Genomic DNA, 54,674 nt, shown 5'->3' with positions numbered 1-54,674 from the left:
GCTGATTTTCGGCGTCGCGGTCGGCAACGTGCTGCAAGGCGTGCCGTTCGAGCTGACGCCGGATCTTTTCGCCCGATATGAAGGGATGGTTCACGCCAAGTTCTTTGGTCTTCTGAACCCATTCGCCCTGCTGACGGGGCTGGCGTCTCTGGCGATGCTCACCACGCATGGCGCCGCCTGGCTGTCCTTCAAGGCGGAAGGCGAGGTGGCGATGCGGGCGCGCTCCATCGGCGCGGTTTCCGGCGCGCTGACGATCCTCTGCTATGTGCTGGCCGGGCTTTGGCTCGGTTTCGGAATAGGCGGCTATGAGCTGACCGAGGCGGCCGCCGCGAACGGCCCGTCGAATCCGCTCTATTCCGAAGTGGCGCGCACCGGCACATGGCTCGCCAGCTATGTGGAGCGCCCCTGGATCGCGCTGGCGCCGGCTTTGGGGCTCCTCGGCATGGTGATGACGGTGCTGGGCCTGCGCGCCGGGCGCGAGGGTTCGACGCTGCTCTGGTCCAAGCTCGGCATCTTCGGCGCGATTTCTTCGGTCGGGCTGACCATGTTTCCGTTCATCCTGCCCTCGTCGCTCGATCCGCGCTCGTCGTTGACCGTGTGGGACAGCTCATCCTCACACCAGACGCTGTTTGTGATGCTGGTCGGGGCGGTGATCTTCATGCCGATCGTTCTGGCCTATACGGCCTGGGTCTATCGGGTGCTCTGGGGCAAGGTCGCCGAGGCCGATGTCACGGATTCCGGCTCGGCGTACTGAAGAAAGGAATCTGGCATGTGGTATTTCGCCTGGATGCTTGGCTTGCCGCTCGCGGCGGTGTTCGCCGTCGTCAACGCGATGTGGCTCGAGATGCGGCGCGACCGCGCGCTCTGGGAACAGGACGACCCGGGCGTGAAGCACGAACCGCATTGAGGCCCGGCCGGGCGCGATGAACGGCCTGGCGGGCTTTGGTTCACGGTCGGGGCGGCGGGGCGGAGCTCGCTTGCCGCGCTTTGCGCGCGATCCATATCTACGACGAGACCGCCCCGGCGCGAATGGCCCGGGACAATCTGAAAAGGAGCTTTGAAATGTCGAATGAAAAAATGGTCGAATTTCTGAATCGGGCCGTCAAGATGGAGATGACCGCCGCCCACCAGTATCAGCTCCATGCGCATGTTCTGGATGACTGGGGTCTTGGAAAGCTCGCGGCGCAGATGCGCGAGGAGATGACGGAAGAGCTGGGCCATTCGGATCTCTTCATCGAACGGCTCATGTTTCTCAAGGCGACGCCCGAGATCGCCTTCTACAAGGAGCCGCGTCGGGCGGAATCGCTGCCTGACATGTTCAGTTCGGATCTCGCGGATGAGGAGGAGGCGATCGCCGTCTACACCAAGGCCGCGCAGCACGCCGCGGAACTGGGCGATATCGGGTCGCGGACATTGTTCGAGAAGATCGTGCTCGACGAAGAGGGCCACAAGGCGTGGCTGGAGCTGCAACTCGACCTGATCGCGCGGCTTGGCGAGAAGACCTACAGCGCGAAATTCATGGATGTCGGCGACGCCGGGGAGGCGTGAGCCGCCGGGGCGCGGCCGGGCAACCTGAACGCGGCCGGCGCCATCACGCTTCAATCCGGAAGGATACGTCATGATCAAGAAGACCGCCGCCTCCCTCGCCGTCGCGGCGAGCCTCGCCGCAGGCGCGGCCGACGCGCAGGAGTTGCGGAAGCTTGTCACGGTCGTCACCTCGCCCGAACCCCAGACGCAACTGATGGTGATGGTTCTGACGATGCAGGCCGCCCAGAAAGGGGCCGAGGCGCATATCCTTTTATGCGGCCCGGCCGGCGATCTCGCGCTTCGCGACGCGCCCGCCAGCGCGACCGCGGGCCAGCCTCCAAAGGATATGAGCCCGCAGGGGCTGATGCAGATGATCCGGGAGAAAACCGGCGCGACGGCCGATGTCTGTGCGATCTATCTGCCGGGCAAGGGGCTCGATCCGTCGGCGCTGCTCGAAGGCGTCGGCGTGGCGAGTCCGGCGGAGATGGCCGAGCGGCTGATGGCGGCGGATACGCGCGTCCTCAGCTTCTGAGCGGCCTGCGGTGAAACGCGTTCCGCGGCGCTTCAAGGCGGCGGCGCCGCGGGCCGCCTGATGGCCGAGGCGCGGATGGCGGAGGGATGCGGCGCCAAGGGCTGGCGCCATTCGACCTGAACGCTGTACACTCCGCGCGATCCACGGCGCCCGCTTGCAAGGGAGAGCGATCGCTCCCGTCGTGGAATGCGAGGGGCGAGGCATGACACCTGACCGCACGCAATGGATCGATCAGTTCGAGGGCCTCCGGCGCCTGCCGGCCGATCTCCGCGCGACGCTCGTCGCCGGAAGCAAGGTCGTCACGGTCCCCGAAGGCACGCCGGTCTTCGAACCCGGGCAATCGGCGGACAACCTCCTTCTGCTGCTCGAAGGCACGGTGCGGGTGCAGCAGAGATCGGAAACCGGGCGCGAGGTGTTTCTCTACCGCGTCCACGCGGGGGAGAGCTGCGTTCTGACCACCGCCTGCATGCTGGCCTTCGAGGATTACGCCGCCGACGGGGTGGCCGAGACGGATGTGCGCGCCGTCGCCATCCCGCGCGCCACGTTCGACGATCTGGCGGCCCGGTCTTCGGTGTTTCGTGAATTCGTGTTCACGGCCTATTCGCGGCGCATCACCGATCTCTTCACGCTGATCGACGATATCGTCTTTCAGCGCATGGATGTGCGTCTGGCCGCGCGGCTGTTGGAGCTGGCTGAAGGCGATGTCGTCCGCGCCACCCATCAGGTTTTGGGCGCCGAACTTGGCACCGCGCGCGAGGTCGTCTCACGGATCCTGTCCGAATTTCAGCGCCGGAACTGGATCGAACAGCGCCGCGGCGAAATCCGGCTGGTCGGGCGCGCGGGGCTTGAACGCCTGGCGCGCGCCGCCGGAGAACAGTGACGAAGTCACCGTGAAGCGCGGCTCCGGCGTGGCAAGCTCCGCGTGTCGCTGATTCCACGAAGGGAGCTTCGCATGACAACGAATATGGGAACGATAGATCGGGGCCTGCGGCTGGTGGCGGGCCTCGGCCTGCTGATCGCGGCCTTCGCCACGGATCTGGGCGCGGGCGGCTGGATGCACTGGGCGATGATCGTGGTTGGCGTCATCGCCGCAGGGACGGCGCTGGTCGGCGTTTGCCCGCTCTACGCCATCCTCGGCCTCCGAACCTGCCGGAAGTGAGCGCGATGGAGACCGCGTTCACGCCCTGGCTGTCGCTCGCCGGCGGCGCGTTGATCGGGGTCGCCGCGACTCTTCTGATGCTCAGCCTCGGCAGAGTTTTCGGCGCGACGGGGATTCTCACCGGCCTCCTGTCGCGGGGGCCGTCGGAGGATCGGATGTGGCGCGGCGCGTTGCTTCTGGGAATGATCAGCGGGCCTCTCGCGGTGCTGCTGCTGTCGGGGCGGACGCTCGCCATCGACGTACCGGTTTCCGCGCCGATGCTGGCGCTTGGCGGCCTGATCGTGGGAGTCGGCGTCACCTATGGGTCAGGCTGCACCTCCGGCCACGGGGTCTGCGGGATGGCGCGGTTGTCTCCGCGTTCGATCGTCGCCACGCTGACCTTCATGATCACGGCGGCGGCGACGGTCTACGTGGCGCGCCATGTCGTCGGAGCGTAACCCATGAAGCTGCTCGCGACCTATCTGATCGGCCTGATCTTCGGCGTCGGCATTTCGATCTCCGGCATGGCGAACCCGGCGAAGGTGCTGAACTTCTTCGACGTCGCCGGAACCTGGGATCCGTCCCTGGCGTTTGTCATGGGGGGCGCCCTCGTGACGACCTTCATCGGCTATCGCCTCGTTCTGCCCCGGAGGACGCCGATTTTCGGCGCCGGGTTCATGCTGCCGTCGAGCCGCGTGATCGACGCGCGCCTGATCGGCGGCTCGGCCCTCTTCGGGGTCGGGTGGGGGGTCGCGGGGTTTTGCCCGGGCGGGGCGCTGCCCGCGCTCGGCGCCGGCCGCTGGGAGGTTGCGCTTTTCGTCGCCGCCATGGTGGCCGGCATCTTGCTGGCCAAATTCCTCCAATCTCGCGGCGCCGCGTCGGCCGGCGCGGGCGCCAGCGATTGATCACTGCAAGGAGACGCTGAGATGACCGATTATCCCGTTCGGATGGACGTCAAACCCGAGGTCCACGCCTTCGTCGACGAAGTCACCAACACGATTTCCTATGTCGTGAGAGATCCGGCCTCCGACAGCTGCGCGATCATCGATTCCGTCATGGATATCGACTATGCGGCCGGGCGGATCACCTATGGCCACGCCGACCGCATGATCGCCTTCGTCAAGGAGAAGGGCTGGCGCCTGGAGTGGATCATCGAGACCCATGTCCACGCCGACCACCTCTCGGCAGCGCCCTATATTCAGCAGGAGCTGGGCGGCAAGATCGGGATCGGCGGCCGCATCATGGTGGTGCAGGAGACGTTCGGAAAGATCTTCAACGAAGGCACCGAGTTCCAGCGCGACGGCAGCCAGTTCGACCGATTGTTCGAGGATGGCGACACGTACCAGATTGGCGAGACGTCCGCCTTCACGATATTCACCCCCGGCCATACGCCCGCCTGCATGACCCATGTCATGGGCGACGCCGCCTTTGTGGGGGACACGTTGTTCATGCCCGACGGCGGGTCGGCGCGGGCCGATTTCCCCGGCGGCGACGCCGGCGTGCTGTACGACAGCATCCAGAAGGTGCTCGCCCTGCCGGACGAGATGCGGCTGTTCATGTGCCATGACTACGGCCCCGGAGGCCGCGACATTCAATGGGAGACGAGCGTCGCCGAGCAGAAGGCGGACAACATCCATGTCGGCGGCGGCAAGACCAAGGCGGAGTTCGTCAAGTTCCGCACTGAACGCGACGCCACGCTCGGCATGCCCCGACTGATCCTCCCGTCGCTTCAGGTGAATATGCGGGCCGGGGAGGTGCCGACCGACCGAGACGGCAACCCGATGCTCAAGGTGCCGATCGGGCGGCTCTAGGCCGGGCGCGCGACCGGAGGAGCGCCCCCGTTTCCCGCCGGAAGTGGCGGGGCGGGCGCTCCTCTCGCGCCGTCTGGCGGAGCAGGCGTCGGCCGTGTCGCGAGCGGTGAGGTTTTCGACCGAACAAGGAGCCGATCATGTCTGAATATCAGCATCTCACCCGCCATAGCCCATCGACCGGGCCGGGCTCTCCCGATGTCTGGGGGGTGTATGAGGCCGACACCGGCTCGATCCAGTATGTGATGGCCTGCCCTCGAACCCGGAAGGCGGCGCTGATCGATGTTGTTCTGAACTTCGACCCCAGATCCGCGCGCACGTCCACGACCAGCGCCGAAAAGGTGCTCGATCTGGTCAGGCGGGAGGGGCTTGAGCCGGTCCGCATCCTCGACACGCACCCGCATGCGGACCACCTCCTGGCGGGCGCATGGCTCAAGGAGCGGACGGGCTTGCGGAACGGCATCGGCGCCAGAACGAAGAAGATCGCCGAGCTGTGGCGCGAGTATTACAATCTTCCCGATCTCGACCCGGCGAGGCATTTTGATTATTTCTTCGAGGATGGCGACCGTTTCGACATTGGCGATCTGGCCGTGACCGTCGAGCTTTCCACGGGTCACACGCTCGGCTCGGTCAGTTTTTTCGCCGGAGATTGCGGGTTTGTCCATGACACGCTGATGTATCCCGATAGCGGCTCCTCGCGGGCCGATTTCCCGGGAGGGAGCGCCGCGGAGCTTTGGGAAAGCATCCAGTCGATCCTGTCGCGCCCCGATGACACACGTCTGTTCGTCGGCCATGATTACGGCAGGGGCGCGCGCAAGGAGCCCGCCTGGGAGGCGACCGTCGCGGAGCACAAGGCGAACAATATCCACGTCAAGGCGGGGGTGGACAGGGCCGCTTTCATCAAGACCCGCGAAGACCGCGATGCGACCCTCGCGCTCCCCGATCGGATGCTGCACGCGTTGCAGGTCAATCTGCGCGGCGGGGCCTTGCCTCCGAAAGAGTCCGACGGGCGCAGTTATTTCAAGATCCCGGCGAACCGGTTCTGAGCGCCGCGCGTTCGGGGGGCCGTCAGGCGGGGGTGTGCGCAAGCGCGTCCCCTCCCACAGGCGGCGCCCGCTCCGCCGAAAACGTCATCCGGCCACGCCGAAGGCCCCCCGGATGACGCTGGGATGGCGGCGTCACGGGCCGCAATGCCTGCGATCGGGCGCAGGGCTGAAGCGATGAAAAGCGGCGCGTCAGACAGATCTGTCCTGAAGACCGATCGAGACGAGGGCGGCCTCGCACATCCGCTCGATGTCCCGCCCCGCGCTCAAGCGGGTCCATCCTGGCGTCTCCTCGGCGTCGGTTTGCCGCGAGAGCACGGCGACGTCGGCGTCTGAAGCGTCATCGAAACGGCGCTCGAGACGGCGGGTGAGAACGGCCTCCTCCGCGGAGAGCCAGAGCCCCGTGAAAGGCGCGCCAGCCGCGCGCGCGGCGCGGATCGCCTCGTCGCGGCGGTCAGGCTCCAGAAATGCGGCGTCGAGAATGACGGTCGCATTCGCGTCGAGCGCGCGCCGCGCGTCCCGAAAGAGCCGCCGATACACCGCGTCCGAGACGCGGGGCGCGTAGGCCGAAGGCGGAAGCCGCGTTTCCGGAGCGACGCCGAAGATCCGTTTGCGGACCTCGTCCGAGCGGATCACGATGACGTTGGGAACGCTGGCGAGAGCGGGGGCCAGCGCTTGCGCCAGAGTGGATTTGCCGGTTCCCGACCTCCCGCCGATGGCGATCAGCCGCGGCCCCGCCGGCTCGGACAGCGCCGCCTCGCCCTGATCGAGATAGCTTAGCGCCTCGTCCAGCTTGCCCGGAGCCGGATCGAGCAGCGCGACAAGCGCCCGCACCGCCGCGCGGACGGAGATGAAAAGCCGCAGGAGAGCGACGCCCGAATAGTCGCGCGTCGCGCAGAGGTATCGGCCGAGCAGCGCCGTCGCCTCCGCGTCCGCCGCGCGATGGCTGAGATCCATCAGGACGAAGGCGAGGTCATACAGCACGTCGATATGGCTGAATTTCGGCTCGAACTCGATCGCGTCGAAGAGACGAATCTCGCCATGGAAGAGACAGATGTTCCGAAGATGAAGGTCGCCGTGGCCGTGGCGCACCGCGCCGCGCCGGGCGCGGGCGCGCGTCAGCGGCGCAAGAGCCGCGAGACGCGCCTCCATCTTCACGGCCCAGGCGCGCACGGCGGCGGCGGCGCGGGGATCCTGGCCATGCGCCTCGAGACGCGCGGCGAGCGTTCGCGCCGTGACCTCGAAATCCTCCGTCTCGCGCGGGTCGAACGCGCGCGCCGCCGAGAGATGAAGCGCGGCGATGGCGTCTGCGAGGTCGCGCACATGCTTCGGGGTCAGCCGGCCTTCGGCGGCGATGTGGTCCAGAAGATCGGTCTGATCGAAGCGCCGCATCTTCACGAGATAGTCGATGGGAGAGGTCGGCGGCCCGAGGGCGAGGCGCCCGCCCTCCCGGTTCACCGCGACAACGCCGAGATAGATGTCGGGCGCGGTGCGCCGGTTGATCTCGACCTCGCGTTCGCTGGCGCGCCGCCGGTCCTCGAGTCGTGTGAAATCGACAAAATCGAGCTTCACCGCCTTCTTCATCTTGTAGGCGAACTCACCGACGAGAAACACATGGCTCATATGGGTCTCCATATGATCGACGGCCAACCCGCCATGCGTCTCCGGATCGAGAAGGAACGCCATCGCCTCCGCCTGGGCGTCGGCGGCTCCCGGCTTTGTGGAAGCCTGTTTCGCGCGCTCGGGTTCTCTTCGCATGCTCAGTCTCCCGCGTTTGACCGCCTTCGCCATGGATCGCATGATCGGCGGCGGGCTTGCGCTGCGTCAAATCTGCGCGTCAGATTGCGCGCGCGGATGACGAGCGCTCATTGTAAGCTGGCGCCGCTCGCCGCGCCCCGCGGCGGCGGCGTGAAAAAGCGGCTCCCGGCCGCGTGACGATCCATACCGGGAGACTTGGAGCTGGAGCCGCCATTTGCTGCGTTTTCTTGCTGAAAAAAGAATGATGACCGGAGCCGGCGTTTCGATCGCGACGTCGATCGTGGCGCTCTTCGTGCTCCTCGCCGTGGCCGTGGGGCTGACGACGCTCTTCGTTGCGGGCGGCGTCGCGCAACACATGATCGAAGCGGAGACGCGGCAGAAGGCGGTGGTGATCAACCGCACGATCTCCCAGCGGGTGATCGCTCAGATGCGGCCGGTGGAGGCGCAGGTCGCGTTGCTCGCCGACCTCTTTGGCGAGCTTGATGTCGCCGCGATGACCAATACGGAGATATCGCGTCTCCTTTACGCGTCTCTCGCCGCGGCGCCGCAGGTTTCTTCGGTTGCGCTTGTCGATGCGGATCTGTCGCTGATGCGCGCGTTCCGCAATCGGCCCGGAGAGCGTTTCCGCGTCAGCAATTGGAGCGCGGACGCCGAGTTCGCCGCGGCCACGAAGGCGGCGATGGCGGCGGGCGTCGCCTATTGGAGCAAGCCTTTCTTCGCTGAATCCAGTCAGACGACGCTCCTCAGTCGTCTGATCCCGTTGAGGGACGCGGCGGGCGCGCCGTTCGTCGTCATCGCGTCGGTGGACCTGACCTCGCTCTCGGTGTTCCTCGCCGAACTCGCGGAGGAGATCGAGGGCGCGCCCTTCATCCTTTATGGCGAAGACGCGGTTCTCGCCCATCCGGCGATGGCGGCGGGGATCGCCGGCTTGAGCGACCGGACGCCGCTGCCGCCGATCGACGGGTTCGTGGATGACAGACTCCGGCGGCTCTGGCGCAGCGCGAGAAGCGCCGGGCCGGTCTCCGAGGATGGAATCTTCGCGCGCACCGTGGCGCTTGAAGACGACGAATTCTATCTGGTCTACGAGCCGGTTTCCGCGCTGGGGGAGACGTCATGGTTCGTTGGCGGCGTCTTCGATCTGGAAGGCTTCGCGCCGCAGCTCCTGAAAACGCCCTCGATCATCTTCGGCGGCGCCGCGCTCCTGCTCGCCGCCGCGCTGGCCTCGCTGGCGATCGGGCGCGCGATCAGCTGGCCGATCCGGTCCCTCTCGGCGGCCGCAAGGCAAATCAGCAGGTGGGAGATCGACGAGGAGTCCCCGCTTCGCAGAAGCACGTTCCGCGAAATCAACGAGGCGAGCGACGCCTTCGCGGCGGCGCTTCGGGCGCTGCGGTCGCTCTGGCTATATCTGCCGAAGACCCTGCCGCAAAAGCTGCTCTCGGCGGCCGATCCGCGAACCATCAAGTCGGAGTCGCGTGAGATCACCGTTCTTTTCACCGATATTCAGGGCTTCACTCCGTTTTCGGAAGAGCTGCCTCCCGCCGAGGTGGCGGCGTTTCTGAACGCGCATTTCGCGCTGGTCTCGTCCTGCATCTGGGCGGAGGAGGGCGTCGTCGACAAGTTCATCGGCGACTCGGTGATGGCGTTCTGGGGCGGGCTGCAGGACCTTGATTCCCACGCCGCGCACGCCTGCCACGCCGCGCTTCGCATCCGTGAGGCGATACGCGCCGATAACGCCGAACGCCGGAGCCGGGGCGAGCCGGCCATTCGGCTCCGCATCGGCGTCCATTCCGGGGAGGCGGTCGTCGGGAATATCGGCGCGCCGGGGCGCGCGAATTTCACCGTCATCGGCGACACCGTCAACATCGCGCAGAGACTCGAAGCGCTCGGCAGAGACTTCACCGATGAGGCGGAGGATGTCGTGATCGTCATAAGCGGCGACACGGCGCGCCAGATCGGCGACGACTTCGTGGCCGCGCCATGTGGCCGACACGAGCTGAGGGGGCGGCGGCGCCTGGAGGAGATCTATCTGCTGGCGGCCTGTTCGGCGGGCCAGACGGCGTGAGCGACGCGGCCCGCCCGGCGCGGAGGAGGCGCTGTCGGACCAAACACGCGAGGCTCGGTTTGGCGGGGCCCCGCGCGCGGCGGCGGGGAAAACTTGAACGCGGCGGCGCGCCAGAAATGGCGGCGTGAAACAGGGTCTCACCTCAATGGATCACGGCCTCCGGCGGCCGGTTTTCAATTTTGGGTGAAGTTCCGTGATTGCCGTTTCTATAGGCTGGAGGCCGCGTACGCGGCATCATGCCGGACGCGCCGGACGCAGATCTGAATCGCAGGTATAGAATTGGGCGGCGGCGATGGACGGCGGGCGTTGATCATGCGTATGTTCGGCCACCAAGAGGACCGAGGGAGAAAAGACGATGAAGCTGACCAGAAGAGGCGCGATCGGGACATTGGCGCTTGGCGGCGCCGCTGCGACGGGGGCCGGTCTGGCCAGCCCCGCAATTGCGGCGAATACGCGCGAGCTGACGATGGTGACGTCCTGGCCCAAGAATTACCCCGGTCAGGGAACCAGCGCCGAGCGCATCGCGCAACAGGTCGAAAAGCTGTCGGAAGGCCGGATCAAGATCAAGGTCTACGGCGCGGGCGAACTGGTCCCCGCCTTCGAAGTGTTCGACGCGGTCGCCTCCGGCAAGGCGGATATGTATCACTCGGCGGAATACTATTTTCAGGGCAAGTCCAAGGCGTTCGCCTTTTTCTCGACTGTGCCTTTCGGTCTGGTCTCCAATGAGCTGGACAGCTGGATCTATTATGGCGACGGACAGGCGCTCTGGGACGAGCTGAGCGGCGGTTTCGGGATCAAGCCCCTTCTTTGCGGCAATAACGGCGTGCAGATGGGGGGATGGTTGAACCGTGAAATCAACACGGTCGAGGATCTGAAAGGGCTCAAATTCCGTATGCCGGGCCTCGGGGGCGAAGTGTTGCGCCGTTTCGGCGTCAACGTCATCAATGTTCCGGGCGGCGAGATCTACACCTCGCTGCAATCGGGCGCCATCGACGGGGCCGAGTTCGTCAGCCCGTGGAACGACCTCGCTTTCGGCTTTCACAAGGTCGCGAAATACTACTACTGGCCGGGTTTCCACGAACCCGCGTCGGCGCTCTGCCTCGGCACCAATCTGGAGCTGTGGAACAGCCTGAGCGAGGTTGACCGCGCCATCATCGAAACGGTCTGCCGGTCGGAGAACACCAACGTTCCGGCGGAGTATTTCCATCACAACATCAAATCGTTGACCGCGCTTGTCGAAGAGCATGGCGTCGAGTTGCGCGAGTTCCCCGACGATGTGTTCCAGGCGTTCGGCAAGGCGACGGACGAGGTGCTGGCCGAGGTCGCCAAGGAGGACGATCTGACCGGCCGCATCCATGACAGCTATGTCGCTTTTCGCAACGAGATCGCCGGATGGACCCGGATCTCCCTCGGGGCCTATCTGAACAAGCGTCAGGTCTATCTCGACACGCTCTGAGCGCTGATAACGAGGCTGGCCGTCTCGCCCGCGAGGGTGAGGCGGCCACATCCAGATTATGGGGCGGGAGACCGCGTTGCTTGAAAAGCTCTTTTCCGGAGTCGATCGGATCAACAATGCGCTCGGCGTGGTGTTCTCCTGGCTCGTCGGCCTTCTGATCCTCAACCAGTTCGCGGTGGTGCTGCTGCGCTATGTGTTCGGCGTCGGGTCGATCAAGCTGCAAGAGAGCATCATCTATATCCATGCCTTCATTCTGATGATCCTCTGCGCCTACACCCTGCTCAAGGACGGGCATGTGCGGCTCGATCTGTTCTATTCCAATCGCAGCGCCCGCGCCCAGGCCGCGCTGGATGTGTTCGGCGCGGCGGTTTACCTGCTGCCGCTGTCGATCTTCATCTTTTTCGACGCGATGGGCTATGTGCTGCGTTCGTGGAGCGTGTTTGAAAGCTCGCGGGAAATGTCCGGCCTTCCAGGGGTCTTTCTGCTCAAGACGCTGATCCTCTGTTTCGCCGCGCTGCTGTTCCTGCAGGGGCTGTCGATGATCTGGCGCGCGGTCCGAACACTCGTCGGCGCGGACGGCCCGAAGCGCGAGGCATGACCATTCAGGAACTCTTCGCGCTGCTCTTTTTCGCCTTTTCCGCAGTGGCGCTGCTGACCGGCTTTCCGGTCGCGTTCTCGCTGGGGGGCGTTTCGCTGATCTTTGCGGGGATCGGGTATAGCCTCGGCCTGTTCGACCCGTCGTTTCTGGGGTTCTACCCCGAGCGGATTTTCGGCATCATCACCAATGAGGTGCTGGTCGCGATCCCGCTCTTCGTGGCGATGGGCGTGATCCTCGAACGCTCGAAAGTCGCTGAAGAGCTCCTGTATTCCATGGCGCGGCTGATGGGCAAGATTCCCGGCGGCCTCGGCATATCCGTGACCATTGTCGGCGCGCTGCTGGCGGCGTCGACCGGCATCGTCGGCGCGACCGTCGTGGCGATGGGGCTGGTGTCGCTGCCCTTGATGCTGCGCAATGGCTATTCCAAACCGCTGGCCTGCGGCTCCATCGCCTCGGCCGGCACGCTGGGGCAGATCATTCCGCCCTCGACCGTGCTGATCCTGCTCGGCGACGCGCTGTCGCCAGCTTACCAGCAGGCGCAGCTGAAGGCCGGAAATTTTTCGCCTGAGCCGCTGTCGGTGGGCGATCTTTTCGCCGGCGGGCTGTTGCCCGGCCTGATGCTGGCCGGACTCTATATCGTGCTGCAATTGATCGTCGCCATCATCTGGCCGAAATCGAGCCCGCCGATCCAGAGGGCCGACGGTGATGACGGCGCGCCCTCGTGGGCGGGCCTGCTCCGCGCGCTGATCTCGCCCTTGCTGCTGATCTTTGCGGTTCTCGGCTCGATCATCGCCGGCGTCGCCACCCCGACCGAGGCGGCGTCGGTCGGCGCCGTCGGCGCGACGTTTCTGGCGGGAATGAAATGCGATCCCCGCTGGAACCGCCCGATCATGCTCGGGCTTGTCGCGCTGGTGGCGTTGTTGATCCTGCGCGGCTTCGTGGACCTGCGCGTCACCCTGTCGGACAAAAGCGTCGGAACATGGGTGGCTATCGCCGCCGCCTGCGTCTTGTCGCTGATGACCGTCGGCTCGTTGATGATAAGTTTCGCCAAGCTGCACGCGCAGAAGCTTCTGGCGCCGACGTTTCAATCGACCGTCAAGATCACCAGCATGATCTTCTCGATCATGATCGGCGCCGCGCTCTTTTCGCTGGTGTTTCGCGGGATGGGCGGCGACGACATCGTGCACGATTTTCTGACCGGCTTGCCCGGCGGGCTGATCGCCGTGACATTCGTCGTGCTGGCGGTGATGTTCGTTCTGGGCTTTTTCCTCGATATCGTTGAGATCATTTACATCGTAGTGCCGCTGGTGGCGCCGGTGCTGTTCTTCATGGGCGCGCAGCCGATCTGGCTCGGCATCATGATGTGCCTGATCCTGCAGACCTCGTTCCTGACGCCGCCCTTCGGGTTTTCGCTGTTCTATCTCAAGGGCGTGGCGCCGCCCGAGATCAAGACGACCGATATCTACAAGGGCATTGCGCCCTTCGTCGGAATCCAGCTGCTGGCGCTGGTTATGATCTGGATCTGGCCGGGCATCGTGACATGGCTGCCGAATCTGATGAACAACTGAGTGGCGGCCCTGCGCGCCTGCCCGCCCCGGGGCGCGGCTGAAACCGGGCGATCGGAGAGCGGCGCCTGTTCGCCGTTGACGATGTGCGGCAAGGTCCGGCTGGGCAACATGGCCGATCCGAAATATACTCTCGGCGCAGCCATTGAAAAACATGATCTAAAATAGCGGCGGGAGGAACAAGAATGGATCTGGGTCTCAGCGGGCTTCGCGCCCTGGTCACCGGCGGCAGCAAGGGGATCGGCCTTCGCTGCGCCGAGATCCTGGCCGCCGAGGGCGCCTCCGTATCGATCTGCGCGCGCACGGGCGCGGACGTCGAGGCCGTCGTCGGGCGGCTGACGGCGGGGGGAGCCACGGCGCACGGCTCTGCGGTGGATGTCTCGGACAAGGCGGCTATGGAACGCTGGGTCGCCGACGCGGGGGAAGCGCTGGGCGGCATCGACATCGTCATCGGCAACGTCTCGGCGCTCGCCGTGGCGGATGACGAAGACGCCTGGCGCAGCGGGTTCGACACCGACATGATGCATTGTGTCCGCCTGGTGAACGCCTCGATGCCTTGGCTCGAGAAGAGCGACGCGGCGTCGATCACGCTGATTTCGTCCGTCTCCGGCCGCGAGATCGATTTCACCGGCCCCGCCTATGGCGCGTTCAAGGCGGCCATCGTCCACTATGCGCAAGGCCTCGCATACAAGCTGGCGCCCAAGGGCATCCGCGCCAACACGGTTTCGCCGGGCAACACCTATTTCGAAGGCGGCATCTGGCACGGCATCGAATCCGGCGACCCGACCCTGTTTTCGGAGGCGCTGGCGCTCAATCCCATGGGCCGCATGGCGAAACCGGAGGAGGTGGCGCGGGGAGTGGTGTTCCTCGCCAGTCCGGCGTCCAGCTTCACCTCCGGCGCCAATCTGCTGGTCGATGGCGCGCTGACCAAGGGGGTTCAGTTGTGAGGCATGGTCGGGCCGTCGCCCGAACCGGCTGAGGCGCGTGAAATCATCGACCTGAGGCGACGCCGGAACCGCCGGCGCGCGCCCAGCCCGCCAGCGCCCATTGATCGGGAGCCGTTTGACCGGGCGCGTCGTCCGGTTGATGAGATGCGCCAGGGCTGAACGGGCGGCCCGAACGGCGCGGCCAAGACCCATGTCGCCCTCGGCCTGAATCTGGTCGCGCGCCAGAGGGGGCTGTCGGTCAGCTTCATCATCGCCGCCGCGCTCGTCAACGGACTGTGGTGGATGCTCCCAAACTTACGGGATGCGGAAGTGCTTGCCGTACCATCGCTCGATCACAGAGGCCGCATCGCGCCAGCGGGGCTCCAGCGAGAAGCAGTGTCCGGCGCCCGTAAGGAACCAATACTCGGCATCGTAAAATCTGGCGGTGGCGAGATCTTGACCGGGTTTGTGAAAGTCGCCCAACTCCTTCTCAGCCGAGAGACACAGCGCAGGGCCGCTGATGCGCGAACGGTCGATCTCTACACGAAGCAAGCGGCGGTCATTGAGCAGAGTCGGGCTCTCGTGGACCAGCCGCCCCGCGAAGTCGACCGCCTCTTGGTGCGAGAAATTCGGCACGAACTTGCGCTTGACGTGTTCGATCGAGCCCGGCGCGAACGGTCGCCCGTCCGGCACCGGCGCCTGAGGCTCAAGCCCGGGAAGCTGTCCGGGCGGCGACGGGGCGAGCAGGACAAGCCCGACCGTCGGGAAGCGGCTTGCGGCTATCGCCGCCACGGCCGCGCCGGCGCTGTGACCGGCAACCACCACGTCGCCGCCGATGGCCTCGCACGCCTCGACGACATCCTCCGCCATTTCCCTCTGACCCGACGCGAGAAACACGTCATCCTGGGCGAGACCGCCATGGCCGCGCAGGTCGATAGCCGCGCAGCCGACGCCGCGTTCGGCGAAATATCCAAGAAAGTTCTCAAACGTCCAGGCGCCTAGCCACGCTCCGTGGACGAAGAGAATAGTGGGGAGGGAGCCAGCGGTTTGGTCCGGAATGCGCCACAACCGCGCGCGCCTGAGGTTCACATGCCGCATGTCTCTCACGGTCAGAGCCCGGTCTTTGTGGCGATCCGCGGCGTCGCCTCCGCTGCGGCGGCGCCGTCGGCATGCGTGCGCGGATGGGCTCGGCTGAACTCCTCCCAGCCGCGCTTGATATGCTTCACCATCGCCGCGGCGGCGCCATCCACATCGCCTGACTCGAGTGTCGCCAAGAACTCCTCATGCTCCCCGATGACGCGCGTCACGCGCAGATCTATCGCATCGAGGAGATGAAAGGGATATTTGGCCCAGAGAACCCGCACGAACTGCAAGGTCTGGGGCCGGTTCGCAAGCTCGTAGAAGCGAAAGTGGAACCGATAGTTGGCGGCGCGAAGTTCAAGACGCTCTTCGGCGCGGTAGGCCCTGAGGCAGTCACGGTGACGTTCCTTGAGTTCGGCGAGCGCCTGCCGCGTCACAGCGGGAAACGCATGCACCGTGAGGTCCCGCTCCAGCGTCAGCCTCAGTTCGTAAAGCTCTTCGGCTTGCTCGATGATGAAGTGCGGGACGAGCACGCCGCGATGCGATAATCCGAGAACGTAGCCTTCGGCTTCGAGATTGCGCAGAGCCTCGCGCACCGGCGTGACCGAGACGCCCAATTCGTTGGCGATGTCGGACTGCTTCAGCTTTTGGCCCCGCTTGTAGAAGCCCGAAATGATGCGTTCCCGAAGTATCTCGGAGACGTGATCCTGTTTCGTTCTGAAGGCCATGGAGTCCTCTCATCAACGGCGTAGCGCCGTTTCGGTCAGCGTCCGCCAGACATCACAAGATTTGCTCCTAGTACATAGTCCGCCTCATCCGATAAAAGCCAGAGAACGCCCCGCGCCATTTCCTCGGGTTGCGCGGCGCGACCGGCCGGCACCGCCGATTCCAGTTTTTCGAGTCGCCCGGGCGGGTTCATTGATGTCCAGGTCAGGCCCGGGCTGAATGTGTTGACGCGGATACCCTCGCGCGCCACCTCCTTCGCCAACCCCACCCCCATGCTGTTCACCGCGCCCTTGGTGGCGGCGTAGTGGACGCGCTCGCCCGCCGAGCCGTTTACGGCGGCGACCGACGAGACATTGACGATCCGGCCGCCCCCTCCGCCGTTTCTTGTGGACATGCGGCGCACCGCTTCGCGGCAGCACAGGAAGTAGCCGATGACGTTGACCTCGAAGATCCGGCGCAGCGTCGCTGCGTCCAGATCTTCGAGGCGCGTCGTCCCGCCGGATTGACCGGCGTTGTTCACAAGGTCGGTGACCGGGCCAAGCCGCGCCGCGGCCTCGTCAAACATGGCGGCGACCTCAGCCTCGTCGGAGGTGTCGGCTCGAAAAGCGAGGGCGTCGCCGCCGCCCTTCCGGATATCGTCGACGACGCCTGCGGCGCCAGCCGCGTCGCTCGAATAATTGACGCAGACGCGATAGCCCCGCGCCGCGGCCAGCCGGGCGGTGGCGGCCCCGATGCCGCGCGAAGCTCCGGTGATGATGATGGTCCGGTTATCGTCAGACATGGGGGGATCCTGCATCTGTCGCGTCGTCGAGAACGAAGCGTGGAAGGAGAAAGCCGTCGGGCATCGCCCTGTACACCATCCTCACCGGCCGGCCGATCCACGAGTCCTCGGGTTCCTCGCCTTCGAGATTGCTGATGAAAATCGGCCCTTCCTCCAGCCTCACCGCGATCACGTTGTAGGGCGCGCTGTAGGCGGGCAGATACTGGCGATGAAACACCACCCAGGAGACGATAACGCCCCGACCCGAGATGGGCTCCCACTCGGCGTTCGCGGACAGGCACGCCGGGCAGGTCGGCCCGGGCGGATATCGAGTGGCGCCGCAGTCGCTGCAACGCTGGAGCCGCATTTTCCTGGCGCGGATGCTCTCCCACATCGGTTCTTCGTACAGCCCGAGGACGGGCTGCGGCGTCTGGATCTCGGATATGTTCATGGCTCTCTCAACGGCCGTAGATGATGGAAACCGCTTTGCCGGCGACATCCGACGAGTAGTGGACGTAGCGGCAATCGGGGATCTGCCGCGCGCCACACTCGCCGCGAAGCTGGCGGACGCATTCGATCTGGTGATTCCAACCCTGCATGTATGATTCAGACAGATGGCCGCCGCTGGTGTTGGTCGGCAGCTTGCCGCCGGGGCCGACGCCTTCCTCGCGCAGAAACCGCCCGGCTTCACCCACGGCGCAGTAGCCATAGCCCTCAAGCGCCAGGGGCACATGCACGGAGAAGCTGTCGTAGACCTGAAAGGCGTCTACGTCCCTGGGTTCGATGTTCGCGGTAGAGAAGACGCGCTCCGCGACGTCCTGCTGCGCCGGCAGGTAGAAGTCTGTGAGACGCGGCTCCAGGCTCGTGGCGGCCTGGTTGAGGTCGCGCCGCCCGACCGCCTCGATGAAGACCGGGCGCTCGGTCATTTTCTTCGCGAGTTCGGCCTCGGCGATGATCAGCGCGACGCCGCCGTCATTGATGAGGCAGTAGTCGAACAGGTGAAGCGGCTCGCAGATATACGGAGAGGCGAGATAGTCTTCGACCGTGATCCGCTTGCGCATGATCGCGTTCGGATTGAGCGACGACCAGCCGCGCTGGGCGACTGCGACCTCGCCAAGTTCCGCCTCAGTGAAGCCGCGCGCGTGCTTGTAGGCCTGGAGCGTCAGCGCGTAGAGCGCGCCTTGCGAGGTGAGTCCCCACGGGGAATGGTAGACATAGGACAGGAAGGCGTCGCCCCCCATGGCGTTGGGGCCGCCATATTGCGTCTGGGCCGAGCGCTGGTCATTGCCGTAGACGAGAGCCACCACCTCGGCCATGCCGCTCTCGATCGCCATACAGGCCTGAATGACAGAGAGGACGGCGTCGGCCTGATCGCCCCATCGCGGGTCGATGGCGAGAATCTCCGCCATGCGCTCGTAGGCGGTCGTGGGCCCGACGATCAGGCCGTCGATCCGATCGCGCGCGATCCCGGCGTCCGCCAGCGCGTTCCTGAACGCCGCGACCCCGTAGCCATAGGCGTCGGAGGGCTTTTCGCCGGATCGCACGCGTCTCCAGTCGCCCGCCCAGTCGCTATGGCCGACGCCGACGATCGCGGCCGTGCGCTTGAGCCCGGTTCCAGGGCGGCTTCCGTTATTGGCGGTCATCCCAGCACTCCCTTCTCGGCCAGCGCGCGAATCTGCTCGTCTGACAGGCGCAATACGCCGCTGAGGACCTCGCGGGTGTGCTCCCCAAGGAGGGGCGGGCCGGCCAACTCGACGCGCTCACCGTCGAGCCGGTAGGGCGGAGAGGTGAAGAGCGTTTCGCCCATCTCCGGGTGGTCGACCTGCTGCCAGTAGCCGCGCGCGGCGAGCTGGGGGTCCTCCTCGATCAACTCTTTCGACGAGGCGACGGGCGCGGCGGCGACGCCCGCCGACTGAAGGATCTCCGCGGCTTCGCGGGGCGGGCGCCCCTGCGTCCAGGCGGAGACCGCGTCGTCCAGTTCCGCGGACCGCGCCAACCGCCCGGCCGACGACCGCAGGTCGGCATCGGCCGCAAGGTCCTGGCGCCCGATGACGGCGGCGAGCGCCAGCCATTCGGTATCGCTCTCCACCGCGATGGCGCACCAGCTGTCGTCACCCTGGCAGCGATAGATCCCATGCGGCGCGTCGGTGCGCGAGCGGTTTCCGATCTGCTCCGGCTCCTGTCCTGAAGCAGCCGCCTCAACGATCGCGGGGCCCGCAAAATTCGCGGTCGACTCGACCTGGGACAGGTCGATCTTCATCCCGCGCCCGGTCAGGCGGCGGTGACGCAGCGCGGCGAGGACGGCGAACGCGGCGTGATACGGGTTCGCCGCATGGTCCGGATAGTGTGTGCCGGGCCCGACGGGATCATCCGGCCCGTAGGCGGTCATCCACATGAGCCCCGTCACGGCGCTGATGGTCATCCCTACGCCCAGCATGGACGCGCGGGGGCCGCTCTCGCCATACATCGGCATGGAAAGATAGATGATGTCGGGCTTGGCCTTGCGAACGTCGTCGTAGCTCAGCCCAAGCCGCTCCATCGCGCCCGGGCCGAAATTGTTGCTGATGACGTCCGACTGGGCGACCAGATCCAGCACCAGCCGCCGGCCCTCATCGCTCTTCAGGTCGATGGACACGCTCTTCTTCCCGGTGTTGCGGGAAGCATAGTAGCCGCTGCGGTTGACCCCGGGTTTGGCGTCTTTGAAGGGACCGCCGCGGCGCACGGGGTCAAGCCGGGAGGTGCTCTCGATCTTCAGAACCTCGGCCCCAAAATCCGAGAAGAGCTTGGTGCCGAAAGGGCCCGCGCCGGCCCAGGTCAGGTCGGTGAAGCGGATTCCACGGAGAAAATCGGGTTTCATGGCGCACTCCTTTGTAATTTTCATTCACCGGTTCGATGCAGTGGGCGCCGCCTTCAGAAGGTCGTTATGCTGACCTAGCTCCGGCGCCGGCGACAGCGACCACACGTCCTCGGACAGCCGGTACGGGGCGCCGGGGAACAGGACGGGCTTCTCCAGGCGAGGATCGGCGAGCGAAACGAAATAGTCGCGGTGCTGGAGCTGCGGGTCCGTGAGCACGTCCCTGACGCGGTTGACCGAGGACATCACGATCTTCCGCCGGATCGCCTCTCGTGTGACCTCTTCCTTTGTGAAGTCGCGGATGAAAGCCTCGAAGGTCCGGCGGAAGATCGTGCGCGCCTCGGCGGTGGTGCGCCAGGGACGGTCGAGCCAACGCTCCTTTGAGAATTCCTCGGCTGACGGGTGCTCCACCTCGCGCATCCATTCGACCAGGGACTTCCATGACACGCCGAGCGTTGGCGGCGAGGCGAGGAAGACGTACCCATCGCGGCAGCTGAAGATGTCCTCGCTCGCATCGCGGGTTCCCTCTCCGCCACGCTGCGAGACCCGCCCCTCCAGATCGTAGACCTGGATCGCGTTCTGCAGCGAATGCGCGATGCACTCTTGCGCCGAGACGTCGATCAGGTGGCCGACGCCCCCCCGCTCTGCGTCGAAGAGGGCGACCGCCGTCGCTGAGGCCGCGTAGACTGACGCGATCATCGCCGATTGCGCCACCGGCAGTCGGAGCGGCGGCTCGCCCGGGCGGCCGGAGAGCCAAGCGATGCCGCCGCTGGCCTGCATCGTCAGGTCGCAGGCCGGCGCGTCCGTCAGCGGTCCTCCAAGACCGTAGGGCGAGACAATCGTGATGACCGCCGTCGGATTCAGCGACCGCACCCATCCAAGCTCATCCGCCAGCGGGCCGCCGCGCTCGAGGAAGACGATCTGCGCCGGCTCGATCAGGCGCGCGAAGTCGGAGCGGCCTTCTTCCGTGTCGAAATCCAGAACGACGCTCTTCTTGCTTGCGTTGAAGAACAGGAATGCCCAGTCGGGCGTGTTTTCGCCCTCTTCGCGCGCGCGCTCGGCGGATCTATGCCGATCCGGCAAGCCTTGCGGCGGCTCGACGCGGACAACTTCGGCGCCGAGGTCGGCGAATAGACGAGTGGCGTATCGCCCGAGGTCATGGGTCAGATCCAGGATTCTGATCCCCGAATATGGTTGGACCTTAGTCATCTGTTATGTTCCTTGGCGAAGGTCAGGTTACGGAGGCTGCAGGAAGGCTGCGGCGATTGAGGATTAGCGCGATCGCAAGCAGCCCCGCGCCGGCGGGCAGGAGGTAAGCGGCCGGATAGAACAGCAAGACGCCCCCCGCGGCGCAGAGCAGTCTCTGCACCGTTGTCGCGCGGGTGAAGGCCCAGCCCTCAAAGGCGACGCCGAACGCGATCACCCCCACCGTCGCGGTCAACACATGGATGACCATTTTCAGCGTGATCCCGTCGAGGCCGATGATGCTCGGGTAGTAGGTGAACATGAACGGCACCAACCACGCCACGAAGCCAAGCCGCATGGCGATCCAGGCGGTCTTGATGGCCGGGGCGCCGGCGACGCCGGCCGCCGCGAAGATCACGACGGCCACGGGCGGGGACAGGCCGCTCAAGGTCGCGTAGTAGAAGATGAAGAGGTGCGCGATGACGAGCGGGACGCCCATGTCCGTCAACAGAGGCGCCGTAAGGCTGGCCACGATCACGTAGGCGCCCACCGTGACGACGCCCATGCCAAGGACAACCGCGACGATGGCGGTGGCCAGGAGCGCGAGGAACATTGAGTCCTGGGAGATCGCGCCGATCATGGTTGTGAGGCGCGCCCCGAGCCCCGTAAGCAGGATCATGCCCACGACCACGCCCGCGAGCGCCAGCGCAACCGAGATCGTCGCCAGCGTCTGCACTCCGTCGAGGCTGACCGCCTTGACCCGCTCACCGGTGAAAACCCGGGTCTCGCGCAGCAGGCAGGTTGTCGCGAAGAGGCTGAGGAAGGTGACGGCGATCGAGAAATCCGTCGAGAAGTTCTTGAAAAGGAGAACGATCAGAAGCGTTATCGGCCCGAAGACGATGAGGCTCTTGAAGGCGTTGTCGGCGAAGGTCGGGATCTCGTCCTCGTTCATCGGGCGCAGATTCATCTTGCTTGCGCGCAGGTGCACCTGAACAAAGACGCTGAGATAATAGAGGAAGGCGGGCACGAGGCAGTAGCCGGCGAGCACAAGGAACGGCACTCCGGTGTACTCCGCCATCAGAAAGACGGCGGCGCCCATGATCGGCGGGATGAACTGGCTGCCTTGCGAGGCGACAGCCTCGACCCCCGCGGCGAAGGCGGGCGTGTAGCCCGCCCGTTTCATCATCGGGATGGTGATCGTTCCGGTCGTCAGCACGTTGGTCACGCCGCTGCCGCTCACCATGCCCATCAACGCGCTTCCCAGCACTGCGACCTTGCCCGGCCCGCCGGTCCATCGACCGGCGAGAGCGAAGGCGAGGTTCAGCAGGTAGGCCCCTGCGCCCGACACGTTGAGCAGGGCGGTGAAGAACACGAAGACCGTGACGAAGCCGGCGGCGAAGCCGAGAGGCGTGCCGAACAGACCGTCGGTGCCGAGCACGGTGACCCTGAGCACGTTCTCCCATGTAACGCCGGCGTGCTGCAGGATGCCTGGAAAGTATCTGCCGTAAACCGCGTACAGCACGAACAGCGAGGCGACGTAAATGAGCGGCTTCGCGGTCGTGCGGCGGGCGCCCTCGAACACCGTGAGGAGGAGCGCCGCGGCGATCAGGCGCTCGCTATTCGACAGGTACGACTCCCACAACAGGTCATCCCAATTGAGGACCAGATAAACCGTCGCGCCCGCTGCGACGCCGATGATCGCCAGGTTGAACGCCATTTCCGGGAGCGACCCCTCCCGCAGCCAGCCGCTTGGATAAAGGAGCGTGGCGCAAGCAACGACGGCGAAGAGGAAAAGCGGTCTCTGAACGTAGACGATCGGCGCGCCGAAGAACGCCGCATGGAGGGCCGCGCCCAACACGGCCAGCCCGAGCGCCACCGCTATGGCGCGTTGCAAACGCACCGATACCGGGCTCGAGTCGCTAGTTACTTCAGTCATAGGACGTTCCTTCGGCGAATTCCTGCCCAGGAATGGGATGAGGGAATGCTGACGCGGGTGGGCCGAACGCTTCGCAGGCGGCTTGACGAACTGCTGAAAGGCGGTTTTGGAGCGCCGGTCTCATCTCGTTGCTCTTCGCCCGCCGCGAGACGTTATTCATCAACGCCACGAGAGAATGCGAAATCGGTCCCGGTCGGCGTCATCATGAGCGGTCTCGGACTTTTCCAGCAGCCTTTTGGAGGCGTCCCTTCCTGAAGCGGCGAGTGTTCGCCGCCCTGGCCGGGGCTATGGAACGTTCGTCTGTCACGGCTGCGCTGGGGCCATGCCCAGGCAACCGTGACAGCGGCCGCCACGTCAGTTGCTGGCTTTCTGCTACTCGATGAACCGCTCGACGCCCGGCACGCCGATTTCCTTGTAATACCGGAGCGCCCCGGGATGCGGCGGAATCGGCATCCCCTGCAGCGCGTTCTCGATCGTCGCAGCCTTGTAGGCCGGATGCGCGTTCCTCAGCACATCGATGTTCTCCCACAAGGCCTTCGTCATTTCGTAGACGAGATCGTCGGGGAGATCGGCGTGGAGGAAGAAGTAGACGCCGTGGAAGAAGCCCTTCTTCGGATCGGGAATGGTGAGCTGCGGGTAGACGTCCTCGGGCACTGTCTTCGTGTAGACCGGATAATTCGCCATCACTTCTTCGATGGCGTCCTCGTCCGGCTGAAGCAGCACCAGGTCCTGTTTTGTATTCAGCTCCATCATCGCGGCGTCGCCGAGAGCCCGCGTATGGGACAGCCCGTCAATATTGGCGCTCGCAAGCTGCTCGATGGCCTGCGACGTGCAGTAAGGGACGACGTTCACGTCCTCGAACGGGTTGAGGCCGTGCGCCTCCATCAGGATCTTGAAGAAGGTGAACGGCTGGTCCCAGCGTTCCGGTCGGTCGGGCTCGGGCGGGGCGCAGGCGGCGGCGATCGTCAGCCCCGAGCCGGCCAGCTCCGACACCTTGGTCTTGCCATGCCGCTTCAGCAGGAAGACGTCGAAGAAACCCTCCTGCACGAACGCCCATCCGCGCACCGGAACATCGCGGCCCTCCCACGGGCCCTTGCCGTTATACGCAAGGGTCAGGTCCATGCTGGCGACGCCGCCAACACGTTCCCCCCGTATCATCTGCGGGTAGACCTCTGTCGTCGAGTTCGGGCTGACCGTGGCGGTCGCCCGCACATCCGGCAGTTCCTGGGAGAGCAGGGCCGCGACCGCCGACATCCCCGCAAAATAGGAGCCGGTGGCCGTCGCCGAACCAAAAACGAGATCCCAGTTGTCGCCGCTTTTCCAGCGGTCGGCCGGCGCCGCGAGCGCAACTGAGGATGTGAACAGCGCTCCGGCCGTGGCTGCGGCTGCGGCTCGTGTGATCCAGCTTCTCATATCATCTCCCTTAGGTATTTTATATCGTATATTTTACCTAGCTGAGTCGAGCCGAGCTGTCCAGAAAATCCTGTCAAAGGAACCCGGTTTGCGGCGGGTCAGGGGGGCGGTGTTCGCGCCGTTCGAGCCGCCGATCGCACGCTTCGCGAGAGGCGTCGGCGCCGACGAGGCGACCGTCGCCGCGGCGATCGAAGAAGAATGGTCGAATGGTCGGACCGAGGGGCGGATAGCCCGGCTCAAGCTCGTCGAGCATCAGATCCAGGGCCGACCCAATATCGACCTCCTGCGAGCCAGAATCATCAAAGGCGCATGACCGCCCCTCATCAAGCTCGCGCCAGAGTTCTTACTCCACGCCGATCAACGCTCTGCGGATGAGAGGTCCGCGACGGCGGATCGGCGGCGCCGCTCGGATCGCATTTAGCCCGCGCGCGGAAGGCGGTTGCCAAAGAAGGGCGCCTTGCGCCACCTGATTTGCTGATTTTAGTGGTGCGCCGAGGAGGATTCGAACCCCCGACCCCCAGATTCGTAGTCTGGTGCTCTATCCAGCTGAGCTATCGGCGCCTGTCCGCTGCGACGAGCGCCGCGAAACCTCGTGTCGTTTAGCTTTGCTCGGGCGGTGTTGCAAGTGCGGAAATGGCCGGGCGGGGCGGCGGCGTTCACTTTGGCAGGGTCAGGCGGAAGACTGCGCCCGAACTGCTGCTTTCGCTCAGCGTCAGCTCGGCGCCGTTCAGCGCGGCGAGTTCGGCTGCGATCGCGAGGCCGAGGCCGGCGCCGCCGCGCCGCGCGCCGCCGCGAAACGGTTGGAAGAGGTTCTCCAGCGCCTTCGGCGGCATGCCCGGCCCGTCATCGGCCACGGTCATGACGACGTCGCTTTCCGTCGCTTCGGCGGAAATCGTCACATGCCCGTTCCGGCCGGAGGCCTCGATGGCCTGGCATGCGTTCCGCGCCAGATTGGTCAGGATGCGGAAGAGATGATCCGGATCGATCGTCGCGCGAAGGCCGGGGGGCGTCTCGTTCACGAACGCGACGGCGCCTTTGGCGGGCGCGACCGCGTCGCCGACATCCGCGACCAGGCGGCGGAGCGCGACGCGGCGCGGCGCGGGCGCCGCCTCCTCCGCCTTGCCGTGACGCAATGTCGAGATGCAGAGCGCGGTCGCCCGGTCGAGCGAGCTGATCAGTTTCGGGCCGACCCGGACGACCACGGGATCCTTGCTTTCGCTGAGCCGGTCGGCAAGAAGTTGCGCGCTGGCCAGCATGTTACGAAGATCGTGGCTGATCTTGGCGACCGCGGCGCCGAGATCGGCCAGGCGCGACTTTTGCCGCAGCGCCGCCTTCAGTTCCGTCTGCATCTCGGCGAGCGCGGCTTCCGCGCGGGCGATCTCCGGCGGCGCGCCGGCGGCGGGAAGAACCACCGGCGCGCGCTCGGGCGCCTTCTGGAAAGCGACCATGTGTCTCACGACACGCTCGATCGGCCTGACGATCAGCCGGCGCGTGATCAGGAAAATCAGCCCGCCGGTGATCGTCGAGATGAACAGCGAGAGCAGAAACACGCGCCCAGCGTAATCGACGACGGCGCGCCGGAGCGACGATTCGGCCATCGTGATCTCAAGCTCGACGGCGCCTCCCTTCATCGGCGCGCCAATCACCCGAATGGTTCGGGGCTCGGTCCGAATCAGAACGCCGAGCGCGTCCGCGATCAGCGTCGCCGGGCCGGCCGTGCGGAGGTCGTAGGTTTCATCGACGATCTTGTCGCCCGGCGCCCGAAGGATCAGTTGCCGCGAAAAATCCCGCCTGAGCACAATCGACGCGACGCCGGCGCTGTCCAGAAGTTCGACTTCGAGCGCTCTCTCGACCATGTCGCTATCGGCGGCGAGGAGCGCGAGCGCGGCGACTTCAGCGAGATGCAGGCGCTGTTGGAGGTAGTCTTGCCGAAATCGGGCGACGGAGGGTGCGAACACCAGAACTTCGGTCATCATCACGATGCCGATGGTCAGAAGCAGAAGGCGGCCGGAGAGCGAACATATGAATTGCATGGGTTTCCAATACCGGCGGTGCCGAGGCGGGCGTATTGGAAACCTATTCGTTCAGCCAAGTTTCGCAAGGAGGCGAACCGCCCGCTTGACGAGGGCGCTTTCGAACAGCCGCGGCGTGAAATAGGCGCCGGCCGCGCGTTTCGCCAACTCGCCATATGTGGGGTAGGGCGCGATGAAATTGGCGACGTCGGCGATTTTCAGGCGACTTGAGAGCGCCAGCGCCCAGATCGCGATCAGATCGCCCGCCTGCGCGCCGACGATGGACGCGCCGACCGGCCTGCCTTTCACGATCATCACCTTCGTGAAGCCGGTGGTGCGATTGTCGGCGCGGGCGCGGTCATTCTCGGCGTATTCCGCGCGGTGAACCTCCAGCTTGTCGCCATGCTGCGCGCGGGCTTCGGCTTCGGTCAGGCCGACCTGGGCGAGTTCGGGGTCCAGATAGGTGACGCGGGGGATATGGTCGTCCCGAACCTTCGCCGGCAGGCGGAAGAGCGCGGAGCGCAGAACGAGCCCGGCGTGATAGGCCGCGAGATGCGTGAACTGGAGCCCGCCGGCGGCGTCGCCGATGGCGTAGACGCGCCGGTTGGTGGCGCGAAGGCCCTTGTCGACCTTCACGCCGGTCTTCGTGGTCTCGATCTTCGCGTCGGCCAGCCCGAGGTCGTCGATGTTGGCGCGCCGCCCAGCGGCGACGAGCAGGGCGTCGCCGCTGATCTCCTCACCGTCTTCGAGCGTCAGCGCGATCTCGTCGCCGGCGCGCCGCGCGGAGGCGATCTTCACGTTGTCCCGGATCACGATTCCTTCGGCGCGAAGCGCTTTGAGCGCGATGGCGGCGAGTTCGGGATCCTCGCGGCCGAGGGCGGCGGCGGCCTCCAGAACCACCACCTCCGAGCCGAGCCGCCGATGCGCCTGGGCCATTTCGCAGCCGATCGGCCCGCCGCCGATGATCAGCAGGCGGCGCGGCCGCTCGGAGAGGCCGAATATCGTCTCGTTGGTCAGGAATCCGACGCTCTCCAGGCCCGGAATCGGCGGCGCGGTCGGGCGTGAGCCGGTGGCGATGACGAAGCGGCGGGCGCGGATTCTCCGCCCGTCGGCGATGACCTCATCGGGGCTGACGAATCGCGCCATCGCCTGAATCACGGTGACGCCGAGACCCTCGAACCGGGCGACCGAATCTTGCGGGGCGATGCCCTCGATCACCGCGCGGACATGGGCTTTCGCGGCGGCGAAGTCGATCTCCGGCGTGACCGGGCGCACCCCGAAGGCGCCGCCCGCGGTCATCGCGTGCGCGGCCTTGCCGGCGGCGAGCAGCGCCTTGGACGGCACGCAGCCGGTGTTGAGGCAGTCGCCGCCCATCTCGTCGCCCTCGATCAGGACCACGGACGCCCCCATCTGCACGGCTCCCGCTGCGACGGACAGTCCGGCGGAGCCCCCGCCGATGACGCAGAGGTCAGGTTTCAGAATCTCCATATCATCTCCATGAACGGCGGCGGTTGCGGATCAGCCGGATCACGATCGGCAGGGCGGAGAGCGCCGCGAGGCCGATGAGCGGCAAGAGAATCCTGGGCTGAAAGATCAACCCGAGGTCCGGGGCGCCGCCGGATTCGAACACGGCGCCAAGCCCCGCGCCCGCCGAAGCGTAAACCAGCGCTCCGGGAATGATGCCGATGAACGTCGTCCAGATATAGACGAAGGTGCTGGCGCCGAGAAACGCCGGAACCAGATTGGCGATAAAGAAGGGAATCGCTGGCACGAGCCGCATCATGAGCAGAAAGCTGATCTGATTGGCGCGGAATCCGTCCTCCGCCTTCTTCACCCATCCGCCGGCGCGCGCGCGAAGCGCGTCGCCGAGGCCGGTGCGGGTCGCGAGGAAGATCGCGGTCGCGCCCAGCGTCGCGCCGGTCACGGCGAAGGCGGCGCCGAACCACGGGCCGAACAGGAAGCCGCCGGCCAGCGTCAACGCGAGCCCGCCGGGAAAGGAAAGCGCCGTCGCCACCGCGTAAACGCCGATGAAGGCGAGCGCGGCGGGCGCATAATGCGCGTCCCGCCAGGCGACGAGGGCCTCACGATTGTCGCGGAGCGCCTCGAAGCTGAGATACTCGCGCCCGAACGTGAAGAGAAGAATCGCGCCGAGCAGCGCGACCGCCAGCGGGATCATCCGTTTCAGGGACAGTCCCGGTGGAGGAGCGTCGGGCGCGTCATCGCATTTCATGTGCGGTCCTCCGCTTGTTTCATTCCGGCATCTGAAAGCCTTGCGCGGCGCGTGGCCAGTGCCGGCGGCCCGAGATGACGTGAGAGTGAACCCGAGATGACGAGAGAGTGAGGTCGAGTTCAAGTTTGGCTCCGTCGGGAAGCTGCGGGCGGCGGCGAAAGTCATGCCCGCCGCCGCCCGCGCGGGAATTGACAGGGTGGGCTCGTGCGCGTAATTGGTGCCTTCCAAATTCAGGGCGCCTTCGGGGCCGCCCCGTCGCCTGCATGACGAAGGACCGAAGCGATGAAACGTACTTTCCAGCCGAGCAATCGCGTGCGCTCGCGCCGCCACGGTTTTCGCGCCCGGATGGCGACGAAGAGCGGCCGCAAGATCCTGAACGCCCGGCGCAGCCGTGGTCGGAAGCGTCTCTCGGCCTGAGTCGATGACGGCGCCGGAAACCGGCGCGCCGGCGCAAGGGGCCGCCGAGGCCCCAACCGGGGCCGCTCAACGCGGCCAAACGATGATTCGTCCCGATCGGATTCGAAAGCGCCGTGATTTCCTCGCGGCGGCGCGCGCGCGCCGTCATGTCGCGCCCGGGTTCATCCTTCAGGCGCGAAAACGCGCGGAAAAAGAGATGGTCGGGGCGACGTCTCTTCGCGTCGGGTTCACCTGCTCCAAGAAAGTCGGCAACGCGGTCGCGCGGAACCGCGCGAAACGGCGCCTGAGGGCGGCGGCGGCCGCGACCTTGCCGCGATTGGGCCGCCCCGGGTGGGATTATGTCCTGATTGGGCGGGCGGGGGCGACCGCGACGCGGCCCTTCACCGAGATGCTGGCCGATCTCGAAGCCGGGCTGCGGCGCGTGCACGCCCCGGCGCGCCGGAGATGAGCCCGCTCGCCCATATCGTCGCGCTTCCGGTGCGCCTCTACCGGGCGACGTTCTCTCCGCTCGTCGGCATGAGCTGCCGCTTTCAGCCGACATGCTCCGTCTACGCGCTGGAGGCGCTCGAGAAGCATGGCGCGCTGAAGGGCGGCTGGCTGGCGCTGCGGCGGATATTGAGCTGCCACCCGCTCGGCCGCTCCGGATTCGACCCGGTGCCGGAGCCGAAGACGGACACCGCCGTGGGGAAAGCCGATTCCGATGCTTGACGACGTCCCGCCCTTTTTCGCCGACATGCCGACGAGCGGCGAATTCGCCAGGCTCCGGAAACGCATCATCCGCGACGTGCGCGACGCGCTGGAGACCTATGGCATGGTGCGGCGGGGCGCGCGCTGGCTGGTTTGCGTCTCCGGCGGCAAGGACAGCTACACGTTGCTGGCGGCGCTCATGGAGCTGCAATGGCGCGGGCTTCTGCCGGTGGAGCTTCTGGCCTGCAATCTCGATCAGGGGCAGCCGGGATTCGACGCGACGATCCTGCCGCGCTTTCTCACCCGGATGGGCGTGGCGCACAGGATCGAGCGGCGCGACACCTATTCCATCGTCACGGAGAAGATCTCCGCCGGAAAGACCTTCTGTTCGCTCTGCTCGCGGCTTCGCCGTGGGCATCTCTACCGGGTTGCGCGGGAGGAGGGCTGCGAGGCGGTCGTGCTCGGCCATCACCGGGACGACGCGCTCGAGACCTTCTTTCTCAATCTCTTCCATGGCGGCAAGCTCGCCTCCATGCCGCCGAAGCTCCTGAACGATGAGGGCGATCTCACCGTTCTGCGCCCGCTCGCCCATGTGGCGGAGGCCGATTGCGCCCGCTTCGCGGCGGCGATGAAGTTCCCGATCATCCCCTGCGACCTTTGCGGCAGCCAGGACGGCCTGCAGCGGGCCCAGATCAAGCGGCTGCTGGACGAGTGGGAGGCCCGGAGCCCGGGCCGCCGGCAGGTGATGTTCACCGCGCTCCGGAACGCGAAGCCGAGCCATCTTCTGGATTCCGCGCTTTTCGACTTCAAGGACCTCGGCGCGACGCGCTGAATGAGGAAAGCCGCCGCCGCGCATTTTACAAATCCGCAGGCTGCGATAGGGTCTCCGCACCAAGGAGAATCCGATGTCAGACACATCACTTTGGCGCCTCGGCGCCGCCGATCTCGCCGCTCTCATCGCCAAGGGCGAGGTTTCGGCCCGCGACGCCGCCGCTTCGGCGATCGCGCGGATGGAGGCGGTGAACCCGCGCCTGAACGCGGTCGTCGCCGACCTCTCCGCCGAAGCGATGACCGAGGCGGCGGCGCTGGACGAGCGTCAGGCCGGAGGCGAGCCGCTCGGCCCGCTTCACGGCGTTCCGGTCACGATCAAGGTGAATGTCGATCAGAAGGGCCACGCCACGACGAACGGCGTCCCCGCCTTCGCCAATGTCATCGCCCCGGCGGATGCGCCCGTGGTCTCCAATCTGAAGGCCGCCGGCGCGGTGGTGATCGGGCGCACCAACACGCCGGAATTCTCGTTCAGGGCGGACACGGACAACCCGCTGCATGGGCGGACGCTCAACCCCTGGGGCGATGATATCTCGCCGGGCGGCTCCTCCGGCGGCGCGGGCGCGGCGGTGGCGGCGGGGATATGCGCGCTTGGCCACGGCAATGACATCGGCGGCTCGCTCCGGTTTCCGGCGGCGGCCAACGGCGTCGCGACGGTGAAGCCGGGGCTCGGCCGCGTTCCCGCCTACAATCCCTCGCAGACCGTGGAGCGCGGGATGCTGGCGCAGTCGATGTCGGTGCAGGGGCTGATCGGGCGGCGGGCGTGCGACGTCCGGCTCGGCATGAGGACGCTGATCGCGCCCGACGCGCGCGATCCGTTCCACGTTCCCGCGCCGTTCGACGGCCCGAAGCGGGAGGGCAAGATCAAGGTCGCCTTCACCAAGGAGACCTGCGAGTTCGACCTTCATCCCGATGTCGAGCGCGCGCTCGACACCGCCGCGACCGCGCTCGGCGACGCCGGCTACGAGGTGGTGAACATCGACGCGCCGATGGTGCGCGAGATCGCCCATGTCGGCTATCGCGCGCTGATGGGCGAAGTCGAGGCGCTGATGGCGCCCTCGGTGCGCGAACTCGGCTCGGAGACGATCCGGAACGTGTTCGACGCCTATTATGAGCTGTTTCCCCCCTACAAGGGCGTCGAGCTTCTGGAGATGATGGCGAAGCGGAGCTACTACGCGCGGGCGTGGACGGTCTTTCTGGAGACTTATCCGCTTGTCCTCTCGCCCTTCCTGCCGCAACCGTTCTTCGCGCCCGACCGGGACGCCGAAGGCGTCGAGGGGGTGCGCGAGGCGCTCGGCTCCGCGATCTGGTCCTATTCGATGAACTTTCTCGGCCTGCCGGCGGGCAACATCCCGGCCTATCTGAACGACAAGCAGCCGATCTCCGTGCAGGTCATCGGCCAGCGATTCCGCGAAGACATGATCCTCGACGCCTGCGAGGCGATCGAGGCGCGGGTCGGCGTGATGGCGGAGCGGCTCTGGGCGCGCGAAGATTGAGGGCGTGCTCCCGGATATATTGAGGGACGGCCTCGATGTCGTGTTCTGCGGCACGGCGGCGGGCAGGCGTTCCGCCGAGGTCGGCATGTATTACGCGGGCCGCGGCAATCTTTTCTGGCCCACGCTTTTTGAGGTGGGCCTGACACCGGTGCTTTTGGCGCCCGAAACGGCCGATGAGCTTCCGCGTTTCGGCATCGGGCTGACGGATCTCGCCAAAGAAGCCTCCGGCTCTGATCGCGAGCTTCCGCCGGGCGCATTCGCGCCGGCGCGGCTGGCCGAGGTTCTCGGAACGTGGAGGCCGACCATCGTCGCTTTCAATGGCAAGAGGGCGGCGCGGGCCGCGCTTGGCCGGCCAACGGCCCATCCGGTGGATTATGGCGAACAGGCGGGGCTCGAGATTGGCGGCGCTGTTCCATGGGTGCTGCCGTCGACCTCTGGCGCGGCGCGGGGCTATTGGTCGATCGAGCCATGGCGGAGGCTCGCCGAGGCGGTTCGCGCACGGCGCGCGTAGCGGCGCCGGGGGGCTCTCGCCCCGATTTTCCGGCGGCGGTTGATTGCGGCGCGGCGCGCAATACGTTGATGGTCTCCAGGCGAGGAGGCCGCGCCGATGTTCAATGAGATGACCGGCGAAGACGGCGTGGTCCGCTCGCCCTACGAGGGCGTCAGCCGGTGGCTCGAGGAGACGGGCGCCGCCGCTCTGATGCTGAAGACCGAAGAGGCGGAGGCGATCTTTCGCCGGATCGGCATCACTTTCGCGGTTTACGGCGAGGGCGGCGACCCGGAGCGGCTCATTCCCTTCGATCTGATCCCGCGCGTCTTCGACGCGGTCGAGTGGCGCCGGATCGAGCGGGGCGTCAAGCAGCGGGCGCGCGCGCTCAACGCGTTTCTCTGGGATGTCTATCACCGGGGCGAGATCCTGAAGGCCGGGATCGTCCCGGAGCGGCTGGTCTATCAGAATGCGGCTTTCCTGCCGGAGATGATCGGCGTCGGCCCGCCGGGCCGGGTCTATTCGCATATCGTCGGGATCGACATCGTGCGCACCGGAGAGCGGCTGTTTCAGGTGCTGGAGGACAACTGCCGAACGCCGTCCGGCGTCTCCTACAAGCTCGAGACGCGCACCATCATGATGCGGATGTTCCCGGAGTTGTTTCAGACGTTGTCGATCGAGCCGGTGGACGACTATCCAAGCCTCCTGCGCAAGACCCTGGAGGAGGTGGCGCCCCCGGCCTGCAAGGGCGATCCGACGGTGGTGATCCTGACCCCGGGCGCGCTGAACTCGGCTTATTACGAGCATTCCTTCCTCTCCGACCAGATGGGCGTCGATCTGGTGGAGCCGCGGGATCTCTTTGTGGATGACGGGCGGGTCTGGATGCGGACGACTCAGGGGCCGCGGCGGGTGGATGTGATCTACCGGCGGATCGACGACGCCTTTCTCGACCCGATCACCTTTCGGGCCGACAGCGCGCTCGGCGTGGCGGGGCTGATGCAGGCCTACCGCACCGGCGGCGTGACGATCTGTTCCGCGCCGGGCGCCGGCGTCGCCGACGACAAGGCGGTCTACTGCTATGTGCCGGACATGATCCGCTTCTATCTTGGCGAGGCGCCGATCCTGGAGAACGTGCGGACCTGGCGGTGCTCCGAGCCGGACGAGGCGGCCTATGTCCTGGAGAATCTCGGCGATCTGGTGGTCAAGGAAGTGCATGGCTCCGGCGGCTACGGCATGCTGATCGGACCGAAGGCCACGGCCGGAGAGATCGCCGCCTACGCCGAGCGGATCAGGGCCGATCCGGACGGTTTCATCGCGCAGCCGACGCTCGAGCTTTCGGTGGCGCCGTCGCTGGCGGGAGGCCGCATCGCGCCGCGGCATGTCGATCTGCGGCCCTATTGCCTGGTCGGGCGAACGATGCGCCTCACGCCGGGGGCGCTGACGCGCGTCGCGCTTCGCGAGGGGTCGCTCGTCGTCAATTCGAGCCAGGGCGGCGGGGTGAAGGACACATGGGTGTTGTCGGAATGAGGTGGAGATGCTGAGCCGGACCGCCGAAAACCTGTTCTGGACCGCGCGCTATCTCGAGCGTGCGGAGGCCGCCGCGCGGCTGATCGAGATGGGGCGGCGGATGACGCTCATTCCGGGCCCGAGCCGCGATGAATGGCGTTCCGTCGCGGCGGTGGCCGGGGCGGCGCATCTTTTCGACGAAGATGAGCGGATCACCGAGGCGCGGATCGTCGAGAAGCTGGTGCTCTGCCCGGACTCCCCGGCCTCGATCCGGTATTGTCTGAACCGGGCGCGCGACAGCGCCCGCGCCGTCCGCACCTCGCTCACCGCAGAGATGTGGGAGGCGCTCAACGACGGCTGGCGGCGACTGGAGATCGCGGATCCGAACGTGGCGCTTCGCGAATTGCCCGCGCTCCTCGACTGGGTGAAGACCCGCGCCTCGATTTTTCGCGGCGCGTCCGAGGCGTCGATGTTGCGGACCGACAGGTATTATTTCCTGCGCATCGGCGGATTTCTGGAGCGCTCGGAACTGACGCTCAGGTTGCTCGACGTCAAATACTTCGTGTTGCTTCCGGAAACGGAGACGGTGGGCGGCGGGCGCGATCATCATCAATGGACGTCGGTGCTGCAGGCGACCTCGGCGTCGCGGGCCTATCATCATGTCTATCGCGGCGATTTCAGCCCGTGGAAGATCACCGATTTCCTGATCCTGAATCTCAGATTCCCGCGCTCCGTCGCCTATTGCTACACCGAACTGTCGCGCTATCTCGGGCTTCTCGCGCTCGCTTACGGACAGCGCAACCAGTGTCATTCCCTGGCCGGCGAAATGGTGGCGCGGCTCGCCGATACGGAGATGGGAGAGCTGTTCCAGTCCGGGCTGCATGAGTTCACCACGGAGGCGCTCCGGCACAACGCCCGACTCTCGGCCGCGATCTCCCGCGCCTATTACTTTTGAGGTCCGATGCTTCTCTCGATCCGCCATCGCACGCGCTATGAGTACACGCCTCCGGCCGCGCGCGTCGCGCTGAAGGTGCGGCTTTTTCCGGCGATGACCGCGACGCAGACGCCGCGCGCCTGGCGCGTGACCGTGAACGGCGAAGCCCCCGAAATGCGGCTGGTGAACGGTTTCGGCGACGAGGAGGCGGTCTGGTTCGGCCATGAGGGCGCCGCGGAGGTGGAGATCGTCGCCGAAGGCGAAGTCGAGACGCGCGGCGCGCATGGGGTGCTGCGGGGCTGGACGATGGCGGCGCGACCGGGCGTCTTTCTGAGGAAAACCGCGCTGACGGCGCCAGACGCCGCCATCGTCGCCCTCGCGCGCGACGCGGCGGCGGGAGAGACCGGGCTCGCGGCGGCGCATGCGCTCTCCGCCGCGGTGCGGGAGGCGGTGGCGTATCGCCCCGGCGCGACGGCGGCGACGACGACGGCCGCCGAGGCGCTGCGCCTCGGCGCGGGCGTCTGTCAGGATCATGCGCATCTTCTGATCTCCGCCGCGCGGGCGCGCGGCGCGCCCGCGCGATATGTCGTCGGCTACCTCATGATCGGGGATGCGGATGAGCCGCTCCACGCGGCGACGCAGGAGACCCACGCATGGGCGGAGCTCTGGATCGACGATCTCGGCTGGGTCGGGTTCGACGCCTCCAACGGGATCTGTCCGACGGATCGTTACGTTCGGCTTGCGGCGGGGCTTGACGCGGTGGACGCGGCGCCCCTACGTGGATCGATCACCGGCGCCGTAGATGAGACGCTCGAAGCCGACGTTGTGGTGAGCCAGATGCAACAGTAAGAGGCCGCTGATGACCTATTGCGTAGGTCTGAAGCTCGACGCCGGCATCGTGATGATGGCCGACACGCGCACCAACGCCGGGCTCGACGATATCTCCCGCTTCCGAAAGATGTTCACCTGGCGCAAGGAGGGCGAGCGGGTGCTCGCCGTATGCTGCGCGGGCAATCTTTCGATCACGCAGGGCGTCATGAGCCGCGTCAACGCCGCCATCGCCCGCTCCAGAACCGATGACGGGGTGGAGACGATCCTCAACACCCCGACGCTCTTTCACTCCGCGCAGCTTTTCGGCGACGCGATGAAGGAGGTGCAGGCGCGCCACCGCGAGACGTTGCAGGCGCAGGGCGCCGGCGCCGACGCCTCGATCCTGCTCGCCGGGCAGCGCGCGGGCGGCGAGCTGCGGCTCTACCTGATCTATTCCGCCGGAAACTTCATCGAAGCGACCGACGACACGCCCTTCCTCCAGATCGGCGAGCATAAATACGGAAAGCCGATCCTCGATCGCGTGATCACCCCGGACACCCCGCTCGACCTGGCGCTGAAGGCGGTGTTCCTGTCCATGGATTCGACGCTCCGCTCCAACCTCTCGGTCGGGATGCCGCTCGATCTGGTGGTGATCCGCACCGGCGAGATCGCGTTCGCGATCCAGCGCCGGGTCGAAGCCGAGGATGCGGATTTCTCCGCCATCTCGAAAGGCTGGGCGGAGGCGATCCGAAACGCGTTCGAGACGCTGCCGGCGGTCGATGGCGGCGCCTCGAATCCGAGCTGAAGCCGGAGAGTCGGCTCAGATCGGCGCCGGAAAGCGCCGGTGGATCGCTTCGATCGCGGCGGATTGCTCCTCCGTGAGCGTGAGGGATGCGGCCGATAGCGCCGTATCCAGCTGATCGAGCGATGTCGCCCCGAAGATCGCGGCGCCCATGAAGGGACGGCTGAGGCAGAAGGCGAGCGCCATCGCCGCCGGATCGAGCCCCGATCCTTTCGCGAGGTCGAGATAGGCGTCATGCGCCGGCCAGAGCTGCGGCGTGATCCGCCCGTTCAGCGTGGCGTTGAGCGCCCTTCGCGTGTTCGGCGGGGTTTTGTCGCCAGCGTATTTTCCGCTCAGGATGCCGGTGGCCAGCGGCGAATAGGCCAGCAGGCTGACCCCCTCGGCCATGCAGATCTCCCCGAGATCGAGATCGAAAAGCCGGCAAAGGAGCGAATATTCGTTCTGGATCGAGACGACGCGCGGCAAAGCGTGCCGCTCCGCGACCTCGAGAAACAGCATCAACCCCCAGGCCGTCTCGTTCGAGAGGCCGACATGGCCGATCTTGCCGGCGTCGATCGCGCGGTCGAGCGCGCCGAGAATGTCGGCGATCTCCTGGCGCTCGCGCGCCGGGTCATGCGCGGGCGGCGTCCAGCCCCAGTAGCGGCGGAAATGATAGCTGCCGCGATTGGGCCAGTGGAGCTGATAAAGATCGATATGGTCGGTCCGGAGCCGTTTGAGCGAGGCGTCGAGCGCCTTCTCGATTTCCGCAGGCGTGATCGGCGGCGTCGGCGCGACCCCGGCGCGGGCGCGCTGGCTGCCTTCTCCGGTGATCTTCGAGGCGAGGACGATCTCCTCCCGGCGCCCGGATTTCGCGAGCCACGAGCCGATGATCGCCTCCGTCGCGCCGGGCTGGTCGTTCGGGCCGGGATTGGCGGGATACATCTCGGCGGTGTCGATGAAATTGACGCCCGCCGCCAGCGCCCGCTCGATCTGGGCGTGGCCTTCGGCCTCCGTGTTCTGCGAACCCCAGGTCATGGAGCCGAGGCAGAGCGCGGAGACGGTCGGCCCGTTGCGGCCAAGGGTGGTGTGCTTCATTTCTTCTCTCGGATTGTCAGGGGAGGGTGGGCGCGTTCACGCCGGGGATCGGCTTCTCCGGCGGCGCCTGCCGCCGCGTCCGGCGCCGGCGGCGCCGTCATCCCCCGCGCCGCCGCCGAAGGCGACATGGGGCAGGGAGACGACAGCGTTCAGCAGCGGGAACGGCGCCGTCTTGTTCGGGATCGCGATCGCGTCCACGAAATGCTCCTGAAAGCGCGGCTCGACCGCGGTCTCGACCTTGTGGATGCCGCGCACCACGCTCTCGATCTCGCGCCGGGCGGCGACGTTGAGAAGCGCGATGCGCGCGCCGGTGCCGGCGGCGTTGCCGGCGGAGGTCACCTTCTCCAGCGGGCAATCGGGAATCATGCCGAGCACCATCGCGTGTCTTGGCGAGATATGCGCGCCGAAGGCGCCGGCGAGCACCACGCGGTCCACGGTCTCGACGCCGCGCCTGTCCATCAGGAGCCGCGCGCCGGCGTAGAGCGCGGCCTTCGCGAGCTGGATGGCGCGCACGTCCGCCTGGGTGACGAGGATTCGCGGCCCGCCGGCGGCGGCGGCGTCATGGAGCAGATAGGCGTGGGTGCGCCCGTCCAGCTCGCAGCGGCCGGTTCCCGTCGCGGCGGCGGAGCCGATGACGCCGTCTTCGTCCATGATCCCGGCGAGGCGCATCTCCGCGATCACCTCGATGATGCCGGAGCCGCAGATTCCGGTGACGCCCCGATCGCCGATCGCCGCCTCGAATCCAGGCTCGTCCGACCAGAGCTCGCAGCCGATGACGCGAAAGCGCGGCTCCTTGGTCTCCGGGTCGATCTCGACCTTCTCGATGGCGCCCGGGGCGGCGCGTTGTCCGGCGCTGATCTGCGCGCCTTCGAAGGCGGGGCCGGTGGGGGAGGAGCAGGCGAGAACGCCGGTCCTGTCGCCGAGCATGATCTCCGCATTGGTGCCGACATCGACGAGCAGCACCAGATCCTCGGAGACGTTCGGCCCTTCCGAGAGCGCGACAGCCGCCGCGTCGGCGCCCACATGGCCGGCGATGCAGGGCAGGATGTAGACGCGCGCGCCGGGATGGGCCTCGATATCGAGCTCCTCGGCCCGAAGATGAAGCGCGTTGGCGGTGGCGAGCGCGAAGGGCGCCCAGCCGAGCTCCTTCGGGTCGATCCCGAGAAGCAGGTGGTGCATCACCGGATTGGCGACGAAAACCGCCTCCACGATCTCCGCCCGGTCCACGCCGGCTTCGGCGGCGACCTCCCCGATCAGCGTGTTCACGGCCTCGCGCACGACTTTCGTCATCGCCTCGGCGCCGCCGGGGTTCAGCATCGAATAGCTGACCCGGCTCATCAGATCCTCGCCGAAGCGGATCTGCGGGTTCATCAGCCCCGATGAGGCGAGAACGTCGCCGGACTGGAGGTCGACGAGATGACAGGCGATGGTGGTGGAGCCGATATCGAAGGCGAGCCCGTAGATCGATCCTTCGTAGAATCCGGGCCAGACCTGAATGATCCGCGCCGCGCCGCCCGGCTCGCCGCGGTGAACGGCGCAGGTGACCTTCCATCCGCCATCCCGCAGCGCGGGTTGCAGCGCCCGCATGACGCCGAGATCCGCCAGCGGATGATCGAGGCCCCACTGCTCGTGAAGCGCGCGGCGCAGCCGTTCCAGATCGCCGCTCGGTTTCTCCATGTCGGGTTTCTCGACCTCGACGTAATAGAGCCTCGTCGCGGGATCCATGACGATGTCGCGCGCCTCGGCGCGCTTGCGGACGACCTGCTTGTGAAGCTGGCTCGTCGCCGGAACGTCGATCACCATGTCGCCGAGAAGCTGCGCCTGACAGCCGAGCCGGCGCCCCGCCGGGAGCCCGCGTTTGGAGTCGTAGCGCTCCTCCACCGCGTTCCATTCGGAGAGGCCGTCCTCGGCGGCGGTGACGCCGTGCTTCGAAAACTGGCCGAATTGCGGCGCGACCTGACATTTGGAGCAGATGCCGCGCCCGCCGCAGACGCTGTCGAGATCGACGCCAAGCTGGCGCGCGGCGGTCAGGATCGGCGTGCCTGCGGGAAAGCGGCCGCGCTTCCCGGATGGGGTGAAAACCACGAGAGGGTCGGATTCGGACATGGCTGGGCTTTCTCAGGGCGGCGCCGTCTCGGATCGGCGCGGGTCATTGCTAATCCTTTCGCATCCCCGCGCCAACCGCCCGCGGGATTGCGTCGCCATAGGGTGTGAATGCGTCGGGAAGATCCGAAGCGGGGCCAGGCCTCGCGCTTCGGCGCCGCGTCAGTCCGAGCGCCGCCGGCGCCGGCGGCCGCCGCCGGCGCCGGCGGGGCCCGCGGCGGCCTTGTTGGCGCGGATCCAGGCCGCGCCCGAAGGGTCGTGATCGAGCAGGAAATTCGCGGCGCGGATCGCCTCGATCTCGCTCGACGGGGTGGCGGAGGCGGACCCGAGCCCGATCAGCGGCGCGAGCGCGGCGGGGTCGATCCCGTCCGGGACCGTGATCCCCAGCGCCGCGAGCTCCGCGACCCGCGCCGCGATCTTCTTCTCGCTCGCGCCGGGCCGCATCGGGTTCATGATCGCCGATGTCATGCCCGCCGCCGCCGCCATCGGCAGGAAGGCGTTGTTGATTCCGTGCCGGTTGGGCAAGCCGAACGAGACGTTGGAGGCGCCGCAGGTGGTGTTGACGCCCAACTCCTCCCGGAGCCGCCGGACCAGAGCGAAGACCTGAAGCCCCGCCGTCGCCATCGCGCCGATCGGCATCACCAGCGGATCGACGACGATGTCATGCGCCGGAATGCCGAAATCCGCGGCGCGCCGGACGATCTTCTTCGCCACCTCGAAGCGCACGTCCGGGTCTTCGGAGATGCCGGTGTCGTCATTCGAGATCGCGACCACGGGCACGTTGTATTTCTTGACCAGCGGCAGAACGAGCGCCATCCGCTCCTCCTCGCCGGTGACCGAATTCAGGAGCGGGCGGCCTTCGGCCGTCTCCAGCCCGTTCTTCAGCGCGCCGGGGACGGAGCTGTCGATGCAGAGCGGGACGTCGACCAGCGCCTGCACACGCGCCACCAGCTCCTTCATCAGGGCCGGCTCGACGAAGTTGTTGTCGGCGTAGCGCGGATCTTCGGCCATCTTGTTGGTGAAGACCGCGCCGGAATTGATGTCCAGTATGGCGGCGCCGCAGGCGACCTGGTCGAGCGCGTCCCGCTCGACGGTGGAGAAATCGCCCGCCTCCAGCTCCGCCGCCAGCCGCTTGCGGCCGGTGGGGTTGATCCGCTCGCCGATGACGCAAAAGGGCTCGTCAAAGCCGATGATGACGGTTTTCGTCCTGGATTCGACGACAGTTCGTGTCATGCGTTCGTGTCTTTCTGCGGCTGGATGAGATCGGATCAGCCGGTGGCGACAAACCGGCGCGCGCCGCCGAAAGCCCTGGCGAATTCGGCGGCGTTGGCGATGCCGCCGAGGGGGAAGAAGTGCGTCTTGGCGATCGTGAAGTCGGGGTTGGCCATCTTGTGCGCCGCGAGATCCGTGAGAAACCTTTCAGGGGTGAAAGGCGTCACCAGCTTTGTCACATCCGCCGCGCGGCGTTGCAAGACCCGAAGCGAAGGGCCGACGCCGCAGGCCAGAGCGAAGCGAATCAGCGTCTGCAGCCGCGCCGGGCCCGGGACGCCGATATGGATCGGGAGATTGACGCCTTCGTCGCGAAGCCGGTCGGCCCACGCGATCACCGGCGCCGCCTCGAAGCAGAATTGCGTCACGATCGCCATCTGCGCGTCGGTCCGCTCCGCGAAACCGGCTTTCCAGCGGAGCGCCGCCATCGCCCGCGCGCCGTCGCCGTCCGGGTCGATATCGCGGTTGCCTTCCGGATGGCCGGCGACGTGAAGCCGGGTGAATCCCGCCTTGTCGAACAGCCCGGTCTCGATCAGCTGCATCGAATCCGAAAACGCGCCCCGGGGGGCGGGGAGCCCGCCGGCGAGCAGCAGCGTCTGATCGACGCCGGCCTCATCCCGATAGCGGCCGATCCACTCCTTGAGCGTCGCGCGGTCCGCGATGAGCCGCGCCGGAAAATGCGGCATGACGGCGAAGCCTTCTTCGCGGAGCCTCGCCGCTGTGGCGACCATGTCCTCGATCGGCGCGCCGTCGATATGCGCGATGTAAACGCGGGTTCCGGCGGGCAGCAGCGTGCGGAAATCCGCAATCCGGCTGGCGGTGCGCGGCGTCACCTCGATGGAGAAGCCGTCCAGAAGCGCGGCGGCGCCCGCCGCGGGCGTCGGCGCGGGGCGGCGCGTGGGGAAGAGGTTCCGGATCTTGGCCATCGCTGAGGTCGCTCCCGTTCGAGGTTACCGCTTCTCCGCCCATCCATCGTTCGCGATCAGGGCGTGGAGATGGGCTGCGTCGTATTCCGCTTCGAGGCGGGCGGCTTCGGCCGCCGCGACGGCGCCGTCGTCGTCTCCCGCGACCTCGACCGGGGCGGCCTTGCGCCATTCGGCGAGATAGGCGTCGTCGCCGCGCGCGCCAATCTTCATCGCGCAGCGGTCGATCGCCTGAACGAAGCGTTCCGACAGCTCCACCTTGGCGGCGCGCCGCCCCTTGCCGACGATGACCTGCGCCGGGATGTCCCGCCAGAAGACCGTGACCACCTGTGGCATCCCGAACCGCTCCCATCTCTTCAACTGGACATGCGTCATGACCGGCGCGCCGGCGCGCGCGATCGCGACCGCCCGCGCCTCCTTTCCGACATGTGTCGGCGGGAGATGGGATGCAAGTCGGGTTTTCGCCTTGTCGCGTCGGCGGCCAGCCTGTAATTTGCTCCCGAGCGGCGCACGCCGCTGTGATCCAAGGCCACCTGATGTCCATTTCGCCGCCGACCATTTCGTTCGAGTTCTTTCCACCGAAAGGGCCGAAAGGGGCGATGCGGCTCTGGCGGTCGGTTGAGCGCCTGGCGCCGCTCGGGCCGCGTTTCGTCTCGGTCACCTACGGGGCGGGCGGCTCCACGCGGGAGCGGACAGTCGCCGCGATCCACGCCATTCGAGAACGCGCCCGGCTTGACGTCGCGGGGCATCTCACCTGTGTCGGCGCGACGAAAATGGAGACGCTGGCCGTCGCGCGCGCCTATGCGAAAATGGGATGCCGCCGGATCGTCGCGCTGCGCGGAGACGGCGCGCCCGGGAGCGGCGGATTCGCGCCGCATCCGGGTGGATTTTCCGGCTCTGAGGAGCTGATCGCGGCGCTGAAGGCGATGGGCGACTTCCATGTCAGCGTCGGCGCATATCCGGAGCGGCATCCGGAGGCGGCGGACGCCGCCGCCGATATCGCTCATCTCAAACGCAAGTTCGACGCTGGCGCGGATGACGCGATCACGCAGTTCTTTTTCGATGTCGAGACCTTCCTGCGCTTTCGAGACCGGTGCGCGGCGGCGGGGATCGAAAAGCCGGTCATTCCGGGCGTTTTGCCGATCGAGAATTTCGCCCGGATGAAATCCTTCGCGGCGCGGTGCGGCGCCTCCGTTCCCGGCTGGATGGAGGCCGCCTACGCGAACGCCGAAGCCGCGGACGCCGTGGAGATTCTGTCCGTCTCGATCGCTTCGGAGATGTGCGACAGGCTCCGGCGCGAAGGGGCGGGGCATATTCATCTTTACACGCTCAACAATCCGGATTTGCCCTATCGGGTCTGCCAGGCGCTGGGCGTCGAGACGGCGCCGGTCCGGATCGCCGCGGCGGCCGGATGCGCATGATCCGATAGAGGTGTCTTGCCGATGCGGACGGCGTCCTCTACCTCTGGTCGTCTGGCGAAAGTAAGAGACCGGCGACAAGACAGGGGATGAGATGCACGGGCAGGCGATTTTGCGACATGCGCGCGCCGGCGTCTCTCAGGCCGAGGCCGGGACCCTGGTCGCCGGGCTGGACCTCGGAACCAACAACTGCCGGTTGCTCATCGCGCGCCCCGACGGCCCGACCCTTCGCGTCATCGACAGTTTTTCGCGCGTCGTGCGGCTCGGCGACGGGATGGAGAAATCCGGCGCGCTGGCTCCGGCGGCGATGGACCGCGCGGTCACGGCGCTGAAGATCTGCGCGGCCAAGCTCTCGCGCGCGGAGCCGGCGCAATTTCGCGCGGTCGCCACCGCCGCATGCCGGCAGGCGCTGAACGGCGCCGGGTTTGTCGCGCGGGTGCGCGAGGAGACGGGGATTCTTCTGGAGATCATCAACCCGGAGGAGGAATCGCGCCTCGCGGTGGCGGGATGCGGGCCGCTCGTCGACCCGACGGCGGAGCGGGTGCTGGTGTTCGACATCGGCGGCGGCTCGACGGAGCTGGTGCTTCTCGATCTCGCGGCCGTCCGCCCCGCCGAGCGCGCGGCGCGGGTGAGGGGGATCGGCGTGGCCGGAGCGTGCGGCGCAGGGGTGCGGATTCTCGATTGGGCGTCGATCCCGGTCGGCGTCGCGACGCTGGAGGACAAATTCGCCGAGATCGCCGATTCCGGCCGGCGGTTCGGGCTGATGACCTGGTATTTCGAGGAGTTGATCGACGGGTTCGCCGAATCGATGGCCAAGGAGACCGCGAACGGGGCGCTGCAGCTTATCGGGGCGTCCGGCTCGGTCACGACGATCGGCGCCGCGCATCTCGGTCTTCGCCGCTATGACCGGTCGCGGGTCGACGGGCTTTGGCTGCCGTTCCGCGCCGCGCGGCGCATCGCCAAGGAGTTGGCGAGCCTGCCGGACGGCGCGCGGGCGCAGCATCCGAGCATCGGCGTCGACCGCGCCAGGCTGATCGTCGCCAGTTGCGCGATCCTGTCCGCCATTCTCAACGTATGGCCGACGCAAAGGCTCCGGGTCGCGGATCGCGGCCTCCGCGAGGGCCTGATCTACACCCAGCACGCGAAGGCGCAGGCGTGAGCCGGCCGACTGGATCCGGATCCGGGCGCGGCGCGCGCGAGCTTCGCCAGAAGGTGAAGACCGCGCGCGGGCGCAAGCTTTCCTCCCAGCTCTGGCTGGAGCGGCAGCTGAACGACCCCTATGTCGCGCGCGCGCGGGCCGAGGGATATCGCGGCCGCGCGGCCTACAAGATCATGGAGATCGACGACAAGCATCGTTTCCTGGTGCCCGGGGCTCGGGTGGTCGATCTCGGCTGCGCGCCGGGCGGCTGGCTCCAGGTTTCGGTTCCGCGGATCAACGCGCTGGGCGAAAAGCAGGGCAAGCGGGTCGGCCGGATCGTCGGCGTCGATCTTCAGGACGTGGACCCGATCCCGGGCGCGACGCTGCTCAAGATGGACTTTCTCGACGAAGGCGCCGACGAGGTGGTGAAAGCGGCTCTCTCCGGCGCCGTCGATGTGGTGATGTCCGACATGGCGGCGTCCTCCTCCGGCCACAAGCAGACCGATCACCTTCGGATCATGGCGCTTTGCGAGGCGGCCGCGGCGTTCGCCTTCGATGTGTTGGAGCCGGGCGGCGTGTTCGTCGCCAAGGTTCTGTCCGGAGGGGCGGAGGGTGAATTGCTGACGGAACTGAAACGCCGGTTCACGAAGGTCTCGCATATGAAGCCGCCATCCTCGCGGAAGGACAGCTCCGAAAAATTCGTCGTCGCGACCGGGTTTCGCGGCGGGGCGGAAACGGACTGACGCCGGGTCGCTCCGCCTCGGCGGCGCGCCGGTCTGAGGTGGAGGGACGGGAGAGAGCCCGGGCGCTCTCGCGGATCAGTCTTTCACGACTTTCAGATGATCGCGCCGGCGCGCATCGGCGCCCATCCTGGCCGCGCCGGCGCCGCTCGGTTGCGCAGCCGACCGATCATGGCGGAAAGACGCCGCGGGTTCGGCGAAGCCGGGCAGGGGTTGCGCGCGCTCGCGCCGGGGGCGCGCCGCGGCGCTGATGACGCCGGTCTCCCGAAGGCGGCAGCGGCGCGCGGCGTGCACAGCCTCTTCCGGCGCCCCGTCTCCGGGCGCGACATGGACGGCGCCGAGCAACCGGTCGGCGCGCCCGAAATCGCTCAGGAGCGGCAACAGGATGAACTCCAGCGCAAGCGTCGGGCTGTCGCCGAGCGCATCGCCCCTGGCGACGCCGACGTCGCCGGCCGCGAGTGTTTGCTCCGCCAGCCCCACGAATCGGCGGCGACTTTCGCCCTCCATCGTGGCTTCGGCGCCCATCCCTCTCATTTCCATGCCAAAAATATCATAAAGAGCCGCGCCGGCGCTGCGAAACCGAAATGCGCCCGAACCCAGCGATTCAAGAATGAAAACATGGTCGGAAAGCTCGGGGCCGAGGCCCGAGGCGGTCACCTCCGCCTTGTAGGGCGCCGCGCGGCCGGCGCGGAGCGTGTTCCAGTACGTGTGAAGCGCACGGGAGCCGGCGTGTTTCATTTCAATGGCGGTCGACCTGGACATCAGCCCCAATCCAAAACGGAATCGTCATTCCCGATTAGTTTATACCGTATTTTCAAAACATTCCCCATGGTTATTCAATCTTTTGTCGCCCCGCGCCGCGGTTCCGGTTCAATCCGATGAAAAACCCGTCGGCGGGCCGGATCCGCGGTCGGCGGGCTTGGCGCGCTTGTCGTCCCGGCTTAATCTCCCGCTTCGAACAAAAAGGAGCCGAGATGCAGTCGATGACCGGGTTCGCCGTGTCCGAGAGCCATGTCGCGGGGCGGCGCTGGCGCTGGGAGGCGAAGAGCGTGAATGGCCGGGGGCTGGACCTGCGGTTTCGCCTCGCGGAGGGGACCGAAGCGTTGGAGCCTCAACTCCGCGCGGCGGCCGCGAAAAGGTTCAGCCGCGGCAATATCGGCTTCACGCTCCGCGCGGATGGAGGCGACGAGACGGGCGCGCCGGCGTTGAACGAGGCGGCGCTGGCGGCGGTGATCGACGCGGCGCGCGCGGGCGAGGCGCAGGCCTCCGCCTCGGGGCTCGATCTCGCGCCGACGACCATCGGCCAGATCCTGGCGCTTCGCGGCGTCATGGCGCCCGGCGGCGCCGGGCTCGACGATGCGGCGCTGTCCGCTCTGGGCGAGGGGTTCGCGGAGCTGTTGCGTGATCTTGAGACATCCCGGGCGGCCGAGGGCGCGCGGGCGGGGGAGCTTTTCACCGGCTTCATCGACCGGATCGAGGATCTGACCAAGGAGGCCGAAGCGGCCTACGCCGCCAGCCGGACCACCGCTCCCGCGCGGTTGGCCGAGAAGGTCGCCGCGCTGATGGGGGCGGGAGCGGACATCGCGCCGGAGCGCCTTCAGCAGGAGCTTGCGCTCTTGGCGGTCAAGGCCGATGTGCGCGAGGAGTTGGATCGGCTCTCCGGTCATGTCGCGGCGGCGCGCGCTCTGATCGGGCAAACCGGCCCGATCGGCCGGAAGCTCGATTTTCTGACCCAGGAATTCAACCGCGAAGCGAATACGCTGTGCTCGAAAGCGACCAGCGCCGAGCTGACGTCCATCGGGTTGGAGTTGAAAGTGGTGATCGATCAGATGCGCGAACAGGCGCAGAATGTCGAATGAGCGGGGCCGCGCAGATGAAGCGCCGCGGGCTGCTTTTCATTCTCTCGTCGCCGTCCGGGGCCGGAAAATCGACCGTGTCGCGGGGGCTGCTGGCCACTGAGCCGGAACTCGACTTCTCCGTCTCCGCCACGACGCGGCCGGCGCGGCCCGGCGAAGAAGATGGGCGCGATTACCTCTTCCTGAGCCACGCTGATTTCACCGCGATGGTCGAGGCGGGCGAGATGCTGGAGCACGCCGTGGTCTTCGGAAACCGTTACGGCACGCCGCGCGCGCCGGTGGAGGCGGCGATTTCAGCCGGGCGGGACGTGATCTTCGACGTGGACTGGCAGGGCGCGCAGCAGATCGCGAATTCGCCGCTTCGCAGCTCGGCCGTCTCGGTGTTTATCCTTCCGCCGTCGATCGCGGCGCTGGAGGCGCGTCTGCGCGCCCGCGCGCAGGATAGCGACGAGGTGATCGCGGGGCGGATGGAGAGGTCGATGAGCGAAATAAGCCATTGGGACGCTTACGACTATATCGTCATCAACGAGGATATCGAAACCTGCCGGAGAGAGGTGGCGTCGATCCTGAAGGCGGAGAGATTGCGCCGTGAGCGCCGCACCGATCTGAGCGGGTTCGTCCGGCGCCTGAACGAAGAATTTGAGGAGAGACGAAGATGAGCGGACTTTACGAGTTGGACGGACTGGCCCCGACGACGCCCGATGATGGCGATTTCTGGGTCGCGCCCGGCGCGCGGGTGATGGGCAATGTGACGTTGAAATCCGGCGTCGGCATCTGGTTCAACGCGGTCCTGCGAGGGGATGGCGAGTTGATCGAGATCGGCGAGGGCTCCAACGTCCAGGACGGCTCCGTCATGCATACGGATGAAGGCTTTCCGTTGACCGTCGGCGCCGGCTGCACCATTGGCCACATGGCGATCCTGCATGGGTGCTCCATCGGAGACGGCAGCCTGGTCGGCATGGGCGCGACCGTGCTGAACGGCGCGCGGATCGGGCGCAACTGCCTTGTCGGGGCGAACGCGCTGGTGACGGAGGGAAAGGAGTTTCCGGACGGGTCGCTCATCGTCGGCGCGCCGGCCAAGGCGGTGCGCACGCTCGATGACGCGGCGATACAGGGGCTTGGGGAATCGGCGCGCCATTATCAGGCGAACATGCGCCGATTCCGCGCAGGGCTGAAGCCGGTCTAGCTGAGCCCGACCGCGGCTGCGCCGTCCGCCTCGCTCCAGTAAGGCCTGGCGCCCGCCGCCTTCGCCGCGAGCCAGAGGAGAACGAAATGCACCTCGCCGGGCGCGATGTCCGCCAGGGCGGGGCGCGCCGCGAGAAGCGCGCGCGCGCGATCCTGGATTTTCGCCGCTCCGGCCTCCAGCGCCCATTCCAGCCGGAGGGGCGCCGTCTCCACCGCCGACAGCGTCAATTGGCCGCCGCGGGGCAGGGCGCCGGCGCCGGCCAGCGCAAGGAGAAGGATCGGCTGCGCCGCGCGAAACGGCACCGCGTCGCCGATATCGCCCCAGTCGAGCCGCACGCGGCGGCGGGCGAAATACGCGTCGGCGGCGCCGGCGAGCGTTCGGGTCTCGATCGCTTCGTCCGGCGCGCGGGAGCCGAATGCGATACGCAGAAATTGCAGGGAGTTGGAGGCCGCGTCGGCGCAGTCTGCGATCAGGCGCATCTCCTCTTCGCCGCCGCCGGGCCCGCGCAGCAACTCCATGCCGTTGCCGATCGCCCCGACAGGGTTTATGAGGTCGTGGCAGATCCGTGATGAAACCAGCCCGGAAAGCATGAGATCGTCCATCAGTCCGGCCTCACGACAAGGGAGTTGCGCCGATGGACGCGCTTTATCAACCTGGCGCCATCGTTCGAAGCCGGGCGCGGCCCGATTGGGGCCTCGGGCGGGTGCAGTCGAATATCGGCGATCGGATCACAGTCAATTTTGAGCATGCGGGCAAGTTGGTCCTTACTGGCGGCGCCGCCGATCTGGAGCTGGTCGCCCCCGATTGGGAATGACGCCTGATTTGCGTCGTCATGTGTAGCCGATCTCGGGGCGCTGTTGGTTAACGCCGCGAGGCTTCCGCCGGCCGAAGGCTGTGTTGCGTCGCCTTCCATGCTCACTTAATGTCCGCGCCGACGGTCGGGGCGGCTTTCCCGATCCATGGCAGGAGCGCTTCATTGCGGATTGACGCAGGTCGGTTCACCGTAAGGCTGGCGGAGAGCGACGAAGACGTCGCCGCCGCGCAGCGCCTGCGATACCGCGTGTTCGTGGAGGAGATGGGCGCGACCCCGTCTCCGGAGGACCGCGAGCTCAGGCGCGAGCGCGATTCCTTCGACCCGTATTTCGATCATCTCCTTCTCATCGACAACGAGGCGACGCCGGAGGACCCGCTGGACGGCGTCGCCGGCGTCTACCGGTTGCTGCGGGGCGACGTGGCGAAGCAAGGCTGCGGATTCTACGGCGAGTCGGAATACGACCTGACCAAGATCCGCAACTACCCCCGCAACACGGTCGAACTTGGGCGCTCCTGTGTCGATGTCGCCTATCGCGGCGGCGCGGCGATGCATCTGTTATGGACTGGGCTCGGGCGCTACGTCGCCGATCATGATATCGAGATCATGTTCGGCGTCGCCAGCTTTCACGGCTCCGATCCGACGAAGCTCGCGCAGCCGCTGGCCTATCTCCATCACAACCATCTTGCGCCCGAGGATCTTCGCGTCCGCACGCGCGAGGAGTTCTTCGTGCCGATGGATCTGATCCCCGCGGAGGAGGTGTCGCGGGCCGAGGCGATGAAACAGATTCCGCCCTTGATAAAAGCCTATATCCGGCTTGGCGGCTTCGTCGGCGAGGGGGCCTATGTGGATCATGCGTTCAATACGGTCGACGTTTGCCTCCTGATGGACACCACGCGCATGGTCGATCGCTATCGCGAATTCTACCAGCGCGCATCGCGCGGCGCGACGGATCGCGTCCTTGGCTGACGCGATGACGCCGATGACCTGGAAAGACGCGGAGCCGCCGACGCTGCCGCCGCTCAGCGTCGGACAGCGGATTCGGGCCTGGGTCAGGATCTCCGTCGCGCTCGGCGTCACGGGCGTATTGTTGCTGGTGTTCGTCGCGGGGCGTGGGGCGAAGGCCGCATTCGGCCCATGGGTGACGTACCACTACGCGGCCGCGCGACTCTGGTCGCGGGTGATGCTCAAGATCTTCGGGCTGAAGCCGATCGTGCGCGGCGCGCCGATCAAGAGCGGCGGAGTTCTGGTCGCCAATCACGCCTCATGGGTGGACATCGTCGCGCTGCGGTCGGTCAGGCGCGTCAATTTCGTCGCCAAGGCGGACGTTCGGAGATGGCCGGGCGTCGGCGCCGTCGCCGCGCTCTGCGAGACGGTGTTCATCGAGCGCAAGCGCACCGAGGCGATGCGCCAGCAGGCCGATCTTCTGGAGCGGATGAAAGCAGGCGAGCTGCTCTGCATCTTTCCCGAGGGGACCAGCACGGACGGGCTCCGGGTCCTGCCGTTCAAGAGCTCGCTGATGTCGGTCCTTTTCGTGGACGGCGTGCGTGAGCGCGCGCTGGTGCAGCCGGTGTCGCTGATCTATCGCCCGTCGCCGCGGCTCGGGCTGCCGGTGAATTTCTACGGCTGGTGGGGCTCGATGCCGTTCGGGGCGCATGTCTGGGCCGTCGCCGCGCGCTCACGCGGCGGCGTCGTCGAGATGGTGTTTCACGAGGCGATCCACGCCGCCGACTGGCCGGATCGGAAGACCCTGACCGCCCATTGCGAGAGCGCCGTCAGAAGCGCCTTTCCCTCACTGACCGAGCAGGGCTGAAAGCGCGCAGACGCCCGCAGCCGGGCCTTCCGCGTGATCCCAGACCGCGCTGTCGGCGGCGATGAAATCCGCCGTTCCGGCGAGGGCGGCGGCGAGTTCGAGCGTGACCCCGCCCTCCGCGACCACGGGCGTCGTGATCATCTCCGACCACCACTCGAAGAGCGCCGGCTCCGCGATCTGCCCGTCGCCAAGGTCGCTGGCCGCGACCGGCCCGAACGAGACATAATCCGCTCCGGCTTCGGCCAGCGTCATGCCCTGATGCCGGGAGGCCCCGGCGAACGCGCCGACGATGGCGTCGTCTCCGAGAGCCTTCCGCGCCTCCCGCACGTTGAGTCGCGGATTGGCCAGGTGAACCCCGTCGAGGCCGAGCGGCCGCACAAGCCGGAAATGGTCGGTGGCGACCAGCGCGACGTCATGGCGGTGGCAGATCTCGCGGAGCGGGTCGGCGACGCGGCGGATCAGCGCCTCATCGTCATCGGCGACGCGAAACCGGACGCAGGCGACGCGCGCCGCGGTGAGCGCGGCGTCGAGCATCGGCGCGAACTCCGCGCCATCGCTGAGCGGCGGTGTGACGAGATAGATGCGCGGCTCGTCCATAATTCGATCCTTCCCGCGCGCCGCGCGGTTCAGCCCGCCAGCTTTTCCATGAGTTCGTCGGAGGCGTCGAAATTGGCGGTGACGCTTTGCACGTCGTCGTCATCCTCGAGCGCGTCGATCAGCTTGAAGAGCGTGGCTCCGGTCTCCTCGTTGATTTCGGTGAGGGTCTGGGGCTTCCAGATCAGCTTCACCGATTCGGCCTCGCCGAGCGCGTTCTCCAGAGCCGCCGCGACATCGGCGAGATCGTTGGGATCGGTGATGATGACGTGGCCGTCCTCGGAGCTTTCCGCATCCTCGGCGCCGGCCTCGATCGCGGCGTCCATCACCTTCACCTCGTCGCCCGCGTCGACCCCGTAGAGGATCTGCCCCTTCCGGTCGAACATGAAGCTGACGGCGCCGGTCTCGGCGAGATTGCCGCCGTTCTTGGTGAAGGTCGAGCGGACATTGGACGCGGTCCGGTTCCGGTTGTCGGTCATCGCCTCGACAATCACCGCGACGCCGCCAGGCCCGTATCCCTCATAGCGGATTTCGTCGTAGTTCTCCGCGTCGCCCCCCTGAGACTTCTTGATGGCCCGGTCGATCACGTCCTTCGGCACGGAGACGCTTTTGGCCTCCTTGACCGCGAGTCGGAGCCGCGGGTTCTTGTCCGGGTCGGGGTCTCCCATCTTCGCGGCGACGGTGATCTCCTTCGCCAGTTTGGAGAAAAGCTTCGAGCGGGCGGCGTCCTGCCGCCCTTTGCGATGCTGGATATTCGCCCATTTGGAATGGCCGGCCATGAAAACCTCGGTCTTTTCGGATCTTGCGCGGCCTTATAGACTGCTCACAGGGGCCAGAAAAGGGGGATGAGCATGGCGGCGAGCAACCCGAGCCCGAGATTCATCGGCAGGCCGAGGCGGAGGAAGTCCGTGAAGCGGTATCCGCCGGGCGCGTAGACCATGGTGTTGGTCTGATATCCGATCGGCGTCGCGAAGCTGAGGCTGGCGGCGAGCATCACCGCGACAACGAAAGCCCGGGCGTCGACGCCGAGCGCGGCGGCGAGCGAAATCGCCACCGGCGTCATGACCACCGCCACCGCCGCGTTGGTCACGAGCTCGGTCATCGCGGACGCGACAAGATAAAGACACCAGAGCGCGAGCCAGGGCGGCATGTCCATCAGATAGGGCGCGAGCCCCTCGGCGATCATGTCGGCGGCCCCGGAGACCTGGAGCGCGCGGCCCACGGCGAGCATCGCGAAAATCAGCGCCAGAAGCGATCCGTCGATCACGGAAAAGGCTTCATCCGCGTCGATGCAGCGGGTGAGAAGCACGACCGCCACGCCGATCACCGCCGCCGCCGCGATGGAAAGCCCGCCAAAGGCGGACGCGCCGACCACCGCCGCCAGAACCAGCAGGACCACGGGCGCCCGCCTGCGCCTGAACGGGCGGCCGGAGGGCTCGTTCAGGTCGACGAGATCCATATCGTCCGCGAGGCGCCGGATGTCTTCCGGCGCGCCCTCGAGCAGAAGCGTGTCGCCGACCCGGACATCCACATCGTCGAGCTTCCGCCCGACGCGTTGCGCCCGCCGGTGCACGGCCAGCGGATAGACCCCGTAGCGCCGCCGCAGCCGCAGCCGGCCGAGCGTGCGCCCGACCATGGCGCAATCCGGCCCGATCAGGGCCTCCACCGTGACGCTCTCGGATGAAGCGATTTCGTCGACCATCGCCACTTTTCGGCTCCGCCGGAGCGTCAGCAGCTCATCGACGCCGGTGCGGATCACGATGATGTCGCCGGCTTCGAAGGCCACGGACGCGAAATTCCTGCGAAGCGACGCGTCCCCCCGCAGCACATCGACGATCCGCATTCCCTCGCGCTGGAAGAGGTCGCATTCCAGCGGCTTTTCACCGATCAGGGGCGAGCCTTCGCCAACCGCGATCTGGGTCATGAAGCGGGCTTCGCGCTTCCTGGTCAGAAAGCTCGCGATCGCCTGCCGGTCCGGCAGAAACCGCGGCGCGGCGAGCGCCATGAATCCGAATCCCGCCGCGGCGAGGATGAGGGCGAGAGGCGTCACCTCGAAGAGCGAGAATGGGGCGAGCCCCTTGCTCCGCGCGACCCCGTCGACGAGAAGATTGGTCGAGGCGCCGATCAGCGTGCACACCCCCCCGAGAATCGCGCAGTACGACAGGGGAATCAATAATCTGGACGGAGAGACCTCAAGGCGCGCGGCGACTTTCGAGACGACCGGGATCAGGATCAGGACCACAGGCGTGTTGTTCATGAAGGCGGAGGCGAAGATGATGAACACGCCGAGCGCCGCGATCGTCCTTCGCGGCCGGGTCTCGACGGAGCGGGTCAGCGCGGCCGTGGCCGCGCCAAGCGCCCCGGTGCGCACCAGCGCGCCGGAGATCACGAACATCGCGGCGATGGCGAGGGGCGCAGGATTGGCGATGGCCTGAAGGAGATCGTCGATCGTGAGGACGCCCGCCGCCAGCAATCCCCCGGCGCCGCCGATGGCGACGGTCTCCGGCGGATAGAGCTCCGAGATGAAAAGCGCGAACATCACCGCCACGACGCCGAGCGTGAGGAGAGCCGGCCATATCTCGGGCGATAAGAAATCCAAGCGCCGAAAGCTCCTTCTGGGGCGATCGGCTCAGGATATCACCGAACCGGCCGCGGATTAAGGCGCGCACTCACCCTGCGGCTTCGCAAGGAGACTGGCCCAGACGCCCGCCGACCCGAAGCGGTGAGGCCCGGAGCGCCCGGCCGTCCGGGCCGGTCTCCACGAAAACGCCCGAAACCGTCGCTTCGCCGTCGTTCGGGGCGAACCGGCCGCCGGTCATTCCGGTGGTGAAGCGCCTGAGCGGCTCCGAAGGTTCCATCCCGATCACGCTATTGTAATCGCCGCACATGCCGGCGTCGGTCTGATAGGCGCTGCCGCGAGGCAGGATCATCGTGTCCGCGGTCGGGACATGCGTATGGGTGCCGACGACGAGCGACGCCCGGCCGTCGAAATACTGGCCGATCGCCATCTTCTCGGAGGTCGCCTCGGCGTGGAATTCAAGGATCGTCGCGTCCGCGCCGGCGCCGAGCGGATGTTTCTTCAGCGCCGTCTCCAGCATCGGATAGGGATTGTCATAGGGGCGCGAGAGAAAGAGCCGGCCGAGCGCGACGGCGACCAGAACCCGCTTTCCGCG

The 54,674-nt window shown here is 66.8% G+C and carries 59 protein-coding genes and 1 tRNA gene (2 of these 60 cut by a window edge); 35 read left to right on the top strand and 25 right to left on the bottom strand.

Annotated elements, in window-relative coordinates; genetic code table 11:
* The 10 genes from cydB to WG921_RS14915 all read left to right on the top strand — a co-directional run.
* On the top strand, positions 1-754 hold the 3' portion of the coding sequence (gene cydB, locus WG921_RS14960) for a cytochrome d ubiquinol oxidase subunit II (RefSeq protein ID WP_340110053.1). It extends 407 nt beyond the left edge of the window; 754 of the gene's 1,161 nt are visible here — the last part of the coding sequence; the start codon falls outside the window, past its left edge; its stop codon occupies positions 752-754.
* A gap of 15 nt (positions 755-769) precedes the next feature.
* Positions 770-907, top strand: a complete 138-nt coding sequence (cydX, locus tag WG921_RS14955; protein WP_340110052.1) for a cytochrome bd-I oxidase subunit CydX — start codon at positions 770-772, stop codon at positions 905-907.
* Between the two features lie 155 nt (positions 908-1,062).
* Positions 1,063-1,548 carry a bacterioferritin gene (locus tag WG921_RS14950; protein WP_340110051.1) on the top strand — a complete coding sequence of 162 codons (486 nt, stop codon included), beginning with the start codon at positions 1,063-1,065 and terminating at the stop codon, positions 1,546-1,548.
* A gap of 70 nt (positions 1,549-1,618) precedes the next feature.
* Positions 1,619-2,059 (top strand): hypothetical protein, encoded by a 441-nt coding sequence (locus tag WG921_RS14945; protein ID WP_413788599.1) that lies wholly within the window; start codon positions 1,619-1,621, stop codon positions 2,057-2,059.
* A 202-nt stretch (positions 2,060-2,261) separates the two neighbouring features.
* Entirely contained in the window at positions 2,262-2,939 is a 678-nt protein-coding gene (locus WG921_RS14940) for a Crp/Fnr family transcriptional regulator (protein ID WP_340110050.1), read from the top strand.
* Positions 2,940-3,011: 72 nt separating this feature from the next.
* Positions 3,012-3,218 carry a YgaP family membrane protein gene (locus WG921_RS14935; protein ID WP_340110049.1) on the top strand — a complete coding sequence of 69 codons (207 nt, stop codon included), beginning with the start codon at positions 3,012-3,014 and terminating at the stop codon, positions 3,216-3,218.
* Positions 3,219-3,223: 5 nt separating this feature from the next.
* Positions 3,224-3,655 carry a YeeE/YedE family protein gene (locus tag WG921_RS14930; RefSeq protein WP_340110048.1) on the top strand — a complete coding sequence of 144 codons (432 nt, stop codon included), beginning with the start codon at positions 3,224-3,226 and terminating at the stop codon, positions 3,653-3,655.
* Positions 3,656-3,658: 3 nt separating this feature from the next.
* Complete coding sequence (locus WG921_RS14925) at positions 3,659-4,102, top strand: DUF6691 family protein (RefSeq protein WP_340110047.1); 444 nt, start codon at positions 3,659-3,661, stop codon at positions 4,100-4,102.
* Positions 4,103-4,123: 21 nt separating this feature from the next.
* Positions 4,124-5,008 carry an MBL fold metallo-hydrolase gene (locus WG921_RS14920; protein WP_340110046.1) on the top strand — a complete coding sequence of 295 codons (885 nt, stop codon included), beginning with the start codon at positions 4,124-4,126 and terminating at the stop codon, positions 5,006-5,008.
* 137 nt (positions 5,009-5,145) lie between these two features.
* Entirely contained in the window at positions 5,146-6,051 is a 906-nt protein-coding gene (locus tag WG921_RS14915; RefSeq protein WP_340110045.1) for an MBL fold metallo-hydrolase, read from the top strand.
* 189 nt (positions 6,052-6,240) lie between these two features.
* Here the strand turns inward: WG921_RS14915 and WG921_RS14910 are convergent, their stop codons facing one another.
* Complete coding sequence (locus tag WG921_RS14910; protein ID WP_340110044.1) at positions 6,241-7,806, bottom strand: bifunctional aminoglycoside phosphotransferase/ATP-binding protein; 1,566 nt, start codon at positions 7,804-7,806, stop codon at positions 6,241-6,243.
* 241 nt (positions 7,807-8,047) lie between these two features.
* Here WG921_RS14910 and WG921_RS14905 point away from each other — a divergent pair, with 241 nt between their 5' ends.
* The 5 genes from WG921_RS14905 to WG921_RS14885 all read left to right on the top strand — a co-directional run bounded on the left by WG921_RS14905 (position 8,048) and on the right by WG921_RS14885 (position 14,434).
* Positions 8,048-9,868 carry an adenylate/guanylate cyclase domain-containing protein gene (locus tag WG921_RS14905; protein ID WP_340110043.1) on the top strand — a complete coding sequence of 607 codons (1,821 nt, stop codon included), beginning with the start codon at positions 8,048-8,050 and terminating at the stop codon, positions 9,866-9,868.
* A gap of 355 nt (positions 9,869-10,223) precedes the next feature.
* Positions 10,224-11,324 carry a TRAP transporter substrate-binding protein gene (locus tag WG921_RS14900; RefSeq protein ID WP_340110042.1) on the top strand — a complete coding sequence of 367 codons (1,101 nt, stop codon included), beginning with the start codon at positions 10,224-10,226 and terminating at the stop codon, positions 11,322-11,324.
* 76 nt (positions 11,325-11,400) lie between these two features.
* Positions 11,401-11,922 (top strand): TRAP transporter small permease subunit, encoded by a 522-nt coding sequence (locus tag WG921_RS14895; protein ID WP_340110041.1) that lies wholly within the window; start codon positions 11,401-11,403, stop codon positions 11,920-11,922.
* Entirely contained in the window at positions 11,919-13,490 is a 1,572-nt protein-coding gene (locus WG921_RS14890) for a TRAP transporter large permease (RefSeq protein ID WP_340110040.1), read from the top strand. The genes WG921_RS14895 and WG921_RS14890 overlap by 4 nt, the downstream gene beginning before the upstream one ends.
* 182 nt (positions 13,491-13,672) lie before the next feature.
* Positions 13,673-14,434 (top strand): SDR family NAD(P)-dependent oxidoreductase, encoded by a 762-nt coding sequence (locus WG921_RS14885; RefSeq protein WP_340110039.1) that lies wholly within the window; start codon positions 13,673-13,675, stop codon positions 14,432-14,434.
* Between the two features lie 294 nt (positions 14,435-14,728).
* On the opposite strand, the gene WG921_RS14875 is transcribed toward WG921_RS14885, so the two are convergent.
* From WG921_RS14875 to WG921_RS14835, 9 genes are all read right to left on the bottom strand, one after another.
* On the bottom strand, positions 14,729-15,511 hold the full coding sequence (locus WG921_RS14875) for an alpha/beta hydrolase (protein WP_340110038.1): 783 nt from the start codon (positions 15,509-15,511) through the stop codon (positions 14,729-14,731).
* Between the two features lie 11 nt (positions 15,512-15,522).
* A complete protein-coding gene (locus tag WG921_RS14870) occupies positions 15,523-16,221 on the bottom strand; it encodes a GntR family transcriptional regulator (protein WP_340110037.1) in 699 nt (232 codons plus the stop codon).
* Positions 16,222-16,256: 35 nt separating this feature from the next.
* Positions 16,257-17,000 (bottom strand): SDR family oxidoreductase, encoded by a 744-nt coding sequence (locus tag WG921_RS14865; RefSeq protein WP_340110036.1) that lies wholly within the window; start codon positions 16,998-17,000, stop codon positions 16,257-16,259.
* Entirely contained in the window at positions 16,993-17,430 is a 438-nt protein-coding gene (locus WG921_RS14860; RefSeq protein ID WP_165099836.1) for a Zn-ribbon domain-containing OB-fold protein, read from the bottom strand. Before WG921_RS14860 ends, WG921_RS14865 begins: the two co-directional genes overlap by 8 nt.
* A gap of 7 nt (positions 17,431-17,437) precedes the next feature.
* Positions 17,438-18,622, bottom strand: coding sequence for a thiolase family protein (locus WG921_RS14855; RefSeq protein ID WP_340110035.1), 1,185 nt, complete (start codon positions 18,620-18,622; stop codon positions 17,438-17,440).
* Complete coding sequence (locus WG921_RS14850) at positions 18,619-19,836, bottom strand: CaiB/BaiF CoA transferase family protein (RefSeq protein ID WP_340110034.1); 1,218 nt, start codon at positions 19,834-19,836, stop codon at positions 18,619-18,621. Before WG921_RS14850 ends, WG921_RS14855 begins: the two co-directional genes overlap by 4 nt.
* Positions 19,837-19,860: 24 nt before the next feature.
* Entirely contained in the window at positions 19,861-21,042 is a 1,182-nt protein-coding gene (locus tag WG921_RS14845; protein ID WP_340110033.1) for a CaiB/BaiF CoA transferase family protein, read from the bottom strand.
* 22 nt (positions 21,043-21,064) lie between these two features.
* On the bottom strand, positions 21,065-22,954 hold the full coding sequence (locus WG921_RS14840; RefSeq protein WP_340110032.1) for a TRAP transporter permease: 1,890 nt from the start codon (positions 22,952-22,954) through the stop codon (positions 21,065-21,067).
* Between the two features lie 372 nt (positions 22,955-23,326).
* A complete protein-coding gene (locus tag WG921_RS14835) occupies positions 23,327-24,367 on the bottom strand; it encodes a TAXI family TRAP transporter solute-binding subunit (RefSeq protein WP_340110031.1) in 1,041 nt (346 codons plus the stop codon).
* 109 nt (positions 24,368-24,476) lie between these two features.
* Here WG921_RS14835 and WG921_RS14830 point away from each other — a divergent pair, with 109 nt between their 5' ends.
* A complete protein-coding gene (locus WG921_RS14830) occupies positions 24,477-24,680 on the top strand; it encodes a hypothetical protein (RefSeq protein WP_340110030.1) in 204 nt (67 codons plus the stop codon).
* A 171-nt stretch (positions 24,681-24,851) separates the two neighbouring features.
* On the opposite strand, the gene WG921_RS14825 is transcribed toward WG921_RS14830, so the two are convergent.
* The 4 genes from WG921_RS14825 to WG921_RS14810 form a co-directional block, all read right to left on the bottom strand.
* Positions 24,852-24,928 (bottom strand) — tRNA-Arg (locus WG921_RS14825).
* Between the two features lie 95 nt (positions 24,929-25,023).
* Positions 25,024-26,400 carry a sensor histidine kinase gene (locus WG921_RS14820; protein ID WP_340110029.1) on the bottom strand — a complete coding sequence of 459 codons (1,377 nt, stop codon included), beginning with the start codon at positions 26,398-26,400 and terminating at the stop codon, positions 25,024-25,026.
* Between the two features lie 51 nt (positions 26,401-26,451).
* On the bottom strand, positions 26,452-27,867 hold the full coding sequence (locus WG921_RS14815; protein ID WP_340110028.1) for a dihydrolipoyl dehydrogenase family protein: 1,416 nt from the start codon (positions 27,865-27,867) through the stop codon (positions 26,452-26,454).
* 1 nt (position 27,868) lies between these two features.
* Entirely contained in the window at positions 27,869-28,609 is a 741-nt protein-coding gene (locus WG921_RS14810) for a TVP38/TMEM64 family protein (protein ID WP_340110027.1), read from the bottom strand.
* A 282-nt stretch (positions 28,610-28,891) separates the two neighbouring features.
* Between WG921_RS14810 and rpmH the strand changes: the two genes are divergently transcribed.
* The 10 genes from rpmH (at position 28,892) to WG921_RS14760 (ending at position 36,579) form a co-directional block, all read left to right on the top strand.
* Complete coding sequence (gene rpmH / locus WG921_RS14805; RefSeq protein ID WP_340110026.1) at positions 28,892-29,026, top strand: 50S ribosomal protein L34; 135 nt, start codon at positions 28,892-28,894, stop codon at positions 29,024-29,026.
* 4 nt (positions 29,027-29,030) lie between these two features.
* On the top strand, positions 29,031-29,474 hold the full coding sequence (gene rnpA / locus WG921_RS14800) for a ribonuclease P protein component (protein WP_413788598.1): 444 nt from the start codon (positions 29,031-29,033) through the stop codon (positions 29,472-29,474).
* Complete coding sequence (gene yidD / locus WG921_RS14795) at positions 29,471-29,734, top strand: membrane protein insertion efficiency factor YidD (RefSeq protein ID WP_340110024.1); 264 nt, start codon at positions 29,471-29,473, stop codon at positions 29,732-29,734. The genes rnpA and yidD overlap by 4 nt, the downstream gene beginning before the upstream one ends.
* Entirely contained in the window at positions 29,727-30,545 is an 819-nt protein-coding gene (gene ttcA / locus WG921_RS14790; protein WP_340110023.1) for a tRNA 2-thiocytidine(32) synthetase TtcA, read from the top strand. The genes yidD and ttcA overlap by 8 nt, the downstream gene beginning before the upstream one ends.
* Positions 30,546-30,618: 73 nt before the next feature.
* Entirely contained in the window at positions 30,619-32,037 is a 1,419-nt protein-coding gene (locus WG921_RS14785) for an amidase family protein (RefSeq protein ID WP_340110022.1), read from the top strand.
* 4 nt (positions 32,038-32,041) lie between these two features.
* A complete protein-coding gene (locus tag WG921_RS14780) occupies positions 32,042-32,548 on the top strand; it encodes a mismatch-specific DNA-glycosylase (protein WP_340110021.1) in 507 nt (168 codons plus the stop codon).
* A gap of 96 nt (positions 32,549-32,644) precedes the next feature.
* A complete protein-coding gene (locus WG921_RS14775; protein WP_340110020.1) occupies positions 32,645-34,051 on the top strand; it encodes a circularly permuted type 2 ATP-grasp protein in 1,407 nt (468 codons plus the stop codon).
* A gap of 7 nt (positions 34,052-34,058) precedes the next feature.
* Entirely contained in the window at positions 34,059-34,985 is a 927-nt protein-coding gene (locus WG921_RS14770) for an alpha-E domain-containing protein (protein ID WP_340110019.1), read from the top strand.
* 6 nt (positions 34,986-34,991) lie between these two features.
* Positions 34,992-35,813, top strand: a complete 822-nt coding sequence (locus WG921_RS14765; RefSeq protein ID WP_340110018.1) for a transglutaminase family protein — start codon at positions 34,992-34,994, stop codon at positions 35,811-35,813.
* 10 nt (positions 35,814-35,823) lie between these two features.
* The gene (locus WG921_RS14760; protein WP_340110017.1) at positions 35,824-36,579 is read left to right on the top strand and encodes a peptidase; all 756 of its coding nucleotides are present in this window, start codon (positions 35,824-35,826) and stop codon (positions 36,577-36,579) included.
* 15 nt (positions 36,580-36,594) lie between these two features.
* On the opposite strand, the gene WG921_RS14755 is transcribed toward WG921_RS14760, so the two are convergent.
* The 5 genes from WG921_RS14755 to WG921_RS14735 all read right to left on the bottom strand — a co-directional run bounded on the left by WG921_RS14755 (position 36,595) and on the right by WG921_RS14735 (position 42,281).
* Positions 36,595-37,650, bottom strand: coding sequence for an aldo/keto reductase (locus tag WG921_RS14755; protein ID WP_340110016.1), 1,056 nt, complete (start codon positions 37,648-37,650; stop codon positions 36,595-36,597).
* Between the two features lie 36 nt (positions 37,651-37,686).
* Positions 37,687-39,756 (bottom strand): ASKHA domain-containing protein, encoded by a 2,070-nt coding sequence (locus WG921_RS14750; protein WP_340110015.1) that lies wholly within the window; start codon positions 39,754-39,756, stop codon positions 37,687-37,689.
* A gap of 159 nt (positions 39,757-39,915) precedes the next feature.
* Complete coding sequence (locus WG921_RS14745) at positions 39,916-40,986, bottom strand: dihydropteroate synthase (RefSeq protein ID WP_340110014.1); 1,071 nt, start codon at positions 40,984-40,986, stop codon at positions 39,916-39,918.
* A 35-nt stretch (positions 40,987-41,021) separates the two neighbouring features.
* Complete coding sequence (locus WG921_RS14740; protein ID WP_340110013.1) at positions 41,022-41,948, bottom strand: methylenetetrahydrofolate reductase; 927 nt, start codon at positions 41,946-41,948, stop codon at positions 41,022-41,024.
* A gap of 24 nt (positions 41,949-41,972) precedes the next feature.
* Positions 41,973-42,281 carry a virulence factor gene (locus WG921_RS14735; protein ID WP_340110012.1) on the bottom strand — a complete coding sequence of 103 codons (309 nt, stop codon included), beginning with the start codon at positions 42,279-42,281 and terminating at the stop codon, positions 41,973-41,975.
* Positions 42,282-42,487: 206 nt separating this feature from the next.
* On the opposite strand from WG921_RS14735, the gene metF reads away from it, so the two are divergent.
* The 3 genes from metF (at position 42,488) to WG921_RS14720 (ending at position 45,244) form a co-directional block, all read left to right on the top strand.
* Complete coding sequence (gene metF, locus WG921_RS14730; protein ID WP_340110137.1) at positions 42,488-43,366, top strand: methylenetetrahydrofolate reductase [NAD(P)H]; 879 nt, start codon at positions 42,488-42,490, stop codon at positions 43,364-43,366.
* A 91-nt stretch (positions 43,367-43,457) separates the two neighbouring features.
* Positions 43,458-44,522 (top strand): Ppx/GppA phosphatase family protein, encoded by a 1,065-nt coding sequence (locus tag WG921_RS14725; protein ID WP_340110011.1) that lies wholly within the window; start codon positions 43,458-43,460, stop codon positions 44,520-44,522.
* On the top strand, positions 44,519-45,244 hold the full coding sequence (locus WG921_RS14720; protein WP_340110010.1) for an RlmE family RNA methyltransferase: 726 nt from the start codon (positions 44,519-44,521) through the stop codon (positions 45,242-45,244). The genes WG921_RS14725 and WG921_RS14720 overlap by 4 nt, the downstream gene beginning before the upstream one ends.
* A 75-nt stretch (positions 45,245-45,319) precedes the next feature.
* Here WG921_RS14720 and WG921_RS14715 read toward each other — a convergent pair whose 3' ends face one another.
* Positions 45,320-46,003, bottom strand: a complete 684-nt coding sequence (locus tag WG921_RS14715) for a PAS domain-containing protein (protein WP_340110009.1) — start codon at positions 46,001-46,003, stop codon at positions 45,320-45,322.
* Positions 46,004-46,215: 212 nt separating this feature from the next.
* On the opposite strand from WG921_RS14715, the gene WG921_RS14710 reads away from it, so the two are divergent.
* From WG921_RS14710 to WG921_RS14700, 3 genes are read left to right on the top strand one after another with little or no spacing between them, the layout of a single operon-like run.
* Positions 46,216-47,100, top strand: a complete 885-nt coding sequence (locus WG921_RS14710; protein WP_340110008.1) for a YicC/YloC family endoribonuclease — start codon at positions 46,216-46,218, stop codon at positions 47,098-47,100.
* Positions 47,101-47,114: 14 nt separating this feature from the next.
* Entirely contained in the window at positions 47,115-47,756 is a 642-nt protein-coding gene (gene gmk / locus WG921_RS14705; RefSeq protein ID WP_340110136.1) for a guanylate kinase, read from the top strand.
* Positions 47,753-48,283: a gamma carbonic anhydrase family protein gene (locus WG921_RS14700; protein ID WP_340110007.1), complete on the top strand. Its 531-nt coding sequence runs from the start codon at positions 47,753-47,755 to the stop codon at positions 48,281-48,283. Before gmk ends, WG921_RS14700 begins: the two co-directional genes overlap by 4 nt.
* Here the strand turns inward: WG921_RS14700 and WG921_RS14695 are convergent.
* Positions 48,280-48,885 (bottom strand): histidine phosphotransferase family protein, encoded by a 606-nt coding sequence (locus tag WG921_RS14695; protein WP_340110006.1) that lies wholly within the window; start codon positions 48,883-48,885, stop codon positions 48,280-48,282. The genes WG921_RS14700 and WG921_RS14695 overlap by 4 nt on opposite strands.
* A 32-nt stretch (positions 48,886-48,917) precedes the next feature.
* Between WG921_RS14695 and WG921_RS14690 the strand changes: the two genes are divergently transcribed.
* The 3 genes from WG921_RS14690 (at position 48,918) to WG921_RS14680 (ending at position 50,907) form a co-directional block, all read left to right on the top strand.
* Complete coding sequence (locus WG921_RS14690) at positions 48,918-49,097, top strand: DUF3553 domain-containing protein (protein ID WP_340110005.1); 180 nt, start codon at positions 48,918-48,920, stop codon at positions 49,095-49,097.
* A 162-nt stretch (positions 49,098-49,259) separates the two neighbouring features.
* Entirely contained in the window at positions 49,260-50,063 is an 804-nt protein-coding gene (olsB, locus tag WG921_RS14685; RefSeq protein ID WP_340110004.1) for an L-ornithine N(alpha)-acyltransferase, read from the top strand.
* Positions 50,056-50,907, top strand: coding sequence for a lysophospholipid acyltransferase family protein (locus WG921_RS14680; RefSeq protein ID WP_340110003.1), 852 nt, complete (start codon positions 50,056-50,058; stop codon positions 50,905-50,907). Before olsB ends, WG921_RS14680 begins: the two co-directional genes overlap by 8 nt.
* On the opposite strand, the gene WG921_RS14675 is transcribed toward WG921_RS14680, so the two are convergent.
* The 4 genes from WG921_RS14675 to WG921_RS14660 form a co-directional block, all read right to left on the bottom strand.
* The gene (locus WG921_RS14675; RefSeq protein WP_340110002.1) at positions 50,887-51,504 is read right to left on the bottom strand and encodes a thiamine phosphate synthase; all 618 of its coding nucleotides are present in this window, start codon (positions 51,502-51,504) and stop codon (positions 50,887-50,889) included. The genes WG921_RS14680 and WG921_RS14675 overlap by 21 nt on opposite strands.
* A gap of 29 nt (positions 51,505-51,533) precedes the next feature.
* Entirely contained in the window at positions 51,534-52,280 is a 747-nt protein-coding gene (locus tag WG921_RS14670; protein ID WP_340110001.1) for a YebC/PmpR family DNA-binding transcriptional regulator, read from the bottom strand.
* 44 nt (positions 52,281-52,324) lie between these two features.
* Positions 52,325-54,100, bottom strand: a complete 1,776-nt coding sequence (locus WG921_RS14665) for an SLC13 family permease (RefSeq protein ID WP_340109999.1) — start codon at positions 54,098-54,100, stop codon at positions 52,325-52,327.
* A gap of 70 nt (positions 54,101-54,170) precedes the next feature.
* Positions 54,171-54,674: the 3' portion of a TIGR00282 family metallophosphoesterase gene (locus WG921_RS14660; protein WP_340109998.1), read on the bottom strand. It continues 318 nt past the right edge of the window; the window shows 504 of its 822 coding nt (coding positions 319-822); its start codon lies off the right edge, out of view — the gene reads right to left on this strand; its stop codon occupies positions 54,171-54,173.

It is taken from the genome of Paludibacillus litoralis (genome assembly GCF_037646705.1).
Taxonomy (GTDB): domain Bacteria; phylum Pseudomonadota; class Alphaproteobacteria; order Rhodobacterales; family Rhodobacteraceae; genus Pikeienuella; species Pikeienuella litoralis.
The sequence above is the reverse complement of the archived record's forward strand: the minus strand, read 5'-3'. Positions and strand labels throughout refer to the sequence as shown.

What these genes read in the sequence shown, in the direction of transcription:
- WG921_RS14740 (WP_340110013.1), bottom strand. Translation starts at nt 41,948, where the DNA reads ATGGCCAAGATCCGGAACCTCTTCCCCACGCGCCGCCCCGCGCCGACG.
- WG921_RS14755 (WP_340110016.1), bottom strand. Translation starts at nt 37,650, where the DNA reads ATGAAGCACACCACCCTTGGCCGCAACGGGCCGACCGTCTCCGCGCTC.
- WG921_RS14935 (WP_340110049.1), top strand. Translation starts at nt 3,012, where the DNA reads ATGACAACGAATATGGGAACGATAGATCGGGGCCTGCGGCTGGTGGCG.
- WG921_RS14905 (WP_340110043.1), top strand. Translation starts at nt 8,048, where the DNA reads ATGATGACCGGAGCCGGCGTTTCGATCGCGACGTCGATCGTGGCGCTC.
- WG921_RS14690 (WP_340110005.1), top strand. Translation starts at nt 48,918, where the DNA reads ATGGACGCGCTTTATCAACCTGGCGCCATCGTTCGAAGCCGGGCGCGG.
- gmk (WP_340110136.1), top strand. Translation starts at nt 47,115, where the DNA reads ATGAAGCGCCGCGGGCTGCTTTTCATTCTCTCGTCGCCGTCCGGGGCC.
- WG921_RS14920 (WP_340110046.1), top strand. Translation starts at nt 4,124, where the DNA reads ATGACCGATTATCCCGTTCGGATGGACGTCAAACCCGAGGTCCACGCC.
- WG921_RS14700 (WP_340110007.1), top strand. Translation starts at nt 47,753, where the DNA reads ATGAGCGGACTTTACGAGTTGGACGGACTGGCCCCGACGACGCCCGAT.
- WG921_RS14915 (WP_340110045.1), top strand. Translation starts at nt 5,146, where the DNA reads ATGTCTGAATATCAGCATCTCACCCGCCATAGCCCATCGACCGGGCCG.
- cydX (WP_340110052.1), top strand. Translation starts at nt 770, where the DNA reads ATGTGGTATTTCGCCTGGATGCTTGGCTTGCCGCTCGCGGCGGTGTTC.
- WG921_RS14875 (WP_340110038.1), bottom strand. Translation starts at nt 15,511, where the DNA reads ATGCGGCATGTGAACCTCAGGCGCGCGCGGTTGTGGCGCATTCCGGAC.
- yidD (WP_340110024.1), top strand. Translation starts at nt 29,471, where the DNA reads ATGAGCCCGCTCGCCCATATCGTCGCGCTTCCGGTGCGCCTCTACCGG.
- WG921_RS14865 (WP_340110036.1), bottom strand. Translation starts at nt 17,000, where the DNA reads ATGTCTGACGATAACCGGACCATCATCATCACCGGAGCTTCGCGCGGC.
- WG921_RS14900 (WP_340110042.1), top strand. Translation starts at nt 10,224, where the DNA reads ATGAAGCTGACCAGAAGAGGCGCGATCGGGACATTGGCGCTTGGCGGC.
- WG921_RS14745 (WP_340110014.1), bottom strand. Translation starts at nt 40,986, where the DNA reads ATGACACGAACTGTCGTCGAATCCAGGACGAAAACCGTCATCATCGGC.
- WG921_RS14765 (WP_340110018.1), top strand. Translation starts at nt 34,992, where the DNA reads ATGCTTCTCTCGATCCGCCATCGCACGCGCTATGAGTACACGCCTCCG.
- ttcA (WP_340110023.1), top strand. Translation starts at nt 29,727, where the DNA reads ATGCTTGACGACGTCCCGCCCTTTTTCGCCGACATGCCGACGAGCGGC.
- WG921_RS14940 (WP_340110050.1), top strand. Translation starts at nt 2,262, where the DNA reads ATGACACCTGACCGCACGCAATGGATCGATCAGTTCGAGGGCCTCCGG.
- WG921_RS14870 (WP_340110037.1), bottom strand. Translation starts at nt 16,221, where the DNA reads ATGGCCTTCAGAACGAAACAGGATCACGTCTCCGAGATACTTCGGGAA.
- WG921_RS14845 (WP_340110033.1), bottom strand. Translation starts at nt 21,042, where the DNA reads ATGACTAAGGTCCAACCATATTCGGGGATCAGAATCCTGGATCTGACC.
- WG921_RS14815 (WP_340110028.1), bottom strand. Translation starts at nt 27,867, where the DNA reads ATGGAGATTCTGAAACCTGACCTCTGCGTCATCGGCGGGGGCTCCGCC.
- WG921_RS14750 (WP_340110015.1), bottom strand. Translation starts at nt 39,756, where the DNA reads ATGTCCGAATCCGACCCTCTCGTGGTTTTCACCCCATCCGGGAAGCGC.
- WG921_RS14950 (WP_340110051.1), top strand. Translation starts at nt 1,063, where the DNA reads ATGTCGAATGAAAAAATGGTCGAATTTCTGAATCGGGCCGTCAAGATG.
- rpmH (WP_340110026.1), top strand. Translation starts at nt 28,892, where the DNA reads ATGAAACGTACTTTCCAGCCGAGCAATCGCGTGCGCTCGCGCCGCCAC.
- WG921_RS14910 (WP_340110044.1), bottom strand. Translation starts at nt 7,806, where the DNA reads ATGCGAAGAGAACCCGAGCGCGCGAAACAGGCTTCCACAAAGCCGGGA.
- WG921_RS14945 (WP_413788599.1), top strand. Translation starts at nt 1,619, where the DNA reads ATGATCAAGAAGACCGCCGCCTCCCTCGCCGTCGCGGCGAGCCTCGCC.
- WG921_RS14820 (WP_340110029.1), bottom strand. Translation starts at nt 26,400, where the DNA reads ATGCAATTCATATGTTCGCTCTCCGGCCGCCTTCTGCTTCTGACCATC.
- WG921_RS14885 (WP_340110039.1), top strand. Translation starts at nt 13,673, where the DNA reads ATGGATCTGGGTCTCAGCGGGCTTCGCGCCCTGGTCACCGGCGGCAGC.
- WG921_RS14925 (WP_340110047.1), top strand. Translation starts at nt 3,659, where the DNA reads ATGAAGCTGCTCGCGACCTATCTGATCGGCCTGATCTTCGGCGTCGGC.
- WG921_RS14725 (WP_340110011.1), top strand. Translation starts at nt 43,458, where the DNA reads ATGCACGGGCAGGCGATTTTGCGACATGCGCGCGCCGGCGTCTCTCAG.
- WG921_RS14695 (WP_340110006.1), bottom strand. Translation starts at nt 48,885, where the DNA reads ATGGACGATCTCATGCTTTCCGGGCTGGTTTCATCACGGATCTGCCAC.
- WG921_RS14715 (WP_340110009.1), bottom strand. Translation starts at nt 46,003, where the DNA reads ATGTCCAGGTCGACCGCCATTGAAATGAAACACGCCGGCTCCCGTGCG.
- WG921_RS14735 (WP_340110012.1), bottom strand. Translation starts at nt 42,281, where the DNA reads ATGCCACAGGTGGTCACGGTCTTCTGGCGGGACATCCCGGCGCAGGTC.
- WG921_RS14855 (WP_340110035.1), bottom strand. Translation starts at nt 18,622, where the DNA reads ATGACCGCCAATAACGGAAGCCGCCCTGGAACCGGGCTCAAGCGCACG.
- WG921_RS14840 (WP_340110032.1), bottom strand. Translation starts at nt 22,954, where the DNA reads ATGACTGAAGTAACTAGCGACTCGAGCCCGGTATCGGTGCGTTTGCAA.
- WG921_RS14670 (WP_340110001.1), bottom strand. Translation starts at nt 52,280, where the DNA reads ATGGCCGGCCATTCCAAATGGGCGAATATCCAGCATCGCAAAGGGCGG.
- WG921_RS14675 (WP_340110002.1), bottom strand. Translation starts at nt 51,504, where the DNA reads ATGGACGAGCCGCGCATCTATCTCGTCACACCGCCGCTCAGCGATGGC.
- WG921_RS14850 (WP_340110034.1), bottom strand. Translation starts at nt 19,836, where the DNA reads ATGAAACCCGATTTTCTCCGTGGAATCCGCTTCACCGACCTGACCTGG.
- WG921_RS14710 (WP_340110008.1), top strand. Translation starts at nt 46,216, where the DNA reads ATGCAGTCGATGACCGGGTTCGCCGTGTCCGAGAGCCATGTCGCGGGG.
- WG921_RS14835 (WP_340110031.1), bottom strand. Translation starts at nt 24,367, where the DNA reads ATGAGAAGCTGGATCACACGAGCCGCAGCCGCAGCCACGGCCGGAGCG.
- WG921_RS14890 (WP_340110040.1), top strand. Translation starts at nt 11,919, where the DNA reads ATGACCATTCAGGAACTCTTCGCGCTGCTCTTTTTCGCCTTTTCCGCA.
- WG921_RS14860 (WP_165099836.1), bottom strand. Translation starts at nt 17,430, where the DNA reads ATGAACATATCCGAGATCCAGACGCCGCAGCCCGTCCTCGGGCTGTAC.
- WG921_RS14770 (WP_340110019.1), top strand. Translation starts at nt 34,059, where the DNA reads ATGCTGAGCCGGACCGCCGAAAACCTGTTCTGGACCGCGCGCTATCTC.
- WG921_RS14785 (WP_340110022.1), top strand. Translation starts at nt 30,619, where the DNA reads ATGTCAGACACATCACTTTGGCGCCTCGGCGCCGCCGATCTCGCCGCT.
- WG921_RS14775 (WP_340110020.1), top strand. Translation starts at nt 32,645, where the DNA reads ATGTTCAATGAGATGACCGGCGAAGACGGCGTGGTCCGCTCGCCCTAC.
- WG921_RS14760 (WP_340110017.1), top strand. Translation starts at nt 35,824, where the DNA reads ATGACCTATTGCGTAGGTCTGAAGCTCGACGCCGGCATCGTGATGATG.
- rnpA (WP_413788598.1), top strand. Translation starts at nt 29,031, where the DNA reads ATGACGGCGCCGGAAACCGGCGCGCCGGCGCAAGGGGCCGCCGAGGCC.
- WG921_RS14810 (WP_340110027.1), bottom strand. Translation starts at nt 28,609, where the DNA reads ATGAAATGCGATGACGCGCCCGACGCTCCTCCACCGGGACTGTCCCTG.
- WG921_RS14930 (WP_340110048.1), top strand. Translation starts at nt 3,224, where the DNA reads ATGGAGACCGCGTTCACGCCCTGGCTGTCGCTCGCCGGCGGCGCGTTG.